The organism is Pseudomonas rhizozeae, from assembly GCF_031583775.1.
Taxonomy (GTDB): Bacteria; Pseudomonadota; Gammaproteobacteria; order Pseudomonadales; family Pseudomonadaceae; genus Aquipseudomonas.
Window position 1 is genome coordinate 1 of the sequence record NZ_JAVLSB010000052.1, and the last position, 49,333, is coordinate 49,333.

36 protein-coding genes are annotated in these 49,333 nt (G+C 60.0%); 16 read left to right on the plus strand and 20 right to left on the minus strand.

The genetic code is table 11. The annotated features are described in order from the left end of the window. Window positions 1-200: 200 nt before the first annotated feature. Window positions 201-1,301: a GNAT family N-acetyltransferase/peptidase C39 family protein gene (locus RG836_RS18190; protein WP_310848111.1), complete on the minus strand. Its 1,101-nt coding sequence runs from the start codon at window positions 1,299-1,301 to the stop codon at window positions 201-203. Between the two features lie 200 nt (window positions 1,302-1,501). Between RG836_RS18190 and RG836_RS18195 the strand changes: the two genes are divergently transcribed. The 3 genes from RG836_RS18195 to RG836_RS18205 all read left to right on the plus strand — a co-directional run bounded on the left by RG836_RS18195 (window position 1,502) and on the right by RG836_RS18205 (window position 4,595). Beyond that, window positions 1,502-2,980, plus strand: a complete 1,479-nt coding sequence (locus RG836_RS18195; protein WP_310848113.1) for a RimK family protein — start codon at window positions 1,502-1,504, stop codon at window positions 2,978-2,980. A 7-nt stretch (window positions 2,981-2,987) separates the two neighbouring features. Continuing rightward, a complete protein-coding gene (locus tag RG836_RS18200) occupies window positions 2,988-3,911 on the plus strand; it encodes a magnesium transporter CorA family protein (protein ID WP_310848114.1) in 924 nt (307 codons plus the stop codon). A gap of 408 nt (window positions 3,912-4,319) precedes the next feature. Then, on the plus strand, window positions 4,320-4,595 hold the full coding sequence (locus tag RG836_RS18205) for a DUF1652 domain-containing protein (protein ID WP_310848116.1): 276 nt from the start codon (window positions 4,320-4,322) through the stop codon (window positions 4,593-4,595). 156 nt (window positions 4,596-4,751) lie between these two features. Here the strand turns inward: RG836_RS18205 and RG836_RS18210 are convergent, their stop codons facing one another. The 11 genes from RG836_RS18210 to RG836_RS18260 all read right to left on the minus strand — a co-directional run bounded on the left by RG836_RS18210 (window position 4,752) and on the right by RG836_RS18260 (window position 17,532). Next, window positions 4,752-5,690, minus strand: coding sequence for a carbohydrate kinase family protein (locus tag RG836_RS18210; RefSeq protein WP_310848118.1), 939 nt, complete (start codon window positions 5,688-5,690; stop codon window positions 4,752-4,754). A 12-nt stretch (window positions 5,691-5,702) separates the two neighbouring features. Further along, window positions 5,703-7,199: a xylulokinase gene (gene xylB, locus RG836_RS18215; RefSeq protein WP_310848120.1), complete on the minus strand. Its 1,497-nt coding sequence runs from the start codon at window positions 7,197-7,199 to the stop codon at window positions 5,703-5,705. Between the two features lie 132 nt (window positions 7,200-7,331). Then, the gene (locus RG836_RS18220) at window positions 7,332-8,813 is read right to left on the minus strand and encodes a mannitol dehydrogenase family protein (RefSeq protein WP_310848122.1); all 1,482 of its coding nucleotides are present in this window, start codon (window positions 8,811-8,813) and stop codon (window positions 7,332-7,334) included. 15 nt (window positions 8,814-8,828) lie between these two features. Continuing rightward, window positions 8,829-9,932 (minus strand): ABC transporter ATP-binding protein, encoded by a 1,104-nt coding sequence (locus tag RG836_RS18225; RefSeq protein WP_310848124.1) that lies wholly within the window; start codon window positions 9,930-9,932, stop codon window positions 8,829-8,831. 188 nt (window positions 9,933-10,120) lie between these two features. Further along, window positions 10,121-10,951, minus strand: a complete 831-nt coding sequence (locus RG836_RS18230; RefSeq protein WP_310848126.1) for a carbohydrate ABC transporter permease — start codon at window positions 10,949-10,951, stop codon at window positions 10,121-10,123. Between the two features lie 10 nt (window positions 10,952-10,961). Further along, complete coding sequence (locus tag RG836_RS18235; RefSeq protein WP_409078092.1) at window positions 10,962-11,888, minus strand: carbohydrate ABC transporter permease; 927 nt, start codon at window positions 11,886-11,888, stop codon at window positions 10,962-10,964. 229 nt (window positions 11,889-12,117) lie between these two features. Beyond that, entirely contained in the window at window positions 12,118-13,428 is a 1,311-nt protein-coding gene (locus RG836_RS18240) for an ABC transporter substrate-binding protein (protein ID WP_310848128.1), read from the minus strand. Window positions 13,429-13,654: 226 nt separating this feature from the next. Then, window positions 13,655-14,560 carry an AraC family transcriptional regulator gene (locus RG836_RS18245; RefSeq protein ID WP_310848130.1) on the minus strand — a complete coding sequence of 302 codons (906 nt, stop codon included), beginning with the start codon at window positions 14,558-14,560 and terminating at the stop codon, window positions 13,655-13,657. A 44-nt stretch (window positions 14,561-14,604) separates the two neighbouring features. Further along, a complete protein-coding gene (locus tag RG836_RS18250; protein WP_310848132.1) occupies window positions 14,605-15,534 on the minus strand; it encodes a PI-PLC domain-containing protein in 930 nt (309 codons plus the stop codon). A gap of 174 nt (window positions 15,535-15,708) precedes the next feature. Beyond that, the gene (locus RG836_RS18255; protein WP_310848133.1) at window positions 15,709-17,031 is read right to left on the minus strand and encodes a glycosyltransferase; all 1,323 of its coding nucleotides are present in this window, start codon (window positions 17,029-17,031) and stop codon (window positions 15,709-15,711) included. Between the two features lie 144 nt (window positions 17,032-17,175). After that, window positions 17,176-17,532, minus strand: coding sequence for a response regulator (locus RG836_RS18260; RefSeq protein ID WP_310848176.1), 357 nt, complete (start codon window positions 17,530-17,532; stop codon window positions 17,176-17,178). Between the two features lie 263 nt (window positions 17,533-17,795). Here RG836_RS18260 and RG836_RS18265 point away from each other — a divergent pair, with 263 nt between their 5' ends. The 5 genes from RG836_RS18265 (at window position 17,796) to RG836_RS18285 (ending at window position 24,326) form a co-directional block, all read left to right on the plus strand. Further along, window positions 17,796-21,290 (plus strand): response regulator, encoded by a 3,495-nt coding sequence (locus RG836_RS18265; protein ID WP_310848135.1) that lies wholly within the window; start codon window positions 17,796-17,798, stop codon window positions 21,288-21,290. Then, on the plus strand, window positions 21,290-22,105 hold the full coding sequence (locus tag RG836_RS18270; RefSeq protein WP_310848137.1) for a CheR family methyltransferase: 816 nt from the start codon (window positions 21,290-21,292) through the stop codon (window positions 22,103-22,105). Before RG836_RS18265 ends, RG836_RS18270 begins: the two co-directional genes overlap by 1 nt. Beyond that, window positions 22,102-22,695, plus strand: coding sequence for a chemotaxis protein CheB (locus RG836_RS18275; RefSeq protein ID WP_310848139.1), 594 nt, complete (start codon window positions 22,102-22,104; stop codon window positions 22,693-22,695). The genes RG836_RS18270 and RG836_RS18275 overlap by 4 nt, the downstream gene beginning before the upstream one ends. Beyond that, on the plus strand, window positions 22,689-23,870 hold the full coding sequence (locus RG836_RS18280) for a hybrid sensor histidine kinase/response regulator (RefSeq protein WP_310848141.1): 1,182 nt from the start codon (window positions 22,689-22,691) through the stop codon (window positions 23,868-23,870). Before RG836_RS18275 ends, RG836_RS18280 begins: the two co-directional genes overlap by 7 nt. A 78-nt stretch (window positions 23,871-23,948) precedes the next feature. After that, window positions 23,949-24,326, plus strand: coding sequence for a response regulator (locus RG836_RS18285; RefSeq protein ID WP_310848143.1), 378 nt, complete (start codon window positions 23,949-23,951; stop codon window positions 24,324-24,326). Window positions 24,327-24,350: 24 nt separating this feature from the next. Here the strand turns inward: RG836_RS18285 and RG836_RS18290 are convergent, their stop codons facing one another. The 3 genes from RG836_RS18290 to RG836_RS18300 form a co-directional block, all read right to left on the minus strand. After that, the gene (locus RG836_RS18290) at window positions 24,351-26,021 is read right to left on the minus strand and encodes an ATP-binding protein (protein ID WP_310848145.1); all 1,671 of its coding nucleotides are present in this window, start codon (window positions 26,019-26,021) and stop codon (window positions 24,351-24,353) included. After that, on the minus strand, window positions 26,018-27,520 hold the full coding sequence (locus tag RG836_RS18295) for an ATPase domain-containing protein (protein WP_310848147.1): 1,503 nt from the start codon (window positions 27,518-27,520) through the stop codon (window positions 26,018-26,020). The genes RG836_RS18290 and RG836_RS18295 overlap by 4 nt, the downstream gene beginning before the upstream one ends. Before the next feature lie 115 nt (window positions 27,521-27,635). Beyond that, window positions 27,636-28,691, minus strand: coding sequence for a tetratricopeptide repeat protein (locus RG836_RS18300; protein WP_310848149.1), 1,056 nt, complete (start codon window positions 28,689-28,691; stop codon window positions 27,636-27,638). Between the two features lie 192 nt (window positions 28,692-28,883). Here RG836_RS18300 and RG836_RS18305 point away from each other — a divergent pair, with 192 nt between their 5' ends. The 3 genes from RG836_RS18305 to RG836_RS18315 are packed head-to-tail and all read left to right on the plus strand — an operon-like array spanning window position 28,884 to window position 32,186. Continuing rightward, window positions 28,884-31,016 (plus strand): FUSC family protein, encoded by a 2,133-nt coding sequence (locus tag RG836_RS18305; RefSeq protein ID WP_310848151.1) that lies wholly within the window; start codon window positions 28,884-28,886, stop codon window positions 31,014-31,016. Next, on the plus strand, window positions 31,006-31,215 hold the full coding sequence (locus RG836_RS18310) for a DUF1656 domain-containing protein (RefSeq protein ID WP_310848153.1): 210 nt from the start codon (window positions 31,006-31,008) through the stop codon (window positions 31,213-31,215). Before RG836_RS18305 ends, RG836_RS18310 begins: the two co-directional genes overlap by 11 nt. Next, complete coding sequence (locus RG836_RS18315; RefSeq protein WP_310848155.1) at window positions 31,212-32,186, plus strand: HlyD family secretion protein; 975 nt, start codon at window positions 31,212-31,214, stop codon at window positions 32,184-32,186. Before RG836_RS18310 ends, RG836_RS18315 begins: the two co-directional genes overlap by 4 nt. 57 nt (window positions 32,187-32,243) lie before the next feature. Here RG836_RS18315 and RG836_RS18320 read toward each other — a convergent pair whose 3' ends face one another. The 4 genes from RG836_RS18320 to RG836_RS18335 form a co-directional block, all read right to left on the minus strand. Then, entirely contained in the window at window positions 32,244-33,665 is a 1,422-nt protein-coding gene (locus RG836_RS18320; RefSeq protein ID WP_310848157.1) for a TolC family protein, read from the minus strand. Beyond that, window positions 33,662-36,844 carry an efflux RND transporter permease subunit gene (locus tag RG836_RS18325; protein WP_310848159.1) on the minus strand — a complete coding sequence of 1,061 codons (3,183 nt, stop codon included), beginning with the start codon at window positions 36,842-36,844 and terminating at the stop codon, window positions 33,662-33,664. Before RG836_RS18325 ends, RG836_RS18320 begins: the two co-directional genes overlap by 4 nt. A 12-nt stretch (window positions 36,845-36,856) precedes the next feature. Beyond that, the gene (mexE, locus tag RG836_RS18330) at window positions 36,857-38,110 is read right to left on the minus strand and encodes a multidrug efflux RND transporter periplasmic adaptor subunit MexE (RefSeq protein ID WP_310848161.1); all 1,254 of its coding nucleotides are present in this window, start codon (window positions 38,108-38,110) and stop codon (window positions 36,857-36,859) included. Window positions 38,111-38,338: 228 nt separating this feature from the next. Further along, entirely contained in the window at window positions 38,339-39,256 is a 918-nt protein-coding gene (locus tag RG836_RS18335) for a LysR family transcriptional regulator (protein ID WP_310848163.1), read from the minus strand. A gap of 267 nt (window positions 39,257-39,523) precedes the next feature. Here RG836_RS18335 and RG836_RS18340 point away from each other — a divergent pair, with 267 nt between their 5' ends. The 4 genes from RG836_RS18340 (at window position 39,524) to pgm (ending at window position 45,818) form a co-directional block, all read left to right on the plus strand. After that, on the plus strand, window positions 39,524-40,546 hold the full coding sequence (locus RG836_RS18340) for a zinc-dependent alcohol dehydrogenase family protein (RefSeq protein ID WP_310848165.1): 1,023 nt from the start codon (window positions 39,524-39,526) through the stop codon (window positions 40,544-40,546). A gap of 626 nt (window positions 40,547-41,172) precedes the next feature. Continuing rightward, window positions 41,173-42,624 (plus strand): hypothetical protein, encoded by a 1,452-nt coding sequence (locus tag RG836_RS18345; RefSeq protein WP_310848166.1) that lies wholly within the window; start codon window positions 41,173-41,175, stop codon window positions 42,622-42,624. A 41-nt stretch (window positions 42,625-42,665) separates the two neighbouring features. Then, window positions 42,666-44,066, plus strand: coding sequence for an aminotransferase-like domain-containing protein (locus RG836_RS18350; RefSeq protein WP_310848177.1), 1,401 nt, complete (start codon window positions 42,666-42,668; stop codon window positions 44,064-44,066). 105 nt (window positions 44,067-44,171) lie between these two features. Further along, the gene (gene pgm, locus RG836_RS18355; RefSeq protein WP_310848168.1) at window positions 44,172-45,818 is read left to right on the plus strand and encodes a phosphoglucomutase (alpha-D-glucose-1,6-bisphosphate-dependent); all 1,647 of its coding nucleotides are present in this window, start codon (window positions 44,172-44,174) and stop codon (window positions 45,816-45,818) included. 65 nt (window positions 45,819-45,883) lie between these two features. On the opposite strand, the gene RG836_RS18360 is transcribed toward pgm, so the two are convergent. Continuing rightward, window positions 45,884-46,579, minus strand: coding sequence for a pirin family protein (locus tag RG836_RS18360; RefSeq protein WP_310848169.1), 696 nt, complete (start codon window positions 46,577-46,579; stop codon window positions 45,884-45,886). A 329-nt stretch (window positions 46,580-46,908) separates the two neighbouring features. Here RG836_RS18360 and RG836_RS18365 point away from each other — a divergent pair, with 329 nt between their 5' ends. Further along, window positions 46,909-49,332, plus strand: a complete 2,424-nt coding sequence (locus RG836_RS18365; RefSeq protein WP_310848171.1) for a UvrD-helicase domain-containing protein — start codon at window positions 46,909-46,911, stop codon at window positions 49,330-49,332. Window position 49,333: the final 1 nt, after the last annotated feature.

Below are 49,333 nucleotides of genomic sequence, written 5' to 3' on the forward strand. Positions count from 1 at the left end.
GAGCCTTTGGTTACTTTGGGCTTTTCAAAGTAACCCGCTGTAAGAGCGGAACCTATATCAGTCATCACCAAAGGAATGGATATGTACACCATTAAAATCTCTAGTGCCTGATAGAAGGCCATCGCTGGCAAGTCAGCTCCCACAGGGTTTGCAGTACATCCGATCAAGACCCAGCGCCTGATAGTCAACCACCGTCGGACTTACACACCCCTGCGAAAGATAATCACCGCCGCCCGCAATTTCCCACGGCCGAAACTGCTCATCTTCTCGAACTCCTGATGACTCACCGGCACATGCTGGCAATCCATCGGCTGGCGATGCTGGCTGTGATCGACGTCCGGGTCATGCAGGTAGACGAACTCATCGTCGCAATCGGTGACCACCACCCAATGCGGGGATTTCGAGCGCGTCAGGCGATAGCTGCTGATCAGCACCAGCGCCTGGCCACCTTCGGCCATTGAGCGCGGCAGGGACAGGCGACCGCCCACCACTTGCTCGACATCGGTGGCTTGCAACTGCTCGGCAAAGTCTTGATGGACCAGGCGCATGACGTCTTTTTTATGCGCGTCGCGCACGCCGTCCAGGAACAATGCGCCGCTCATACTGACTTGCAACTGCACGCGAAAACCCCGTTGCCACGCCGCCAACGCCAGGCCTTGCGGGCTGCAGCCGCCATGCCCGGAGGTCATGAACACCGTGGTCGCCTCGCGCCACAGTTGCAGTTCTTCGCGACGTTCCATCGGCCGGTCGGCTTGCAGCGCCGCCATGGCCATCAGCAAGCACGCGGGGCCGCAGGTGAAATCGGTGGTTTGCGGGTAATACGGCACGCGCACGCTGCGCGATTCCTGATGCTGGACGATGCGTTTCTCCAGGCGCAAGGCGTCGGCGTGGTCTTCGTAGTAATCGTGAATCGTCGCGAAGCGCCTGTAGCCATTGCGCTCGTACAAGGCAATCGCCGCCGGGTTGTCGGTGCGCACCTCCAGGCGCAAATAAGCGCAATCGTGTTCAACCGCACAGGCTTCAATGCGCTGCAGCAGCAATTTGCCCAACCCCGTGCCCCGCGCCTGCACGGCAGTAGCGATCGAATACAGCCTTGCCAGCGAAGTGCCACGATGGAACAGCACCAGGGCATAGCCGAGCAACTCGCCGTTCCGTTCAGCCACCAGCAACTGGCCGTGGGCACGGGTGAGCATCCACTGGAAATTGCGGCTGTTAAGTCGATCCATGGTGAAGCATTGCTGTTCCAGGGCCAGCAACGCCGGTAAGTCGGTTAATACCGCCAAGCGAAAAACAGTATTCATATGACCGCCGTAAAAGTTGCGTAACGAAACGGGACTTTCGAAAAAGTTCGTGCTTAATAGGAAAGGTCTTGTTCTCCAACGGATCAATCACTATGTCAGCGGTACCAGGTCATTGGCGCGCAGTATCCGAGCAAAAGTTACCGGTAGCAATCACTTCCGCCACCTATTTGAATGACGCAGCAGGAACTTCCAGCCAACTGATGATTATCGTCGAGCGTCGCGAAGACTGGGCTTCTTACTTTCCCAGTGAAGACATTGTCACGGCCCAGGAATACCTCGAAACCAATCACGAAAACGCCTCGGGCAAACGGGTGCAGGTGATCAACCTGTGTCGCAGCTACAAGTACCTGGGCCACGGCTACTACTGCTCGCTGCTGGCCGAGGCCCGTGGGCACAAGGTCATTCCCTCGGTACGGACCATCAGCGAACTGACCCGAAAATCGCTGTACGGCCTGGCCCTGGATGACCTGGATAAAACGTTGGAAAAAGCCCTCAGCCATCATCTTTACAGTGATACCGAAGGTTTTACCCTGACACTTTATTTCGGTAATACGCATATCGAGCCGTTGCAGGACTTGGCGCGCCAGTTGTTTGAAGTGTTCCCTTGCCCGATCTTGTTAGTTGAGTTCAAAAGATCCAATGGCTGGCACATTGACGGCATCAAGTTTGGTGCGCTGCACAAGTTGCGTGATGATCAGGAAGATCAATTCGCGTATTCGCTGGATAACTTCAGCCGCAAGATATGGCGCCAGCCGCGTTCGCGACGCCTGGCCCGTTATGACTTGGCGATTCTGCATGACCCGCAGGAAGCACTGCCGCCATCGAACCCCAAGGCGCTGGCTAATTTCGTCCGGGTCGGCAAGACCCTGGGCATCGACGTTGAACTGATCGAGCGCAAGGACTACGCGCGCATTGCCGAATACGACGGCTTGCTGATCCGCGAGACCACCAGCGTCGACAACCACACCTACCGCTTCGCGAAGAAGGCCGAGAGCGAAGGGCTGGTGGTGATGGACGACCCGGCGTCGATCCTGCGCTGCACCAACAAGGTCTACCTCACTGACCTGCTGAAAAGTCATCAACTGGGCATGCCGGCCACGGAAATACTCTACAAGGAGCGACCGGAAGATTTCGAACGGGTTGGCGAGCGCCTGGGCTTCCCGCTGGTGCTGAAAATCCCCGATGGCTGCTTCTCCCGTGGCGTGATCAAGGTCGAGAGCCAGCAAGCCTTGCTCGATGCCACTGCCGAATTGTTCGAACATTCGGTGCTGTTGCTGGCACAAGAGTTTTTCTACACCGAGTACGACTGGCGCATCGGGGTGCTCAATCGCAAACCGATCTTTGCCTGCCAATACTTCATGTCCAAGGGCCATTGGCAGATCTACAACCACAAGGCCAAGGGCCAGGACGTCAACGGCGAATGCCGGACCCTGGCGGTACACGAAGCACCGCGCGCGGTGGTGGAATTGGCGGTGAAGACCGCCAACCTGATTGGCGATGGCCTGTACGGGGTCGATCTCAAACAGTCTGGCGACAAAGTGGTGGTGATCGAGGTCAACGACAACCCGAACATGGACGCCGGAATCGAAGACGCTTATTTGCAAGACGATTTGTATTCACTGGTGCTGGAAGAGTTCGTGCGTCGCCTGGAGCTCAAGCGACGCGGCCAGGCTTGGTGAACGGACGATGATCAACAGTTTTCATCTGCGCCACGGCGCGTTACAGCGAGTCGATCGCCTGGACGCTGATGTCATGCTGTTCAGCAACCCGGACGCCGCCGAGCGGGACTTGCTGCACAGCCACTTCAAAGTCGACGAACACGCGCTGGCCTCAGCGCTGGATCCGGACGAGGTGTCTCGCATCGAGTTTCACCCGGACAACCTGTTCCTGATCTGGAAACGTCCGGAAAACTATTCCGGCGCCGGCAGCCTGGCCTTCGAGGTCTCGTCCTGCGGCCTGTTGTTCTCACCGGCACGATTGCTGGTGATCGCCCCGGACGACTCGCCGCTCAACGGCGTCGGCACCCACCAGCCGCTGAACACGCCGCTGGACGTATTGCTCGATCTGCTCTTCAACAACATCCATCACTACCTCGGGCATCTGAAGGTAATCAAACTGGTGGCCCGCGAACTGCAACAGAAATTCAACGCGGCGATGGACAACCAGCACCTGATCCAGATGTTCAACCTCAGCGAAAGCCTGATCTATTACCTCAACGCCCTGCACAGCAATGGCGCCGTCCTGACTCGCTTGCGCAACCACGCGGAGAAGGAACACTTCGGCGCCGAAGCCATTGGCCGTATCGACGACCTGATCATCGAAAACAACCAGTGTTACAAGCAGGCCGAGATCTACTCCACCGTGTTCTCCGGACTGATCGACGCCCGCGGCAACCTGATGAACAACAGCATGAACAACCTGTTGCGCAAACTGACGCTGATCAACGTGGTGTTCCTGCCGCTCAACCTGATCGCCAGTATTGGCGGCATGTCCGAATTCAGCATGATGACCGCCGGCACACCGTGGTGGATCGCCTACCCGTTGTTTTTGATGGCCATGATGGGCGGGGCGGTGGCGATGGTGTTTGGGTTGCGGCGGTTGGCCAAGTGAAAGGTGAAGGCTTGAGGACGTCTTCGCGAGCAGGCTCGCTCCCACAATTGAACTGAACCCGGGTCAGCTTACTCGCACGGCAATCGCAGTGTTGGCCATCTTCTAGCCATCGTCGATCTCACTGTCCTGAGCTTGCAATTTGCAGGGCGACTAAAGGTGATTCTTGCAATTTGCAACAGGCAAATTGATAGCATGCCTTTTAAGTGCTTGATTTTTATAAGGCACCACCGCAAAAGAAACGGGCATGTTTTATGCTCTAGAGGTTTCTAAGCTGGCCACGACGGTTGATGAGTCAGCGTTGAAACGAAAGAAGTGGAGAGGTGATTGGGCCAGGGATGACCCACGGACATTTCACCACTGACCGACGTTGATCTTTTATTGGCTATCTCACATAAGGAGAGAATCGCCATGTTTCTTTCTGCCTTGGAACTCCGCAATATCATTGAAAGCAGTTTTCTTCCCAAGCGCTGCCAATGCACAGTGGCGCCGGATCTTTCGATGACGGTAAAAGTGTATACCGATCGCCAGACCGACCAGCTCGATTTGATGGTGACCGGTATCAATGCCCAGCGCTTGAACTCGAGTCGTGAAATCAATGGTCTGATCGCTGAATTGCGCACAGACCTGGCCTCTCGAACCCTGCTGCACTCGCAACCGTTGCACACCGAGCGTCGGGCGGTTTAACCCACGCGTTCAGCTCTACCGTCACGCACCGGGCCTGGATCTATGCCAGGCCCAGCGCGTTTTACGGTTAGCTCAGTTCTGATTCCTGGTACACGCTTTTGAATGTGAGATAGCTCGTCGTTCGACGTGTTATCGACTTTTAGTCACGTCAATGGATTAGCCCAATTGCGCGCGATACGGCAAGTCCGGCCCGGTTTTGCTGCAGGTCAGGGCAGCGGCGCCGACGGCGAAGTCGAGCATGGCGCTGATCTGCTCGCGCCCGAGACCTTGCACGCCGTCCACCGAATCCAGGCGTTGTTCGGTCAGCCAAGTGATCAACGCCGCCTGAAAGGTGTCACCCGCACCCACGGTGTCGGCGATTTCCACCGAGCGTGCTGGCACTGACCAACTGCCGTGCTGGCGGCTGAAGACCGTCGCGCCTTCGCCACCACGGGTCAGGAACACCACTTGGCAGCGGTGCTGCAGCCAGCCTTCGATGATGGTTTGGGGATCTTGCTCGGGGTAGAGCAGGTGCAAGTCCTCATCGCTGACCTTGATCAAATCCGCCAGTTGCACCAGTTCGCCAATCCGTGAGCGCCACAATTCGATGTCTGGCTGCGGGTTCAGGCGCACGTTAGGGTCGAGACTGATCAGGCGTTTGCCGCTTTCCCGGCGCACCAACGCCAGCAGGGTATCGGCAATCGGCTGCACCACCAGCGAGTACGAGCCGACGTGCAACCCTCGCACCTCGGCCCCCAGTTGCGGCAGGTGTGCTGGGGTGAGTTGCCGATCGGCGCAGCCTTCGCCACGGAAGCTGTACTGCGGCGAACCGTTGGCGCCGACGGCAACCATCGCCAGGGTGGTCGGCGCGTCGAAGTCCACTAGGTACCGCGCGTTGACGCCTTCATCCTGCAACACGTGCAGCAGACGACGGCCGAGGTAGTCAGTGGACAGCCCGGCGAACAGCGCCGTGTCGACCCCCAGACGGCGCAGGCCGACCGCGACGTTGAACGGCGACCCCCCGGCAATCGCCTTGAAATTCACCCGAGATGCCAGGCCGCTGGCATCGTTTTCACTGAAGAAGTCAAACAGCGCTTCGCCACATACCAAATACATAGTGCTCACTCTTTAAAGGGTCGCGACCCACTGTTGATAGCGTTCGTAGGCCTGCTGACACGCCGCCACGTTGCCGGCGACGGGCAGCGTTTCGCTGGCCAGGTCGAGCGTGACGCAACGCTCGCACAAATCCTGCAGGCTGTTTTCATCGCCGTTCGACCACGACCGGCACCACGCCGCCTGGATCGCCGCACCGAGGGCGGCGGCTTCGCTTTGTTCAGTGCAGACCACTGGGGTGTTCATGATATCGGCGACGATCTGCCGCCACACTGGGCTTTTCGAGCCACCGCCGGTCAAGCGGATGCTGCGGCTTTGCAAGCCGTTCTGGCGCAACAGGTCGAGGCCATAGCGCAAGCCGAACGTGGTGCCCTCGACCACGGCGCGGCACAGGTTCGCCCGGGTCAGATTGGTCATGGTCAAACCGTGAAGGCTGCCGGTGGCGTGGGGCAGGGCCGGTACGCGCTCACCGTTGAGAAACGGCAACATGCACACGCCTTCAGCGCCAATCGGGGCTTGCTCGACCAGAGCGTTGAACTGTTCGATGTCGAGGTCCAGCAGCTCGCGAATCGCCCCGGTGGCGTTGGTCAAATTCATGGTGCAGATCAGCGGGAGCCAGCCACCGCTGGAGGAACAGAAAGTCGCAACCGACGCGTCGGGGCTGACCCGCGGTTGATCATCGTAGGCATACACGGTGCCGGACGAACCGAGGCTCATGGTGATCGCCCCCGGCTGAATGTTGCCGGTGCCGATGGCGCCCATCATGTTGTCGCCGCCGCCACTGGAGACGATGGCGTTCGGGTTGATGCCCAAGTGCTCAGCGATACTCGGCAACAGCGGGCCGACGGCCTCATGGGCATCGATCAGCTCTGGCAACGCTGCTTGCAGGCGTCCGCTCGGGTCGATATCGCACAGCAGTTGCAAGTCCCATTGGCGGGTGCGCACATTGAAATAGCCGGTGCCCGAGGCGTCACCGTATTCGCTGCAACGACGCCCTGTGAGCCAGAAGTTCAGGTAGTCGTGGGGCAGCAGGATGGCCCCGATACGGGCGAACACCTCAGGGTGTTGCTCCTTGGTCCAGAGCAATTTGGAAACCGTGTAACCCGGCGCGATCACCACGCCCAGGCGCTCCAGCGAGCCGCTTTCGCCGCCCAGGTGTTTGAGCAAGGTGTCGTTTTCCGGCGTGGTTTCGGTGTCACACCAGAGCTTGGCCGGGCGCAATACCTGACCTTGGTCGTCGAGTAACACCAGCCCATGTTGCTGGCCGGACACGCCGACACCGAGGATGTGCTGGCCGTCGACATTGGCCGCGAGCAAGGCGCGGCGGGTGGCCAGGGCGAACGCTTCGAGCCACTGTGCGGGGTCTTGCTCGCGTCGGCCATTGGCGGCGCTGATCATGCTGTGCGGGGCCGACCCCAGTCCCAACACCTGGCCGCTGGAGGCATCAAGGATAATTGCCTTGGTGCCTTGGGTGCCGCAATCGATGCCGAGGAATAATTGTTGTTCTGGCATGGGAGATCCTTTGTTCCGTCAGGTCCGTTTCATTGAGGTATTCGCGAGCAGGCTCGCTCCCACAGATTTGCGCGGTCTTGTGGGAGCGAGCCTGCTCGCGATAGCGCCAGTGCATTCACCGCTGTCCTCGGCTCAGCTCACCTTAGCCAACAACCGCTCCAGCGTGCCCGTCACACCCACCTCGCGCAAGCTGTCGAGGCAGCGCTCGAACGCCGCGACAAACTCGGCTGAGTTGGGGATGGCCTTGCCGAAAATCTCTTCCACACCCAACAAACGTTGAGTCAGCAGCGCATCATCGGCCACCAGCCCTTGGCAGAACGTCGCACGCGGATCAGGGATCGAGTAGGTAACGCCATTCTCGTCGACGCCTTTCAGGTACAAGGCCCACGCCGCCACGACCAGCGCCGCGCGTTCGGTTTCCTGGCCATCGGCGATCAGGCGATTGAGCGTCGGCACGGTGAACTTGGGAAACTTCGACGAGCCGTCGGAGCACACGCGCTCCAGTTGATCGGCGATGGCCTGGTTGGAGAAACGCTCGACCAGGGTGTCCTTGTAGTCGCTGAGGTCGATGCCCGGCACCGGCGCCAGTTGCGGGGTCACGTCAAGGTCCATGTAAGCGCGCATGTAACGTACGAACAACGGATCGTTCATGGTCTCGTGGACGAAACGATAACCCTTCAAAAAACCCAGGTAGGTCAGCGCCAGGTGGCTGCCGTTGAGCAATTTGATCTTCATCTCTTCGTAAGGCGTGACGTCGTCGGTGAATTGCACGCCGACCTTTTCCCAGGCCGGCCGGCCATTGACGAACTTGTCTTCCAGCACCCACTGCACGAACGGCTCGCACACCACCGGCCAGGCGTCGTCCACCGCGTGTTTGTCGGCCAGTTGCAGGCGATGGGCGGTGCTGGTCATGGGCGTGATGCGGTCGACCATAGCGTTGGGGAAACTGACGTTATCAGCGATCCAGTCCCGCAGATCGGCATCCCGCAGGCTGGCGAAGGCCAACAGCGCCTTGCGGGTCACCGCGCCGTTGTGTGGCAGGTTATCGCAGGACATCAAGGTAAATGCCGGGATGCCGGCGGCGCGGCGTGTGGCCAGGGCTGCGCAAAGGAAGCCGAACACGGTCTTCGGGTCGTCCGGATGCGCCAGATCGTGCTGAATCTGCGGCAGGTGCGTCATGAACTCGCCGTTGCTGTCATCGATGCAGTAGCCGCCCTCGGTGATGGTCAGCGAGACAATGCGGATATCCGGGCTGGCCAGTTTATCGATCAGCGCCTGGGCGCCGTCCTCGGCCAGCAGCATGTCGCGGATCGCCCCGATCACCCGGACTTCGGTGTCATCGGTGTCGCCGAGTTCGAACAGGGTGAACAGATAATCCTGCTCCTTGAGATCGTCCCGAGCGCGGCGGTCTTCGACGCGCAGGCCGACGCCACAGATCGCCCAGTCAAGGCCTTCGCCGGTGTTCATCAAGGCATCGGTGTAATACGCCTGGTGCGCCCGATGGAAGCCACCGACACCGATGTGCGCGATGCCTTGGCGGGTATCGCCCAAGGCGTAGGTGGGCAGGGCCACTTCAGGGTTCATATGGTTGAGGTTGGCGCTATTGAGTTTCATCTTGGCTTCTCGAATTCAGGCGGCGGCGCGCAACGGGCGGGTCAGGGCCACGCCGTCGGCATCGAATAAATGGCAGTGTTCGGCGTCCAGGTGCAGGCTCAGTTGCTCGCCGTAGCGGCTCGCCAGGTCACCGCGCACGCGCATGGTCAGGGCTTCGCCGGACGTGGTGACGACGTGGCAGAAGGTGTCGCTGCCCAGGCGTTCGCTGACATCGGCGGTAACTTGCAGGGTGCAATCGCCCGGTTGCGCCAGCTCCAGGTGCTCCGGGCGAATGCCCAGGGTCACCGGGCTGCCGACGCTGAGGTTGGCGCCGCTCAGCGGCAGGCTGATGCGAGTGCCGGCATCCAGCTGAACTTCGCAGCTTTGGCCATCGACGCGGCTGACCTGGCCTTTGAGGAAGCCCATTTTCGGCGTGCCGAGGAAACCGGCGACGAACAGATTGGCCGGCTGGTGGTAGAGGTCCAGTGGCGAGCCGACCTGCTCGATTTTGCCGCCGTTGAGCACCACCACTTTGTCGGCCATGGTCATGGCTTCGACCTGGTCGTGGGTCACGTAGATCATGGTCGCTTGCAGGTCTTTGTGCAGGCGCAGCAGTTCCAGGCGCATTTGCACGCGCAGGGCGGCGTCGAGGTTGGACAGCGGTTCATCGAACAAAAAGATTTTCGGGTTGCGCACGATGGCCCGGCCGATTGCCACGCGCTGGCGCTGGCCGCCGGACAATTGTTTAGGCTTGCGCTCAAGCATCGGCCCCAGTTCGAGAATGCGCGCCGCTTCACCAACCTTCTTCTCGACTTCGGCTTTCGGCACGCCCGCCAGATCGAGGGCAAACGACATGTTCTTTTTCACGGTCATGTGCGGGTACAGGGCGTAGGTCTGGAACACCATCGCCAGGTCACGTTTGGCCGGGCTGACTTCGGTGATGTCGCGGCCATCGAGTTCGATGGTGCCGCCACTGACTTCTTCCAGGCCGGCAATCAGCCGCAACAGGGTCGACTTGCCGCAGCCCGACGGGCCGACGAACACCACGAATTCCTTGTCGTTCACTTCCAGGTCGATGCCCTTGATGATGGAAAAACCTTCGAAGCCTTTTTGCAGATTCTTGATTTTCAGGTTGGCCATGATGATGGGCCTCCGCTTGTTGTTATTCAGTTGAGCCGAGCTGTCGGGAACGACGCTGTACCCTGTGGGAGCGGGCTTGCCCGCGAAAGCGCCGTGTCAGTCACATTGATGCTGGATGTGCCGACGTATACGCGGGCAAGCCCGCTCCCACAGGGTTTGCTGTTGATCAGCGGTTGCGTACACACCGGTCATTTCACAGCACCAAACGACAGACCGCGCACCAGTTGTTTCTGGCTGATCCAGCCGAAAATCAGGATCGGCGCGCAGGCGAGGGTGGACACGGCGGACAACTTGGCCCAGAACAACCCTTCGGGGCTGGAGTAGGACGCAATCAGCGCGGTCAGCGGCGCGGCTTTCGACGAAGTCAGGTTGAGTGACCAGAACGCCTCGTTCCAGCACAGGATCAACGACAGCAGTACCGTGGAGGCCAGGCCACCCTTGGCGATCGGCAGCAGCACCCGGACCATTTCCTGCAACAGCGTGGCGCCATCCAGGCGGGCGGCTTCGAGGATGTCCTTGGGGATGTCTTTGAAGTAGGTGTAAACCATCCAGACCACGATCGGCAGGTTGATCAGGGTGTAGATGACGATCAGCGCGATGCGTGTGTCGAGCAGGCCGAAGCTCTTGGCCAGCAGGTAGATCGGCATCAGCACGCCCACCGGCGGCAGCATTTTGGTCGAGAGCATCCACAGCAGCGTGCCCTTGGTGCGTTTGGTTTCGTAGAACGCCATGGAGTAGGCGGCCGGCACCGCGATCAGCAGGCACAGGGCCGTGGCGCTGAAGGAAATCACCACCGAGTTCCAGGCGAAGCTGAAGTAATCGCTGCGCTCATTGATGTGCAGGTAGTTTTCAAACGTCGGCGTGAAAATGAACTGCGGCGGTGTGGCGAAGGCGTCGATTTCGGTTTTGAAACTGGTCAGCACCATCCAGAAGATCGGGAAGAAAATCAGGATCGCGATGGCCCAGGCCAGGGTGCCGAGCAGCAGGCTTTGCAGGCGGCGGGATTGTTGAAGGGTCATGGCGCAGGCCTCAGGCTTTGTCTGTCAGGTTTTTGCCGATCATCCGCACCAGAATGATCGCCGCGATGTTGGCGATCACCACGGCGATCAAGCCGCCGGCGGACGCCATGCCGACGTCGAACTGCACCAGCGCCTGGTTGTAGATCAGGTAGGCAAGGTTGGTCGACGCGAAGCCCGGGCCACCGTTGGTGGTGGTGAAAATTTCGGCGAACACCGAAAGCAGGAAGATGGTTTCAATCATCACCACGACGGCGATGGGCCGCGCCAGGTGCGGCAGGGTCAGGTGCCAGAAGATCGCGATTGGGCCGGCACCGTCCAGGCGCGCGGCTTCTTTCTGTTCCTGGTCGAGGGACTGCATGGCGGTCATCAGAATCAGGATCGCGAACGGCAGCCATTGCCACGAGACAATGATGATGATTGACAGCAGTGGGTAGTGCGCCAGCCAGTCCACCGGCTGCGCCCCGAACAAGCGCCAGACGTAGGCCAGAATCCCCGAGACCGGGTGGAAAATCAGGTTCTTCCAGATCAGCGCACCGACCGTGGGCATGATGAAGAACGGCGAAATCAGCATCACCCGGACGATGCCGCGACCGAGAAATTCACTGGCTTCAAGCAGCGCACTGATCAACACGCCGAACACCACGCTGATCAGCAGCACGCTGCCCACCAGCAACAAGGTGTTGGTGGCGCCGGGCATGAAGCCCGAATCGGTGAGGAAATAGGTGAAGTTCTCCAGGCCAACGAACTCATTCTCGCCGGGGTAGAGCAGGTTGTAGCGGATCATCGAAAAGTAAACGGTCATGCCCAACGGCACGATCATCCACAGCAGCAGCAACGCCACCGAGGGGCTGACCAGAAACCAGCCTGGGTTGGCCATGCGGCTTTTACGCGCCGGCGCGGTGAGGTCGATCTGGGCTTTGGCAGTTGAAATAGTCATGGCGTTAAAAACCGAGTGGCGACAGGTTCAATGGAGATCAAGTGTGGGAGCGGGCTTGCTCGCGAAAGCAGGTTTTCCTGCCACGATGATGTGGCGGATGTACCGGCCTCTTCGCGAGCAAGCCCGCTCCCACATGATTGCGGTGAACCTGTGGGAGCGTGGCTTGCCCGCGATGAAGGCAACTCGATGTCAGGGCAAACAGCAGAGTCGCATTCACCGCACGTGTTGCTTACTTCGGATACCCGGCGCGCTTCATCTCGCGTTCAGTGCTTTGCTGGGCGGCGGTCAGGGCCTGCTCGACCGTGGTCTGGCCGATCAATGCGGCGGAGAACAGCTTGCCTACCGAGGTGCCCACGGCCTGGAACTCAGGAATGGTCACCAGTTGAATGCCGATGTAAGGCACCGGCTTGACGCTCGGTTTGCTCGGGTCGGCGGCTTTCAGCGATTCGAGGGTCACTTTGGCGAACGGTGCCGCTTTCATGTACTCATCGCTGTAGGTCGAAGCGCGGGTGCCTGGCGGTACGTTGGCGATGCCGTCGGTCTTGGCCACCAGCTCACCGTATTCCTTGGAAGTGGCCCAGGCGCTGAAGGTTTTCGCCGCGTCTTTGGCTTTGGAACTGGTCGGAATCGCCAGTGCCCAGGAATACAACCAGGCCGACCCTTTGTCGGTGGTTTCGTGCGGGGCGTAAGTAAAGCCAACGTGCTCGCTGACCTTGCTCTGGCTCTTGTCGGTGACAAACGAGCCGGCGACGCTGGCATCGACCCAGATCGCGCACTTACCGCTGTTGAACAGCGCAAGGTTTTCGTTGAAACCGTTGCTGGACGCGCCTGGCGGGCCAGATTGCTTCATGGTATTGACGTAGAAGTTCAGCGCGTTCTTCCATTCCGGGCCGGTGAATTCCGGCTTCCACTGTTCATCGAACCAGCGCGCACCGTAGGCGTTGGCCACGGTGGTGATCAGCGCCATGTTCTCGCCCCAACCGGCCTTGCCGCGCAGGCAGATGCCGTACTGCTCCTTGTCTTTATTGGTGAGCTTGCCGGCGAACTCGGCAATCTGGCTCCAGGTCGGACGCTCAGGCATGGTCAGCCCGGCATCCTTGAACAGGTCCGTGCGGTAATAGGTGATTGAGCTTTCGGCGTAGAACGGCAACGCGTACAGCGAACCTTTAACCGACAAGCCTTCGCGCACGGAAGGGAAGACGTCGTCGAGGGCATATGTGGCCGGCAAGTCTTTCATCGGTTCCAGCCAGCCTTTGGCGCCCCACAGAGCGGCTTCGTACATGCCGATGGTCAGCACGTCGAACTGCCCGCCCTGGGTGGCGATGTCGGTAGTCAGGCGTTGGCGCAGGACGTTTTCTTCGAGTACCACCCAGTTCAACTTGATGTCCGGATGCTCGGTCTCGAAGGTTTTCGAGAGTTTTTGCATACGGATCATGTCGCTGTTGTTGACGGTGGCAATGGTCAGGGTTTGCGCGCCGAAACTGACGCTGCTGAGGGTCATGCAGGTGGAGACAAGCAGAGCTTTTACCGAAGGTTTCATCGCGCACTCCTTTTCTGCGCCCAAGGGCTACAGAAGGACAGTTATTGTTTTTGTGTCTTCCGGATGAAGGGAAGAATCTGCGCTGATTACAGCCTTCAATCGGAGGGATGACAAATCATTCATCGCACTTGAATCGATACTTTTTTGCACTCATGCCCGGCCTGCAAAGCGCGTAGACCGGCGTTTTTGATCTACAGCGTCGTCGATTCCGTATCAGAAACCAGAGTCAGCCGTGGTTTTGCTCGGTCAGGCGTTGTACCGCCAGGCGCCGGTAATGGGAGGGTGTCATGCCTTTGAGTTGCTGGAATCGGCGGTTGAAATTGGAAATATTGTTGAAGCCCGACTCGAAGCAGACATCGGTCACGGGTTTATCACCGTCGGCCAACAGCTCGCAGGATTTGCTGATGCGCAGGCGATTGACGAATTCGATGAAATTGCGCCCGGTGGCTTGCTTGAACACTCGGCTGAAGTAGGTGGGCTTCATGCCGAGGTACTCCGCGACTTCTTCGAGCGGCAGTTCCCGGGCGTAGTGGGCGAAGATGTAGTCCACAGCGCGGTTGGTGCGGTCGACGTTATGTTCGTCCGCCAGTTGCGCAGTGGTGGCGCCGGACAGCAACTGGTAATCGTCGCAATTGCTCAGCAGCTCCAACAGGATGAAAAAATGCCCGAGGCGGGTGATGCCGTGGCTGTCGGCGATGCGCTGCATCAGCTTGGTCGCCTCGCGGAGGGTGCGCGGGTCACGGAACTCAATGCCGTATTGCGCCCGTTCCAGCAGCGGAGTCAGGGTCTTGAGTTCGGCGAACACTTGGTGGCCGCCTTCAAAAAGCTCATCGGTAAAATTCACCAACATGTCGCGCTTGGGCACCACTTCGTCCTCGGCGACCTGGCTGATCCAGTTATGCGGCAGGTTGGGGCCGGTGAGGAACAGGCTTTGCGGGTAGAAATTACCGATGTAATCGCCAATGAACACCTTGCCGGAACTGGCGACGATCAGGTGCAGTTCGTATTCCTTGTGAAAGTGCCAGCGCACCAAAGGGCACGGAAAACCATGCTGGCGATAAATGATGGACAAGCCATTGTGGTCGTCCATCAGTTCGTAGGAAGGGTCGGTGACTCTGGCAGTTCGGGTCATATCGAGGGCTTTTGTTGTTTTGGCCGTGTCCGGATCATGCCTCTTTACCGGCCGAGAATGCCAGTGTCCAGGTCAGCAAGCCGCGTCGGTAGTGCCCGGACCACCCCGGAAGGATTGTGCTGCACGGCTTTCATGTTGTTGGCCACCCAGCAATAGCCAACGATTTCCGACTCGTCGAAAAAGTCGGTGCTGATGATGCTGCACTGCGTCACCCAGTCTCGCGAGGAATGAAACCACTCATTGATATGCTGCTTGATGTCCATCGGCCCACCGAGAAATGAGTAGCTGGTAGCAGTCAGCGACCAGAGAAATGAGCCGTAGCGCGGGGTCTCCAGTGTCGTTGTGATATGGCGACGCAAGTCCTGGACATTGGTCAGCCGGTTGCCGCTCCAGCGATGGGGGATGCGCAGCCAGAAATACGTTTTGTCGAGTTCCGTCGAGGCGCCGGCCGAGAGCACCACGCGTTTCAGTGCACTGTTGGCCTTCAGTTGGCCCAGCGTGCGGTCGCCATGGCTAGGGTGGATCGCCCGAGGCCCGAGGCGCCGCACGATCAGCTCATTGAATTGGCGGAAGTCGAAAAAGCGCTCGCCATCGCTCAACTGATGGAAGTCGAGGACGATGAACTCATCCGGGTTGCGATCGAGAAACGCCGAGACCGCGTCGATCAACTCATCCAGCACCCGGTGTGATCGGTAGCCGTTGTGGTGGAAGTAGAAAATACCCGCCGGCGCATCAGCGGTGTAGCCGAGGCGCAAATCGAAGGCGCGGGCGCCTTTCTCCAGTTGCCAGGCGAAGGAGCCGTTCTGGCAAGTCGTCCAGTGGCCAACAATGACTTGGTAGTTGGGGGCTTTTTTGTCCATTCCGGCGTTGTGCGCGCCGGGCCAGATCAATTCGGTGAGCGGCAAGTGGTCGAGTTCGGGGCTGGCACTGATCCAGCGCTGGGTATCGACATTGGCGGTGGGACTAAGGGACATGAGCGGCTCCTGCCTGGGCTCGCACGCTTTCCTTGCATGCGAAAAGGGTTGTGGTGCCGGCGCGGCGATCTGCAACGCGCCGACTCATGATCCAAGCCTAGAACCCGAGCGGGTTATTTCAAGCCGCTGAAACATGATTCAAAACATAGCGTTGAGCCAGCTATTTCAAGTGAATCAACACACTTTAGATTCAGAAACGGCTGACAAACCCTGACGATTTTTCGCTTCGATCCACTGCGACATGTACTGGGTGCTTTTATGCGCATGGTGCCGCAGCATGGCCCCGGTGAAATTGTCGCGCCGACGGTTTTCGAGGTCGCGGCGGCAGGCCTTCAAGCGTTCGATCAGCGCCGGGCCATGCTCTGCCGGTTGATAGCCGGCCTGCAGTAAACGAGTGCCGTTGGCCTGGGCTGCATGCCATAGCGTCTGGTCTTGATACAGCGCAACTGCTGCTTCGGCCAGAGCTTCAGCGGATTCGCCCACCGCGCCGGGCCAGGGCAAGCCGCGATCCATCCCTTCGGCGCCGATCGGCGTGGTGACGGTCGGCGTGCCGCAGAGCAGGGCGTCGATAATCTTGCCCTTGATCCCGGCGCCAAAGCGCAACGGCGCCAGGCAGATTCGCGCGGCAGACATCACCTGCAACGCATCCTCGGCCCAGTTCATCACATGAAAACCCTGCACCGGGTTGTGCAGCGCGGTGGCTTTCGGTGGGGTGTAGGCGCCGTAGAGGTGCAGTTGAGCGCCCGGCAGGCGCTGGCGGATCAGCGGCCAGACGGCGGTTTTCATCCAGAGCACCGCGTCCCAGTTCGGCGCATGGCGGAAGTTGCCGATGCTGAGAAAGTGCGCGCGGTCCTCGTAGGCCGGGACCGGCGCTGAAGGCATATCGGGCATCAGCGGGCACCAATGCAACAGACCTGGCGGCAGGCCGAATTGCTCGATCAGCAACTGGATCTCCACCGGTGAAATCATCAGGTTCAGGTCACAGCGGTAGAGCGCGGCGATTTCCCGTTTGGCCAGGTCGGTGTTGGCCATCAATTCGAATTCCTCCCGCAGCGCCGGGGCGAACAGTTCGCTGAAGTCGTTTTCGTCGCTGCTGGCTTTCAGCCGATCCTTGAGGCGCTGATGCCGGGCGTGGCGCAGGCTCTGCAGGTCGGAGGTCTCCAGCACGCGCAAGGCTTTCGGGCAGTACTTTTCGACACGCCAGCCGAATTGCTCTTCCATCATGAACTGGTCGAACAGCACGATGTCCGGGGCTAGCGCACTGATAAAGGCATCGAAACTGCTGTTGTTCAGCTCGATCGGGCACTCGCGGATCCCCAGTGCCTTCAAGTCGGCGCGGTGTTCGCCAGTGCCGGCGGGGCTGCTGAACGTGACGTCCCATCCTTGTTGCAGGAAGGTCTGGAGAATCTGCATCACATGCCCGCTCGCCGCCGAGGAACGGGGCTCGGGCCAGACGTAGCCGATGACCAGGACTTTGGTGATGTCGGGCTGATTCATAGGGGGCTTTCCTGGCGATGCTGAAAAAGAGCGCAATTAAACCACAGCCCGGATGACCTACAGCCTGCGTCGCCTGAGCGGCGTCGCCCCATAAAAAAATCCCCGATGGAACCGGGGATTGATTTTTCAGCTACCGCAGAATCGTCAGGCAGTTGGCAATATCGATTTGACCTTGTCGCGCAACTGGTCGATGGAAAACGGTTTGCCGATGGAGTGCATGCCCGCCGGCACATCAATGTTTTCCGCATAGCCACTGGCAAACAGGATTGGCAACTGGGGCCGCAGTTCTCGGGCTTTTTCCGCCAGGTCCCGACCGTTCATTCCCGGCAACCCCTGGTCGGTCATCATCAAATCAATAACGTTGCTCGAATCACGAACAATCTCCAGCGCCGCTTCACCGTCTTCAGCCTCCAATACCGAATATTCCAGTTCCTCCAAAACGTCGACGATCAACATGCGAACGATGGAGTCGTCTTCAACGACGAGGATGGTGGTGGACATGGTGGGGCTCTCGAGTAGTAGAAGGGTGGCGGTCGGTCGCTGGAACGTGCCGGGCTCAAGCATGAGTAAGTGGCGCATCCCGACAAGTTCCCGACCCGCGCATAAAAGTCAGCGCCGGGCAGATAGCCATCAGCATAACCCCTTGGTCATGATCTGAAGCAGTTTTATGTAGGATTTTGCTGGCGGAGGTGTCAGAAAATTGGATCAAACCGGCGCGAATGGGGCAAACTCCCTCCTTTTCAACAGTTCACCAAGGTCTCCCCATGTCCCTACCGTTGTCGGTTGATGAGCAGAGTTTCCGCAAACTCCTGAGCCGTAACATCTCTCTGCCGCTGGGTGTGGGGGTGGTCAGTGCAGTGTTTTTCGTGTCGTTGATCACTTATTTACTGTCCGTTATCCAATGGGTCGAGCACACCGACCGAGTGATCAATAACGCCAACGAAGCGGTAAAACTTTCGGTCGACCTCGAAACCGGCATGCGCGGCTATCTGCTGAGCGGCGATGAGCATTTCCTCGATCCTTATGAAACTGCCAAGCCACGCATTGCCGTAGCGATCAAAACCCTCAAGGAGTTGACCGGCGACAACCCGGCGCAGACTGACCGGCTCAATCGCTTGGAAGCTTTGCAGCAGGAATGGACGCAGTACGCGCAGTCGATGATCGACCTGCAGCGCACCAGCGGCGACTTCCGTGGCGCGGTGAAGGCCGGGCGCGGCAAGCGCCTGACCGACGAAATCCGTAAACAATACGAAGACGTTATCGAAACCGAACAGACCTTGCGTACTGCGCGCAATGAAGACGTGCGCCGTACCACCATCTGGAGCATTGGCCTGTACCTGTTGTTCGTCGCCGGTATCAGCGGTTTGCTGGCCTACGCCGGACGACGTGATCTGGTCGCGCTGTCGAACAGCTACAGCGACACCCTGGCAGCCCAGCAGAAAAGTGCGCTGCGCCTCGAACAGCAAGCCTGGCTGCGCAACGGCCAGACCGAGTTGGCCGAGCAAGTGCTGGGGCAACTGACCTTGAATGTGTTGGGGCGCAATATTCTGCAGTTCTGCGCGCAGTACCTCGGCAGCGTGGTCGCGGCTATTTATGTGCGGGAAGAGCACGGCGGCCTGCGGCGCGTGGCGTCCTACGGTTTCTCCCGGGAACAGGAAGAACAGGAGCAGTGGATTTCCAACGGCGAAGGCATCATCGGCCAGGCGTCGCAGGAAGGCCGCTTGATTCGCCTGGACGACGTGCCGAGCAACTACTTCAAAGTCAGCTCCGGTCTGGGTGAAGGCCTGCCGCGTAGCGCACTGGTAGTGCCGACGAGTGACGACGACCGGGTCAACGGGGTGGTCGAACTGGGCTTCCTGCGTCCGTTGATCGAGCGCGATATCGAATTGCTCGAATTGATCGCCGGCAACATCGGCACCTCCATCGAAGCCGCGCGTTATCGTCAGCGCCTGCAAGAAGTGCTGGCGGAAACCCAGCAATTGAACGAAGAGCTGCAAGTGCAGCAGGAAGAACTCAAGACCGCCAACGAGGAGCTGGAAGAACAGTCCCGGGTGCTCAAGGAGTCGCAAGTCAATCTGGAAACCCAGCAAGTTGAACTGGAACAGACTAACGAGCAACTGGCCGAACAGGCGCAGATTCTTGCCGACCAGCGCGACGCGATGGACCAGAAGAACACCGCGCTGAACGAGGCACAGGTGCAGCTCGAAGAACGCGCCGAAGAGTTGCAGCGTTCGAGCAAGTACAAGTCCGAGTTCCTCGCCAACATGTCCCACGAACTGCGCACGCCGCTTAACAGTTCGCTGATCCTCGCCAAGTTGCTGGCGGAAAATCCGCAAGACAACCTCACCGCTGAGCAGGTGAAGTTCGCCGAGTCGATCTACTCCGCTGGCAACGACTTGCTCAACTTGATCAACGACATCCTCGACATCTCCAAAGTCGAGGCCGGCAAACTTGAAGTGCGCCCGGAAAACACCAGTGTGGCGCGTCTGGTCGAAGGCTTGCGCGGGATGTTCCTGCCGCTGGCCGCCGACAAGCGCCTGGACTTCCAAGTGCACTTGCAGCCTGACGCGCCGCACATGCTGTTCACCGACCGTCAGCGCCTGGAACAGATCATCAAGAACCTGCTGTCGAACGGGATCAAGTTCACCGAAAAAGGCTCGGTCAGCCTGACCGTGGCGCGTCACCCAGGGGCCGGTATCGCGTTTGTCGTGCGCGACTCGGGGATTGGTATCGCCGCTGATCAGCAGGACAGCATTTTCGAAGCCTTCCGCCAGGCCGACGGCACCACCAATCGACGTTACGGCGGCACCGGCCTGGGCTTGTCGATCTCGCGGGACCTGGCCAGCCTGCTGGGCGGCTCGATCAGCGTCAGCAGCGAGCCGGGGCAGGGCAGCACCTTCACCCTGGTGATGCCAGAGCACTACGTCGAGCCGGGCGAAGTGCCGGTCGAGCCGATTCGCCTGCAACCGTTCGCCGCGGCACCGCTGCCGCAGGTCACACCGCCACCGGCACCGCTGATTGCCGAGGTCGACATCCCACGCTTTGCCGACGACCGCGATAAAGCGCCGTTCACCACCCGCTGCATTTTGGTGGTCGAAGACGAAGCGAATTTTGCCCACATCCTCTACGACTTGGCTCATGAGCTGGGTTACCAGTGCCTGGTGGCGCACGGAGCGGACGAAGGTTACGACCTGGCGCGCCAGTACGTACCGGACGCGATCCTGCTGGACATGCGCCTGCCGGATCACTCCGGACTCACGGTCTTGCAGCGCTTGAAAGAACACGCCGAAACCCGGCACATCCCGGTGCACGTGATTTCCGTGGAAGATCGGGTCGAGGCGGCGATGCATATGGGCGCCATCGGTTATGCAGTCAAGCCCACCACCCGCGAAGAGCTCAAGGACGTGTTCGCACGGCTGGAAGCCAAGCTGACCCAGAAGGTCAAACGGGTGCTGCTGGTGGAAGACGATGATTTGCAGCGCGACAGCATTGCCCGCCTGATTGGCGACGACGACATCGAAATCACCGCCGTCGGCCTGGCCCAGCAAGCGCTCGACCTGCTGCGCGACAACGTCTATGACTGCATGATCATCGACCTGAAGCTGCCGGACATGCTCGGCAATGACCTGCTCAAGCGCATGTCCACCGAAGACATTTGCTCGTTCCCGCCGGTGATTGTCTACACCGGCCGCAACCTGACCCGCGATGAAGAAGCCGATCTGCGCAAGTATTCGCGCTCGATCATCATCAAGGGCGCGCGGTCGCCGGAACGCTTGCTGGACGAGGTCACACTCTTTCTGCACAAAGTCGAATCGCAGTTGTCCCATGAACGGCAGAAGATGCTCAAGACCGCGCGCAGCCGCGACAAGGTTTTCGAGGGTCGCAAAATCCTGCTGGTGGACGACGACGTGCGCAATATTTTCGCCCTCACCAGTGCGCTGGAACATAAAGGTGCGGTCGTGGTGATCGGGCGTAATGGCCGCGAAGCGATCGAAAAACTCAATGAAGTCGAGGACATCGACCTGGTGCTGATGGACGTGATGATGCCGGAGATGGATGGCTTTGAAGCCACCATCGAGATCCGCAAAGACCCGCGCTGGCGCAAGCTGCCGATCATTGCGGTGACGGCCAAGGCCATGAAGGACGATCAGGAGCGCTGCCTGCAGGCCGGCTCCAATGATTACCTGGCCAAGCCCATCGACCTGGATCGCCTGTTCTCGCTGATTCGCGTGTGGTTACCGAAGATGGAACGTATCTAGTGGAGCGAAATACCGATATCGAACTGCGGCTGTTGATCGAAGCGATCTATCTCAAATACAGCTATGACTTTCGCGATTACTCCGGTGCTTCCATCAAGCGTCGGGTCAAGCACGCGCTGAGCCAGTTCGACTGCAGTACCATTTCCGCCCTGCAAGAACGCGTGCTGCACGACCCCACCATGTTCATGCAACTGCTGCAATTGCTGACGATTCCGGTCAGCGAGATGTTTCGCGACCCGTCGCACTTCCTGGCAATCCGCCGGGAAGTGGTGCCGTTGCTGAGGACCTATCCGTCGATCAAAGTGTGGATCGCCGGTTGCAGCACCGGGGAGGAGGTGTACTCCATGGCCATCCTGCTGCGCGAGGAAGGCTTGCTCGATCGCACGATTATTTACGCCACCGACATCAACCCGCATTCGCTGGAGAAAGCCAAGCAAGGGATTTTTTCCCTGGAAAACGTTCGTGCCTACACCTCGAATTATCAGCAGGCGGGCGGACAGCGCTCGTTTTCCGATTACTACACGGCGGCGTACGACTACGCGATTTTCGACAAGACTCTCTGCGAAAACGTGACCTTCGCCGACCACAGCCTGGCGACGGACAGTGTGTTCTCCGAAACGCAGTTGATTTCATGCCGTAACGTACTGATTTATTTCAACAAGAAGCTGCAGGATCGGGCGTTCGGGTTGTTTCACGAGTCACTGTGCCATCGCGGCTTTCTGGTGCTGGGCAGCAAGGAAACCCTGGATTTCTCGGGCTACAGCAAACAATTCGAAGCGCTGGTCAAACAAGAACGGATCTATCGCAAATCATGAAGGATGCAGCGACTTTGCCTCGCATCGAGGCCATTGTGATCGGGGCCTCCGCCGGCGGCGTCGAGGCCTTGCTGACGCTGTTCAGGCCGATACAACAAGGCTTCGGTTTGCCGATTATCGTGGTATTGCATATCCCTGATGAACGCCGCAGCCAGTTGGCCGAAGTATTCGCCCGGCGGGTCGCCATGCCGGTGCTGGAAGCCGCGGACAAACTCGATATCCAGCCGGGCACTCTGTATTTCGCCGCGCCGGGTTATCACTTGTCGGTGGAGCAGGACCGCAGCCTTTCGCTGAGCCTTGAAGCGCGTCTGCACCATTCGCGGCCGTCGATCGATTACCTGTTTGAGTCCGCCGCCGACGCCTACGGCGAAAAACTGGCGGCGGTGCTGTTGACCGGCGCCAACCAAGATGGCGCCCGTGGCCTGGCGTTGGTCAAGCAGCACGGCGGCCTGACGGTTGTGCAGGACCCGGCTGAAGCCCAGGTGTCGACCATGCCTGAAGCGGCGCTGGCGTTGCACCAACCGGACCATATTCTCCCTTTGCACGGCATCGGCCGTCTGCTTGTCGAGCTGGAACGAATCGCATGCTAAGTGACATCCAAGCCAAATTGCTGATCGTCGACGATCTGCCGGAGAACTTGCTGGCCCTCGAAGCGCTGATCAAGCGCGAAGACCGTGCGGTCTACAAGGCGCTGTCCGCGGACGAAGCCCTGTCGTTGCTGTTGCAGCATGAGTTCGCCATGGCGATCCTCGATGTGCAGATGCCCGGCATGAACGGTTTCGAACTGGCGGAGCTGATGCGCGGGACCGAGAAGACCAAGAACATCCCGATCATCTTCGTCAGCGCCGCCGGCCGCGAACTGAACTACGCGTTCAAGGGCTACGAAAGCGGCGCGGTGGACTTTCTGCATAAGCCGCTAGACATCCACGCAGTCAAGAGCAAGGTCAACGTCTTCGTCGATCTGTTCCGTCAGAGCAAGGCCATGAAGGAACAGGTCGAAGCTCTGGAGCGAAGCCGGCGCGAACAGGAAGCGCTGCTCACACAACTGAAAAGCACCCAGTTGGAACTGGAGCAGGCGGTGCGCATGCGCGATGACTTCATGTCGATCGTCGCCCATGAGGTGCGCACGCCGCTCAACGGGCTGATACTCGAAACCCAGTTGCGCAAAATGCACTTGGCTCGGGACAACGCCGCGGCGTTTACCCTGGACAAAATGCACGCCATGGTCGACCGCGACGAGCGGCAGATCAAAAGCCTGATCCGTCTGATCGAAGACATGCTCGACGTCTCGCGGATTCGCACCGGCAAGTTGTCGATCCGGCCGAGCCGGTTCGACTTGGTGCAACTGGTCAACAACCTGCTGCAGAACTTTGCACCGCAGGTCGAGGCTGCCGAAACCTCAGTGGTGTTCGAGTCGTCGGAGCCCGTGGAAGGGCAGTGGGACGAGTTTCGCATCGAGCAAGTGATCTCCAACCTGCTGACCAACGCCTTGCGTTACGGCGGCAAGAGCCAGATCCAGGTGCGCGTGTACAGTCATGGACGGCTGGCCGTGGTCGAGGTGCAGGACCATGGCATCGGCATCAGCGAAGAGAACCAGAAGCGCATATTCCAGCAGTTCGAGCGGGTCTCGGCGAAAACCGTAGTCGCCGGATTGGGCCTGGGGCTGTTTATTTCCGAGCAAATCGTCGCCGCGCATGGCGGCACCATCACCGTCGAGAGCAAGATCAACGAGGGTGCCCTTTTTCGCGTTTGTCTGCCGCTGTAGGAAAACAGCCCTGATTTACGCAACCTCTGTGTGACCCCATGGTCGTATCAGCAGCTATTGACCGAACAAAGGCTTCCCATGAGTGAAGATGCACAAGACGTTGTATTGATCGTCGAGGATGACCCCTCGATTCTGATGGTGCTTGCCGCCTATTTATCCGGCGAAGGCTACCGCGTATTACAAGCCGAGAACGGTGAACAGGCGTTCGAGATCCTCGCCAGCAAACCGCACCTGGACATGATGATTACTGACTTCCGCCTGCCTGGCGGGATCTCCGGCGTGCAGATCGCCGAGCCTGCGGTGAAGCTGCGACCGGAACTCAAGGTGATTTTCATCAGCGGCTATCCGCAGGAAATCCGCGAGACCGACAGCCCGATCACGCGCACTGCGCCGATCCTGGGCAAACCGTTTGATCTGAATGTATTGCAAGAGATCATGCAGGACATGTTGTCCTGAGCTTGCGCGAGAGATGATCGGCGATCAATCGCGGATCATGTCCCGGACCTTGGCGGTCAGCAGGTCGAAGGTGAAGGGTTTGGTGATCATCTGCATGCCGGGATCGAGGAAGCCACCGCGCACCGCTGCGTGCTCGGCGTAACCGGTGATAAACAAAACTTTCAGATTGGGCCGGTATTGTCGGCCGATTTCCGCCAGTTGCCGGCCATTCATGCCCGGCAGGCCCACGTCACTGATCAGCAGATCGATGCGTTGCGCAGAGTCGAGGATTGGGACTGCGCTGTCGGCATCCGCCGCTTCGACGAAGGCATACCCTAACTCGCCTAATACCGCACTCACCAGTACACGCACGGCCGGGTCGTCTTCGACGATCAGCACGGTTTCGCCTTCGCGCGCGTAAGGCAGTTGCTGGGCATCGGTGGCGGTATCGGGCAACGGTTCGCCACGGAATCGCGGCAGGTAGAGCTTGACCGTAGTGCCTTGGTCGGGCTCGCTGTCGATGGTGACGTGACCGTTGGATTGCTTGCTGAATCCGTAGATCATCGACAGGCCGAGGCCCGTGCCCTGGCCGATCGGCTTGGTGGTGTAGAACGGATCAAACGCACGGTTGATCACGCTTTGCGGCATACCGCAGCCGTTGTCGGTGACAATCAGCACCACGTAATCGCCTGGCGCCAGGTTGTTGTAGGCACTGGTGTAAGCAGCATCCAACTGTTCGTTGGCCGTTTGCACCACCAGTTTGCCGCCATCGGGCATAGCGTCCCGGGCGTTCAGTACCAGGTTGAGCAGGGCACTTTCCAGTTGATTCGGATCCGCCTCGGCCACCCACAGACTGTCATTGAGTTGCATGTCCAACTGAATGCTTTCATTGATGCTGCGCTTGAGCAGCTCGCTCATGGAGGTCACCAGCGCATTCATGTCGACTGCTTTGGAGTCCAGCGACTGCCGGCGCGAAAACGCCAGCAAGCGGTGGGTCAGGCTGGCGGCTCGGTTGGCGGAGGTCACGCCAAGGTCGATCAGGCTGTCGAGGTCTTCGGTGCGGCCCCGGGCCAGGCGCCGACGCAGCAGTTCAAGACTGCCGATGATGCCGGTGAGCATGTTGTTGAAGTCGTGGGCAATGCCGCCTGTGAGCTGGCCGACCGCTTCCATTTTCTGGGACTGGCGCAGGGCTTCTTCGTTGTGCCGCAGTTGGGCGGTGCGTTCCTCGACCTGCTGCTCCAGGGTTTCGAGGGTGGTTTGCAAGCGCATCTCGCTGTTACTGAGGTCGATCAGCCGATCCCTGGCATCGTACTGTCGTCGTCGCCCGCGCAGCGCGGTGGTCACCAGACTTATCAGGGTCGCAGGGTGGAAAGGGCGCTCGAGGAACGTCACGTTCCCCAACTGCGCCCCGAAGCGCGCCGAAGGGTTGTTCTCCGGTCCGCCGTGGTGAGTCAGCAGCACGATCGGCAAGTCGGACCACGCCGGTTGCTGTTCGAGATACACCAGCAAGGTTTCCAAATCAGGGCCAAGCAAGGCTTCGGCGGCAACCAGCACCAGCCCCGCGCCACGATTCAATTCGCTGCATAGATGACTCAGGTTGGGGCAAATGTCTCCGGCGAAGCCTGCCTCTTTAAGCAGCATCTGCGCCACTTGGCTGTCACGGCCCAGCGGCGCGAGAATCAACGCACGTTCGGCTAGCGGTCCCGGCACACTCACTGGCTATCGTCCTTGAGCAGCGGGTTACTGGCGCCAAGATAGGTCGGCACGCCGCGCAACACGCCTTGGAAAGCATCCAATGGTTCGCCGATGGTCATGCCTTTGCCCGAGATACGATATTCACGGATGGTCGATTCATGGCTGCCGGTGCGTTTCTTGATAATTGAAATGGCACGGCGCACCTTGCCCACGGCTTCGAAGTAGCGCAACAGAATCACCGTGTCGGCCAGGTAAGTGATGTCGACCGGTGCCTGCATATCGCCTACCAGACCGTGTTGGGCGACGGTCATGAAGGTCGCCGCGCCTTTGCGGTTCAGGTACAGCAACAGTTCGTGCATGTGCAGCACCAAGGCATTCTCTTCCGGCATCGCGGCCTGGTAGCCGTTGATGCTGTCGATCACCACGGTCTTGATCTGACGTTCGTCTACGCAACGGCGCACGCGGTGGGAGAACTCCCCCGGTGACAGCTCGGCGGCGTCAACTTGTTCGATCAGTAGATTGCCGGTGGCTTGCAGTGCAGCAAGGTCGATGCCGATGTTCTTCATGCGCTCGAACAGCAGGCCCAGTTCTTCGTCGAAGATAAACAGCGCGGCTTTCTCGCCACGCCTGACCGCGGCGGCGGCGAAGATCATCGAAATCAGCGATTTGCCGGTACCGGCCGGGCCGAGGATCAAGGTGCTGGAGCCGGTTTCGATGCCGCCTCCGAGCAACGCGTCCATTTCGGGGATGCCGCTGCTCAGTTGCAGGCGTTCGTAAGCGCCGCGGTGTTCGGCCGCCACCAGTCGCGGAAAGACGTGCACGCCGTCGCCCATGATGGTGAAGTCGTGGAAGCCACCACGGTATTTCTGCCCGCGATATTTCACCACGCGGATGCGTCGACGCTCGGCACCGTAGTTCGGCGTGAGTTCTTCGAGGCGAATCACGCCGTGGGCGACACTGTGTACCGTTTTGTCCAGGGATTCGGTGGTCAAGTCATCGAGTAGCAACACGGTCGCGTCGTACCGCACGAAGTAATGCTTGATCGCCAGGATCTGCCGTCGGTAGCGCAAGGAGCTTTGCGCCAGCAGGCGGATCTCCGACAGACTGTCGAGAACCACGCGGGTGGGCTTGACCCGTTCCACCACTTCGAAAATCTGCTTGGTCGCTTCGCCCAGCTCAAGGTCCGAGGAATACAGGAGGCTTTGCTGGTGTTCGGCGTTGAGCAGGCTTTCTGGCGGGGTCAGCTCGAAAATGTGGATGTTTTCATCCAGCTCCCAGCCGTGGGACAGCGCGCCTTGGCGCAATTCACGTTCGGTTTCCGACAGGGTGATGTACAACGAGCGCTCGCCGGCTTTGGCGCCCGCCAGCAGGAAGTGCAACGCGACCGTTGTCTTGCCGGTTCCGGGTTCTCCCTCCAGCAAAAACACGTGGCTGCGAGAAAGACCGCCGGACAGGATGTCATCCAGACCTTCGATGCCGGTTGCGGCCTTGGCGCTGATGAACTCGTTGGATGTGCTCAAAAAAAACCCTCTCATGACTAGGGAAGTGAGGCAGCAGGGCTGTTGTGCCTGAAAAGACTGCCTGATCAACTGACCTTTTGCCATCACCGGGGTTCCGAGGAGTTTAGCGTCAATTTCAAAGACCTTGCTGCAATGCCGGGTCGTCCGGATTGAGTTGTTCCAACTGCGCCAGGAGGATTTGCACATTCTGTAACTGGCCGCTTTCTTTCCAGTAATTGATCAGCAGCACCCGTGCCTTGCGATCGGCCGGATAACGCTGGACGATTTCCTCCAGTTGCTTCTGCGCTGCCTCCAGTTCCTGCTCGCCGTGCAGGGTGGTGGCGAGGTCGTAACGGTAGTCTTTGTTGTTCGGCTCCAGCTCCACCGCTTTCGACAAACCGAGCACCGCGTACTCTGGCTGGCCGTGGTGCAGCAGCCACAAACCGAGGGCGTGTTGCAGATAGGCGGAGTTCGGCTGAGCTTGCAGTTGCTTGGCCAACAGCTGGCGCGCGGCGTCGTTCTGGCCCTGGCGGTCGAGCACTTCGATCTGCATCACCAGCGCCGGCAGATTGCCTGGGTCCAGACGCAGGGTGTTTTCCAAGGCTTGTTGCGCAGCCTTCAGTTCGGCGTTGTGCAAATAGAGGCGGGCCAATTGATAGGCGTTGGCAGCACTTTCCGGCTGGCTCTTGATCTGCGATTCGTAGGCGTCGATGGCCTGTTGCAACGGCGCGAAGTACAGGCCCAGTTCATCTGGCGACAAACCCAGCAAAGCATTGACCGTGGCGAAGCGCACGCTTTGCACCGGGTCGTCGAGCAACGGCCCGAGCAACAGGCTGCGCTGGCCACTGGGCACCAGGCCTAGCACGCTTTTGATTGCGGCCTGGCGCACGTCCACAGCGCTATGCAGCAAATGTGCATCCGCCAGTTTCAGGGCCTGAGGGCTTGGGTAGTTGGGCAATTCGTTAAGCAGCCAGATACGCCGCTTGGCCGACAGGTCCGGGCGCCCGAGTTGCTGATACAGTACCCGCGCGGCGCCCGGCTGACCGTTGCGCGCCTGGGCCAGGGCTTCGCTGTAACCATGCTTGATCGCATCGGGGATGACCGGCGCGCTGGTACGCAACAAGCCCCAGGCGAGGCCCAGGACACACACAAGACAGAGGCTGACGAGCAGAAAACGGCGGGGCTTGGACATGCAGTGATCCGACAGCTGACAAGCGATTGCAAAGATGCCAGCTTCGGTCAGCACGCGCCTTGAGTCAAACGCAGACTGGCTTTAGCCTACCCGGCCTGGCGATTTTGCCCACAACACCCGGCGGCTTCGAAAGCTGTCGAGACCGCCAGTCTGTGTCTACGCTTGCTGGACCCGCCCCCTTTGAGCCTGACCATGCCGTCGCTGATCCTTTATTTCAAAGCCATCCTTCATCCCAACCAAGGCATGCTGTTGTTTGCTCTGACGACCATTGTCGCCGGCTTGCTGACCTTGTACCTGGCGTTTGTCTTCGATCTCGACCAACCCAAGTGGGCCATCATGGCGGTGGTCATTGTTAGCCAGCCGCTGGCGGGGATGGCCCTGGCGCGCAGTTTCGGCCAGGTGATCGGCACCACCGTTGGCGCAGTGGTGGCGGTGTTGATCATGGCGGTATTTCCTCAGGCGCCGTTGCCATTCCTGGTCACGCTGGCGCTGTGGCTGGCGCTGTGCACTGCGGGCGGCACCTTGCTGCGCTACACCAGTTCACAGGCATTTGTGCTCAGTGGCTACACCGCAGTGGTTGTGGCGCTGCTGGCGGTGCCAGCGCCAGACGGCACCTTTCAACTGGCGGTGACCCGCGTCACCGAAACCCTGCTGGCGGTTGCCTGCGTCTGCGTGGTCAGCTTATTGACGGCGCGCCCGGAAGCGGTCGCCCGAGGTTACTTTGCCAAGGTCGACCAAGTGATTCGCCTGCTGGCCGTTCATGCAGCGGCGGTGTTGCGAACCGAGGAAAGCGACGCCGACTTCCATCGCCGCCAGACCCAACTCCTCGGTGAGATCAGCGCCCTGGAAGGTTTGCGCCGCCACTTGTATTTCGACGCCCCCCGCCTGCGCATCGCCCATCAATTGGTACAACTGTTGGGCAACCAATTGGTGCTGCTGACCTCGCGCTTGACGATATTGCGCCATCAACGGGAGTTGATTCGCGAGCACTGGGTGGGTGAACTGCCGGCGCACGTCCAGGAACTGCGCGAGCAGGAACTGGCATTCCTCGATGAGCTGGCGCAGAACGGCCGCGGGTTGTCAGAGGAGTGGCGCCAGCGCTTTGTGGCGTTGCAGAATCGCTTCGACAAGCAAGCCTACCTGGCGGAGCAGATGACCGAAGACCTGCCGGCGACTCTGCGCTCCCTGGCCTGGTCGTTGCGCTGGGAGCAGGCGCGGCTGCTGCAACAGCTCGAGCATATTCTCGAACTCAGTGACGCCATACAGGACGGCCGCGAAGCCAGCTGCATGTACCGAGGGCAACAAAATCCTTTGCATCTCGACCTGACACTGGCGGCGATGAATGCGACGCGAGCGTTCGTCGCGCTGCTGATCGGCGGGTTCGTCTGGATCGAAACCGCGTGGGACGGTGCGCGTGGCGGGCTGATCCTGGTGGGCATTCTGTGTTCGCTGATGGCGACGTTCCCACGACCGCTGCTGGCCAGTCAGAGTTACGCCCGAGGCATGGCAATGGCGCTGGTGATCTCGGCGTTCTACCAATTCATGCTGGTGCCGATGGTCAGTGACTTCGAATTGCTGGCGTTGCTGCTTGCGCCGCTGCTCTACGTGGTGGCGATTGGCTTGTCGAGCCCGGCCACTGCCGGCATGGGTATTGGCCTCGGGTTGACCAGTTTCCTGCTGCTCGGACCGCAGAATATCGGCACTGGGCAGAACACCGCGATGCAGTGGTTCGAATTTGCCGGCGCCTATGTCAGTGCCGCTGCATTGGCGATCATGGTCTACGCCTGGATTTTTCCCTACAGCCCGGGCTTGCGCATGCGTCGGTTGTTCAAGGAGAACCGCGACGAGGTGCACGCCTTGCTGCAGAACATGGCCAGCGACGAGCGGCAGTTCGCCTTTGAAAGTCGGCTGGTCGATCGCCTGACCATGATGCAAGCGTTGTTGCCGTCAATTAAAGACGCTCGCTCCGCTGAGTTATATGAAGTCAGCCTAGCTTTTATGGCGCTGGGCACGTCGCTCAGCCAGCTCCAGCAACAGGCGCAGCACAATCGCTTGTTGGGAGCGGACTTGCAGCGCCGGTTGCTGGCCGCAGTGTACGACGCCGGACGCAGGGTCGGCGGGCAGGTGGAGGCGAACTTGTCAGAATTGCTGGGCCAGTTGACGACCCTGGGTGACGAACTGGATAACCTGCATATCAGCGGTCACGAACACCTCTGGTCGGTGTTCCGCATGCGCGTCAGCGTGCTGATCGTGATGTCGTTCCTGCAGCGTTATCACCCTTATCTCGAACCCGAAACCACAGGAGTACCGGCGATTGCCCATTGATTTCGAAGTCGGCGGCGTCTATCTGCCGCCGATCGCCCAAGCGCTGTTGCTGGCGATTCCGCTGTTTCTGATGCTCGACTGGGGGCTGCGGCGCTTGGGGTTGCTGCGGTTTGTCTGGCACGAAGCGCTGTTTGAAGGTGCGTTGTACGTCTGTGTGTGCGCCACGCTTATTTTGTGGATGGGGAGCTTGAATACGTGAAGAACATTCTTCCGCGATTACTGACCGTCGTTGTGGTGCTGCTGGCGTTCGTCCTCGGCTGGTTTGCCTGGGAGCATTACACCCGTGCGCCCTGGACCCGGGACGCACGGGTGCGCGCGGACGTGGTGACGCTGTCGGCGGACGTCTCCGGGCGTATCGTCAGCCTCGGCGTGCAGGACAACCAGCATGTGGAAAAGGGGCAAACGTTACTGGAAATCGACCCGGCCCGTTATGCCTTGGCGGTGGAGCACGCCAAGCGTTCGGTGGAAGTGGCCAAGGCCTCGCTGGGGCAATCCCAGGCGACCATCACGTCCAGTCAGGTGTTGCTGAAACAACGCGAGAGCGAAGAGCGCCGTCGCCGTTCGCTGCGCCAGGGCTTCGCAATTTCCGGGGAAGAGTACGAGAAATCCAACACCGAAGTGGCCGTCGCCCAGGCTGACCTGTTGCGCAACCAGGCCAATCTCGGGCTGGCGCAGGCCAATGTGCAACTTGCGGTGGCCGCTTTGCACCAGGCCGAACTTGACCTGCAACGCACCAGGGTGCTGGCGCCGGTCAGCGGCTACGTGACCAATCTGCTGACCCGTCAAGGCGACTACGCGGTGGCCGGCGGGGCTTTGCTGGCGCTGGTCGACAGCGAGTCGTTCTACGTCAGCGGTTATTTCGAAGAAACCAAGTTGCCACGAATAGAAGAGGGCGATCGAGTGAGGATCGAGTTGATGAGCGGCGAACGCTTTGGCGGTACGGTGCAAAGCATCGCGTTTGCCATCACCGATCGGGAGAACGCGCCCGGCAATCGATTGCTGGCCGACGTCAATCCGAGCTACACCTGGGTCAAACTCGCGCAACGGGTGCCGGTGCGGATTGCCATCGACCCGGATTACGCAGGCATCGACCGCTTGCGCGCGGGAACCACGGCCACGGTCACCGTGGTAGAAAAACGCGAGACGAAAAAAAGCCCCGCGACCGAGTAGGTGCGGGGCAAAAAATTGGTTGGTTGCGGCCAACCAAAGGAGCTCTTTAAAAACGGATTACTTGCTGGCCACGGTGTCCGGCGACCAGCCGCCGCCTAGCGCCTTGTAAATCGCGACGATGCCGCGATACAGGTCGATTTCGGCTTGAGCCTGGGTGTCTTCGGCTGCCAGGCGTTCACGCTGCGCATCGAGCAGTACCAGGAAATCCACCGTGCCTTCGCGGTAGCGGATCTCCGCCAGGTTGGCGGCCGAGCGGCTCGATTCGCTTTGACGAATCAGTGAAATCAAGCGCTGCTGGCGTTTGCCGTAGTCACTGAAGGCGTTTTCCGATTCTTCCAGGGCAAGCAAGACTTGCTGCTCGTAGTTCGCCAGCGCGCCATCAGCTTCGGCGTTGGCACCGCGCAAACGGGCGCGCACGCTGCCGAGGTCGAAAGCTGCCCAGGTGATGCTCGGGCCCAGTGCCCAGGCGTTGGCCGCCGAGGAACCGATTTGCGAACCACGCCCGGCGGTGAAACCGAGGAAACCGCTGAGGCTGACCCGTGGGAACAGATCGGCCTTGGCCACGCCGATCCGCGCAGTCGCTGCCGCCAATTGACGCTCGGCACTGAGAATGTCGGGCCGGCGTTGCAGCAACTCGCCTGGATCACCAATCGGCAAAGCCTTGGCGATGGCTGGCAGTTGTTTCGGGCTGAGGTCCACGGTCAGTTTGTCCGGGCGTTCACCCAGCAGGGTGGCGATACGGTTTTTCTGCCGTACCTGCTCGGCCTGCAACTGCGGCACGCTGGCTTCCACGGATGCGAGGCGGGCATCGGCACGCTCCACGTCCAGCTGGTCGCCGACACCGGCGTCACGCAAGTTGAGGGTGATACCGCGGGAGTCCTGCTGGTTTTTCAGGTTCTCCAGGGCGATCTTTTCCCGCAGTTGCGCACCGCGCAGTTGTCCGTAGGCATCCACTAGTTCAGCAATGATGGTGACTTGCAGTTGGTACAGATCGGCTTCGGCGGACGCTTGATCGGCCTCAGTGGCTTCCAGATTGCGCTGGATGCGACCGAACAGGTCGACCTCCCAGGCCATGTCCAACCCCAGGTCGTAGCGCTCGCTGTTGACGCGCTGGGTGGTCTGGCCCGGAATCTGGCCTTTGCCCAGGTCACTGCTGGCGCGGCTGGTGATGGTCGGCATGGCGTCATTGCTGGCGTCATCGCGGATGGCGCGGGCCGCCCGCAGACGGGCAAAGGACACGCGCAACTCGCGGTTGCCTTGCAGCGATCGAGTCACCAACTGGTTGAGGGTCGGGTCATCGAATTGCTGCCACCAGATGCCTTCGAAGCGTGCGCGGTCAAAGTTCTTCTGGCCGGCGGCGCCATCAGTGGCGGTGGTGATGTTAGCGGCTTCCGTGGTCGGGGCCTTGTAGTCCGGGCCGACGGCACAGGCACTCAGCGCCAGTACCAGCAAGCTTGGCAGGAAGACTTTCAGGCTCATTGTTGCGACTCCAGTTTCAGGGCCTTGGCCGCTTTGCGCGCTTCACCGCGCTCCACAAAGTTACGAATCAGTACGTAGAACACCGGCGTCAACAACAGACCGAAGAAAGTCACCCCAAGCATCCCGGAGAACACCGCCACGCCCATGGCATGACGCATCTCGGCACCGGCGCCGCTGGACAGCACCAGAGGCACCACACCCATGATGAAGGCGAACGAGGTCATCAGGATCGGCCGCAGACGCAGGCGGCAAGCTTCCAGGACCGCGGCGAGCGGGCTGAGGCCTTCGTCCTGCTGTTTATCCTTGGCGAACTCGACGATCAGAATCGCGTTCTTACACGCCAGGCCGACCAGTACGATCAATCCGATCTGGGTAAAGATGTTGTTGTCACCGCCGGAGGCAATCACGCCAACGATGGCCGACAGCAAAGTCATCGGTACGATCAGGATCACCGCCAGTGGCAGGCTCCAGCTTTCGTATTGTGCGGCGAGTACCAGGAACGCCAGCAGTACGCAGAGCGGGAACACGAACAGCGCGGTGTTGCCGGAGAGGATTTGCTGATAGGTCAGGTCAGTCCACTCGTAGGTCATACCGTTGGGCAGTTCTTCCTTAAGCAGTTTCTCGATCGCTTTCTCGGCCTGGCCGGAGCTGTAGCCGGGGGCTGCCGCACCGTTGATTTCAGCGGTGATGAAGCCGTTGTAGTGCATCACGCGGTCCGGGCCCGAGGTGTCGGTGACCTTGATGAAGGTCGCCAGCGGGATCATCTCGCCTTTGTTGTTACGCACTTTCAACTGGCCGATCTGGTCAGGTTCGAGGCGGAACTGCTGCTCGGCCTGAACGTTGACCTGGTAGGTCCGGCCGAAGCGGTTGAAGTCGTTGGCATACAGCGAGCCCAGGTAGATCTGCAGGGTGTCGAAGATGTCGCTGACGGCAACCCCGTGGGTCTTGGCTTTTTCCCGGTCGATGGCGGCATCGACCTGCGGCACGTTCACGGTATAGCTGGTGAACAGCGCGGCCAGTTCCGGCACGTTGTGGCTCTTGGCAATGATGTTCATGGTTTCTTTGTACAGCTCGTCGTAGCCCAGGTTGCCCCGGTCTTCGATTTGCAAGCGGAAACCACCGATGGTGCCCAGACCTTGTACCGGCGGCGGCGGGAAAATCGCCATGTAGGCTTCTTCAATGCCCGCGAACTTGCCGTTCAACGCACCGGCAATCGCGCCGGCGGACTCGCTCGGATCAGTACGCTCTTCGAAAGGCTTCAAGGTCACAAACACGATGCCGGCGTTCGGGCTGTTGGTGAAGCCGTTGATCGACAGGCCAGGGAAGGCTACGGCGCTATCCACACCCGGTTGTTTCAGGGCGAGGTCGGACATGCGTTTGATCACGTCTTCGGTGCGGTCCAGGCTCGAGGCGTCCGGCAGTTGCGCGAACGCCACCAGGTATTGCTTGTCCTGGCCAGGTACGAAACCGGTCGGGGTGCTGGAGAAGCCGAAGAACGTCAGCACCATCAGGCCGGCATAGACAATCAGGGCGATACCACTGCTGCGGATCACACGGCCGACCGTTCCGACATAGCCATGGCTGGCCTTCTCGAAGAAGCGGTTGAACGGTTTGAACAACCAGCCACCGAACATCTTGTCGAGAACTTTCGAGAAGCGGTCTTTCGGCGCGTCATGGCTCTTCAACAACACTGCAGCCAGTGCTGGCGACAAAGTCAGGGAGTTGAAGGCCGAGATCACCGTCGAAATGGCAATGGTCAGGGCGAACTGTTTATAGAACTGGCCGGTGAGACCGGAGATGAAGGCTGCCGGGATAAACACCGCACACAACACCAGGGCCGTGGCGATGATCGGGCCGGTCACTTCCCGCATGGCGCGTTTGGTGGCCTCCACCGGGGTTAATCCGAGTTCGATGTTTCGCTCTACGTTTTCCACCACCACGATGGCGTCGTCCACCACGATACCGATGGCCAATACCAGCCCGAACAGCGACAGGGCGTTGAGCGAGAAGCCAAACATGTGCATGACCGCAAAGGTACCGATCAACGATACCGGCACCGCCACCAACGGGATGATCGAGGCGCGCCAGGTCTGCAGGAACAGGATCACCACCAGCACCACGAGGATCAGCGCTTCGAACAGGGTGTGCACCACCGCTTCGATCGAACCACGAACGAAGATCGTCGGGTCATAAACGATGCTGTAGTCCATCCCTTGCGGGAAGTTTTTCTTCAGCTCATCCATCTTGCCGCGAACGTCGTTCGAGATCTGGATAGCGTTCGAACCCGGACGCTGGAAGATGGGGATCGCCACGGCCGGCTGGTTATTGAGCAACGAACGCAAGGCGTATTGGCTGGAACCCAGTTCAACCCGGGCGATGTCTTTAAGGCGGGTGATCTCACCGTTGTCGCCAGAGCGAATCACGATGTTTTCGAACTCTTCTTCGGACACCAGGCGGCCCTGGGCGTTGACCGAGAGCTGGAACGAGGTAGCGTTAGGCGCCGGCGGTGCGCCGAGAGCACCGGCTGCGACCTGGCGGTTCTGCTCGCGAATCGCGGCGACCACATCGGTGGCGGTCAGGTTACGCGAAGCGGTCTTGTTCGGATCGAGCCAGACCCGCAGCGAGTAATCGCCCATGCCGAACAGTTGCACGTCGCCGACACCCCCCAGCCGCGCCAGCTCATCCTTGATGTTGAGCAGGGCGTAGTTGGACAGGTAGAGCATGTCGTAGCGTTTGTCCGGCGAGGTCAAGTGCACAACCATGGTCAGGTCGGGCGAAGCCTTGTCTACCGTGATACCGATCCGCGTCACTTCTTCCGGGAGCTTGGGCTCGGTCCGGGTAACACGGTTCTGTACCTGCACCTGCGCGTTATCCAGGTCAGTACCCAGGGCGAAGGTAATGGTCAGGGTGATCTTGCCGTCGGCGGTGGACTGCGAGGACATATACAACATGTTCTCGACACCGGTAATGGCTTGCTCCAAAGGCGCAGCCACGGTTTCGCCGATGACTTTAGGGTTGGCGCCCGGGAAGTTGGCGCGGACCACGACGGTCGGCGGCACGACTTCCGGGTATTCGCTGATCGGCAACTGGAACAGCGAGATGGCACCGGCGATCAGGATCAGCAGCGACAGCACCGCAGCGAAGATCGGCCGGGAAATAAAGAATTGCGAAAAATTCATCGAAATTATCCCTTAACCGCGTGGGTTCGCAGCGGCGAGTTTCACAGCCGGCGCCGGCGCAGCCTTGGCAGGCGTCACTTGGGGCAGGTTGCTGGCTTCGAGCGCTTGTCGTTGTTGGGCCAGGGCGGCAAGGGTTTCCTTGCTGGCCATCGGGATCACTTCAGGGGTAACCGGCGAGCCCGGACGGACACGCTGCAAGCCCTTGACGATGACGGTGTCGTCTTTGTTCAGGCCGCTGCGCACGATGCGCAAGCCTTCGATTTTCGGACCCAGTTCGACCGAGCGGTAAGCGGTCTTGTTGTCGGCGTCCATCACCAGGACGAATTTCTTGCCCAAGTCGGTGCCGACCGCTTCGTCGTTGATCAGCATGGCGTTGTAAGTGCCGCTGCCGACCAGTTTCAGGCGAGCGTACAGGCCGGGGGTGTAGTCGCCCTTGCTGTTGTCGAACACGGCGCGACCACGGATGGTGCCGGTTTTCGGATTGACCTGGTTATCGACGAAGTTCATCACGCCTTGGTGCGGGTTGCCGTCCTCGTTGGACAGGCCCAGGTACACAGGAGTGGTCGCGCCGCGTTGACCGGAACGAGCGAGCTGCGTGTATTTGAGGAACACACGTTCGTCAGCGTCGAAGTAGGCGTAGACCTTGTCGGTGGACACGACGCTGGTCAGCGGCGTGACATCGGCGGTCACCAGGTTGCCGGCGGTGATTTCCGCACGGCTGACGCGACCGCTGATCGGCGCGGTGACGCGGGTGAAGCTCAGGTTCAGTTTTGCCAGGTCCAACTGTGCTTGCAGGGCGCCAACGGCGGCACGCGATTCCTGAGCGGCGCTGGTGCGCGAATCGGCGAGTTCGGCGGAGATGGCATTGCTGGTCCGCAGACGTTCGCCGCGTTGGGCTTCGTTTTCACTGCGGGTGGCGGTGGCGCGACTTTGGGCGACCAGGGCTTCGAGGCGGCGGACCTCAGCCTGGAACGGACGCGGGTCGATCTGGAACAGCAAGTCGCCTTTCTTGACCAGGGCGCCTTCAGTGAAAGCCACTTCATCAATCTGACCGGAAACCCGCGGACGGATTTCGACAGTTTCCGGCGCTTCGAGGCGGCCGGTGAACTCGTCCCACTCGTTGACCGGTTGCTCCAGCACTTTCGCCACGCTGACTTTGGCAGCAGGCGGGGCGGCCGCAGTTTCCGGATTCTTCCCGCAAGCGCTCATCACCACGACGGCCAAGATAGCCAGGGGGAAGCGCAAATGTTTGAGTGACTGTTCCATGGATGCATCCGCCAATGTATTGAGATGGGCGGATGATGCTCGGGCGGCTGCTATGTCACGAATCGAATGAAGCGAAGGTAACTATCATTCGGAATGATATCGGCGCCATGCAAGCCCTCTAGCATGCGCCTTCCGTTAGGGTGCTATCAATGTCCGTGATGGTAATTCTGTATTGCCTGAATCACATCAATCCGCGGAGAGCCGGCGGGCTCCTCCGCGGGAAAGGCGTCAAGCCAGGCTGTCAGGATCCCCAAAGAACATCTGAATCCGCGACCGCAACCAGCGCTCGCCAGGGTCGTTGTCCTGGGAACCACGCCAGGCCATGTGCAGTTCGAAAGTCTGCACCGGCAACGGTGGATCCTCGGCGCGCACGCCGCCAGCGGCGGTCAAGGCATCGGCAGTGTAGTCCGGCACGGTGGCGACGATATCAGTGCCGCTGATCAACGTGCTCAGGCCGTTGAACTGCGGCACTGCCAACACCACGTGGCGTTTGCGTCCGAGTTTCTCCAGTTCTTCATCTATAAAGCCGCTGAGGTCACCGGCGAACGACACCAGCGCATGCGGCCGCGCGCAGAAATCATCCAGGCTCAGCGGCCCCGGCACGGTGTCGGCACGCAGCAGTTTCGGTTTGCTGCGGCGCAACACCTTGCGCTTGGCATTGGCCGGCAGGTCGGCGGTGTAGCTGACACCGATGGAAATCTCCCCGGAGGCCAGCAGCGACGGCATCAATATGTAGTTGGCGCGGCGCACGACGACGACGATGCCTGGCGATTCGGCGCGCAAACGCTTGAGCAGGCTGGGCAGCAGGGCGAATTCGACATCGTCCGACAAACCGATGCGAAACACCGCGGTACTGGTGGCCGGGTCGAATTCGGCCGCGCGGCTGACGGCGGTCGAGATCGAATCCAGCGCCGGGGAGAGCAGGGCGAAGATTTCCACGGCCCGGGCCGAGGGTTCCATGCTGCGACCGGTACGCACGAACAACGGGTCGTCGAACAGCCCGCGCAGGCGTGAAAGGGCCGCGCTGATGGCCGGCTGTCCGAGAAAGAGCTTCTCGGCGGCACGGGTCACACTGCGTTCGTGCATCAATGTTTCGAATACGATCAACAGGTTCAGGTCGACACGACGCAGGTCATTACGATTCATCTGGAGTCCTGGCAGAGTCAGCGAGCTTGACGTGGGCGGCCAATTAAGAACAATGGCCGGCATGAATCTTACGGGGAAAGGCCGGTCCTCTGCATCGGCTAATTCACATTTCAGGCATTGGCAGGGCGCTTTTCTGCATTTTTTAGAACGATGACAGCCCTGCGGAATCAATGACAGACATGTCGACTATTAATAGCCACTGATAGTGTTGGGTTAAAACCCCAGATAGAGTTCGGGGCATTAGAGGTTTCTTTGGCGAGGTTTGCGATGTCACGCACGATCCGTTTTCACAAGTTTGGTCCTGCCGAGGTGCTCAAATGCGAAGAGCATGCGGCCGCTCTGCCAGCACCGGGCGAAGTGCAGGTGCGTGTCGAAGCGATCGGCATTAGCTGGTATGACACGCTCTGGCGTCAGAACCTGGCATCTTCCCAAGCACGTCTGCCTTCTGGCCTGGGTCATGAAATGGCCGGTGTGGTGACTGCAGTCGGCGACAACGTCACTGATTTGGCAGTGGGCGACAAGGTAGCCAGTTTCCCGGCCGAGAGCCCGAACGACTACCCGGTCTACGGCGAGTCGATCATTTTGCCGCGTACCGCGCTGACTCGTTATCCGGACGTCTTGTCTCCGGTCCAGGCCAGCGTGCACTACACGCCGCTGCTGATCGCTTACTTTGCCTACGTCGATCTGGCGCGAGTCAAACCTGGGCAGTTTGCCCTGGTCACTGACGCCAGCCATTGCGCGGGTCCGTCCTTTGTCCAACTGGGCAAGGCGCTGGGCATCAAGGTGATTGCCGCAACCAAGAACCCCGAGGAACGCGAGTACCTGCTGTCCTTGGGCGCCGAGAAGGTCATCGTCACCGAAGAGCAGGACTTGCTGATGCAGATCAACAAGATCACCGACAACCGCGGCGTTGACGTGGTGTTCGATGGCTTGGGTGGTCCGCAGATGTCGATGCTTGGCGATGTGCTGGCACCGCGCGGCAGCCTGGTGTTGTACGGGTTGCAAGGTGGTAACCAGACGCCGTTCCCGGCCTGTGCAGCGTTCCAGAAGAACATTCAGTTCTTTGTGCACTGCATCGGTAACTTCACCGGCAAGCCGGAGCTGGGCATCGCGCAGGACGAAGTGGCGTTGCAGCGGGCCTTGCGCGATATCAACCAGTTGACCGCTGACCGTGTGCTGCTGCCGTTGAAGACTCGGGTGTTCCCGTTTACCGAGTTCGTCGATGCCCACCGCTACATGGACGAATGCCCATGCCGCGAGCGAGTGGCCTTGCAGGTCGAGCCGGCGTAAGCCTTGACGAGGGACCGTTTGGACGGCCCCTCGAGCCGCACAGAACTTCCCTTTATGCCGCGATCATTTCGCGGCTTTTTTTTGCCTGATGTTTCACTACCGCGTCGAGGCCCGATCACTCTGCAACTGAACTGGTTTTTCCCTGCAATCTGTATCTTCTAATCAGGACTCAATTCTCGATAATTGCATGATTGTTTTCATCTCAAGGAACGAGCATGTTGAAGTGTCGACTGACCTCTTTGCTGCCTGCAAATTATTGTGAGCTATCACCCATTAGTTATTGTCCGGGCCTGTCAGGGGCAACAATCGTGGGAAATCCGCTAGTTACCGGACAATGGATACTCATACCTTTCCTGATTTCATGTGCTCGTTGTCCGTGGGAAGTTGTCGGAAACTTCCTAGGACGACAGGAGAAAAGGCCGATAGCCCTTGCCCACCGGGCGCCGGCGCAAATCAGCTGACATTGATTGGTTTGCCGGGCCCGGAAAATCCCGCTAATCAATAAAAAACGCGGTGTTAATATTTAATCACTAGACCACGACATGTTCGTCAATGTCGGTTGCCGGTCGTGCAATGCCCATCATTGCTTGCGCGATATCCAGGGTTCGAATATCAGGTAGATAACGATGAGTGCAATTCATGATCAAGCAATGAACTATGTCTATCAACAAGTAGTACACAGATTGTTGAGTTACTTCACGCGGGCAGAACGTACGGCGTTGCAATTATTGATTCAGCGATTGGTAGTCGCCGCCGGCGGTATGGAGCGGATTGGCGAATACAAAGTCCTGTTCTGCCATTCCGGCACCCAGGAAAGCTGCTACACCCTAGCGTTCCTGCGGGCGGCGCAGTTGAGCATCGCCGGGCGTGCCCCATCTACCTTCCAGATGCGCGTGGTCACGCAGTGCTTTAACAGCACCTCACAGGCCACGCTGGACAGCATGCAACGCAGTTACGCCGCGTTGTTTCTCTACGACGACCCGCGCGTCGAAGTGGTGATGGCCGATAACCGCGAAGTCCTGCCGTTTCGCCACGGTACGCCGCTGTCCCAGGCCGGCCGCGACGCCAATCGCCTGAACCTGCTGATGGTCGGGCATTTGCGCCATCGCGAGGCGCCCCTCGATCCCGGTGATGATGGCTACCTGAGCACCGGTGAAATGTATGGGCGTCTCGCGCGCTGGAGCGGCGGCGTCGACGCGTTGATCAACAGCGATTCGCCGCGCCAGCAGAAACGCTTTCTCGATGGCCTGAGCCGCGCCGCGCATAAGGTCGGCCTGGCGATCCCCTTGCAGGGCACTTCGGGTTTCGCCGAACTATTCGCCTTGCTCGACAGCCTCGGCGGCGACTTCTTTCGCGAGTTGTACATTGAGCAGGAGCGCGAACAATGGCGACCGGAATCGGAGTTTGAGTTGTGGCGCCGCGCGCATTGCATCGAAATCCACGATCTGATCCTCAGCAACCTGGAAGCCTGCTGGCCCTTGTTCAGCGAGTTCCTCGGCGTACAGCCAGTCGACCTGGTGATCGACAGCCATGAAAACCCGTACCTGAGTCCCCAGGCCTGCGCGCATTTGCACGGCTTGTACGCACTGTTCGTCGAGGATCGTGGCTATGAAGCAGGGGTGACCGACTTCTTGCACCGCATCCAGGTGATGCAGCGCCGTCAGCACGCAAGCGAGCCGCTGGCAGAGGGTCCACAGGCCGCGTTCAACATCGACTGGACAGAATACCGGACCCGCGCATCGACCCAGGCGCATGCGGCCACCGGGCTGACCGAAGCACAACTGCTGTGCATGTTGTTTGCACCCTTTGTGGACGAAGGGGCGGGGCTGGAAACCTTCCTGCGGCGTTGCCATCCCGGCATGTTGGTGGCGATGCCGGACCTGCACCGCGCACTGCAAACCGGCCAGGCGCCGGATCAGGTGCTGCAATGGATGCTGGATGTCAGCGGTCTGCCCGTCAGCCTGTTGCGCCGCTTGTACACCATGCGCTCGGTTTCCTGGGAGCACGGCCGGGCGGAAGCCTCGCCGGCCACGTCGTCCGACGTCGATCCGCTGGGCGAACTGTCGGCCCGCCAGTGACCGGCCATGACGATCGCCTCGACAGCGAGCCGCCGATAGCGATCAAAGGTGCGCGGCAGACTGATTTCGCTTACCAGGCGGTGTACCGCTATCTGACGCACTTAATCAGCGAACTGGGCGCGGACTGCCGGGTGCGCCTGCCGTCCTTGCGCCAGCTGTCGGAGCGCTTGAACGTGTCGATCTCGACCATTCAATACGCCTATTCGCTGCTGGAGAAAGAAGGGCGGGTCTACTCGGTGGCCAAGTCCGGCTACTACGCGTTGCCGATGGCCTGCACCTCGGTGATCAATAGCGGCAGCGATCTGCTGGAGAGTCTGTACAGTGGCGCCCGACGTCCCGGCATGCTGGTGCTCAGCGCCGACGAACCGGCGGCATTACAGCCGCTCGACAGTCCGTTGTTGCTGCTGGAGCGCGAATTGGTGCGGCAATACCCGCGCCAGCCGCAATTGCCGCCGCAACCCTGCGGCGAACACGAGCTACGTACCGCAGTCGCCGCCCGCTACACCACCTCCGCGTCCCGCTACTGGCATGCCGATGACGTCTACGTCGGCGCGGACCTGCGCGGTGCCTTGGAACTGCTGATCGGCGTACTCAACCTCAAAGGCGCAGCGGTGCTGGTGGAGTCACCTTGCGACTGGTCGATCCTGCGCTTGTTGCAAGCCGCTGAAGTGCGGGTGATTGAGGTGCCGGTCCAGGCCGACGGCGGCCTCGACCTGGAGATCCTCGCGCACGCGCTCAACGACCCATCGCTGCGCCTGGCGATCGTCTCGTCGAGCTTGAACATGCCCCACGGCAGCCGGATCCCCGAAGACAATCGCCGGGCGACCGCGCAACTGCTGCAACAGAAGGGCTGCTGGGTGCTGGAGAACGACAGTTACGGTGAACTGGGTTTCGAGGCCGACAACCTGCGATTTCGCGATGTGCTCGACCCGGATCGGTTGATCGTGTGTTCGACCTTCGAGAAAGTCATGGGCCCGGAAGCGCCCTACGGCTATTTGCTGACGCGGCACTTGCGCAGCGAGTTCCAGCGGCATTTCCTGCTGCGGGCGTTCCGATTATCGCCGATCCGCCAGAAAGCCGTGGCGCGACTGTATGCCAGCGGTCGCTTCGACCAGCACTTGCATGTGCTGCGGCGGCTGCTCAAGGAGCGCAAGTTGTCGATGAGCCAGGCCGTGCAGGAACGTCTGGGCGAGGCGTTGCAAATTGTCGATCCGCAGGGCGGGGCGACGTTGTGGGCGCGGTGTCGACGCCAGGTCGATATGCGGCGGGTGTTCCAGCGTTTGCTCAAGCAGCACGTGGTGATCGCACCAGGGGAGTTGTTCAGCCTGCAGGGCTCGTATCAGCAGCATTTGCGCCTGAACCACAGCTTCAGCGGCCACCACGACCTCGCCGCCGCACTGGCGTTGCTGGGCGATGCGCTGCGCATGGAGCAGCTGGATTGACCGGCAAAACCTGCCGAATCTTAACGGGATCGATAACATCGCGCTGTGGTCGAACTGTCAGTAAACTCCTTTCATTTCCTGACCACTCGATCCCAGAGGTTTTGCATGTCACTCAGTCCTTTTGCGGGTAAACCGGCGCCGGCGCAACTGTTGGTCGATATCCCGCGACTGGTAACGGCCTATTACACCGGCCAGCCTGACGCGGCCATTTCCACCCAGCGCGTAGCGTTTGGCACGTCCGGGCATCGCGGCAGCTCCTTCGATTTGAGTTTCAACGAGTGGCACGTCCTGGCCATCAGCCAGGCCATCTGCCTGTACCGTGAAGCGCAAGGCATCACCGGGCCGCTGTTTGTCGGCATCGACACCCACGCGTTGTCGACCCCGGCCGGCGCCAGCGCCCTGGAAGTACTCGCGGCCAACGGTGTCACCGTAATGATCGCCGCCAACGACGAATACACCCCAACCCCGGCGATCTCCCACGCCATCCTCTGCTACAACCGCGGCCGCACCACGGGCCTGGCGGACGGCATCGTGATCACGCCGTCGCACAACCCGCCACAAAGCGGTGGTTACAAGTACAACCCCACCAACGGCGGCCCGGCGGACACCCACATCACCAAGTGGATCGAAGCCAAGGCCAACGAACTGCTGGCCAACAAACTGGCCGGGGTCAAGCGCATCAGCTACGAGCAGGCGCTGAAAGCCGAGACCACTCATCGTCACGACTACCTCAATACCTACGTCGCCGATTTGATCAACGTGATCGATTTCGACGCCATCCGTGGCGCCAATCTGCGCTTGGGCGTGGATCCGCTGGGCGGAGCAGGGGTGCGCTACTGGTCGGCCATTGCCGAGCACTACCGCTTGAACCTCGACGTGGTCAACACCGAGGTCGATCCGACCTTCCGCTTCATGAGCGTCGACTGGGACGGCCAGATCCGCATGGACCCGTCGTCCAGCTATGCGATGCAGGGGCTGATCGGTTTGAAAGAACGCTTTGACGTGGCGTTCGCCTGCGACCCGGACCACGATCGCCATGGCATCGTCACCCCGTCGGGCGGCTTGCTGGCACCGAACAATTACCTCGCGGTGTCGATCGATTACCTGTTTCAGAATCGTCCGCAATGGCGCGCTGATGCCGCTGTCGGCAAAACCGTGGTCAGCAGTGGCCTGATTGATCGCGTGGCCAAGCGCCTGGGTCGTCGCTTGTACGAAGTGCCGGTGGGCTTCAAATGGTTTGCCGATGGCCTGTTCGATGGCTCGCTGGGGTTCGGCGGCGAAGAAAGCGCCGGGGCCTCGTTCCTGCGCAAGGACGGCGGCGTGTGGAGCACCGACAAGGACGGTCTGATCCCGGCGCTGTTGGCGGCTGAAATGACCGCTCGCACTGGTCGCGATCCAAGCCAGGCCTATCAGGCGCTGACCGAGGAACTGGGCGAACCGTTCTCGGTTCGCGTGGATGCCAAGGCCAACCCCGAGCAGAAGGCATTGCTGAGTAAGTTGTCGCCGGATCAAGTGACCTCGACGCAACTGGCGGGCGAAGCGATCCAGAGCATTCTCAGCCATGCGCCGGGCAATGATCAGGCGATTGGCGGCTTGAAAGTGATGACTGAGAACGGCTGGTTCGCCGCGCGGCCGTCAGGCACCGAGGACATCTACAAGATCTACGCCGAAAGCTTCATCGGCGATGAGCACCTCAAGCAATTGGTGGCCGAGGCGCAAACGCTGGTGGATGGCGCAATCGCTTCCAAGTAAGGGCTGCGGAAACAAGAAAGGGCGACCATCACGGTCGCCCTTTTTGCATTGCGGTGTTTATCGAATCAAGCCAGGTCCACCAAGACAATTTCGCTGTCCTCGATGGCCGTCACTCGCAAGACCTGCTCATTAGCCACCGCGATGCCGTCGCGAGCTTGTGCGTGCAAGCCATTGACTTCAATGCGACCCGTTGAAGGCACCAGATACGCACGGCGGCCGTGGTCGAGGCGATATTCCGCCGATTCCCCGGCCTTCAGGTTTGCCGCCACCAAGCGGGCATCGGCACGGATGCGCAGGCTCTGGTCGTCGCCGCCCTTGCCGCTGGCCAGGGTCACGAAGCCTTCACGGTCGCCCTTGGGAAAAGGTTTTGCGCCCCAGGACGGTGCCGCGCCGGTTTCGGTCGGAATGATCCAAATCTGGAAGATCTTGGTTTCAGTCGATTCCAGATTGAACTCGCTGTGGGCGATCCCGGTGCCGGCACTCATTACTTGCACATCACCGGCTTCGGTGCGGCCCTTGTTGCCCAGGTTGTCCTGGTGGGTGATCGCGCCTTCGCGGACGTAGGTGATGATTTCCATGTCCCGGTGTGGGTGGGTCGGGAACCCGGTTCCGGCGGCAATCACGTCATCGTTCCAGACCCGCAGGTTGCCCCAGTTCATGCGTTTGGGGTCGTGGTATTCGGCGAACGAAAAGTGATGATGGGCATCCAACCAGCCGTGATGGGCGCCGCCCAGGCTGGTGAAAGGTCTGAGTTCGAGCATGATCTTCTCCTGAGAGGGTTCGTGATGACGACGGCACCAGACCGCGCGTCAGGAACCTGTGGTTGATGGCGGGCATCATCTATTAACTACAAATCGATAAAAAGCGTAAAAAATGCCGCATTACCATCGAGAAAGTCGATCTTCAAATAACCTCGAAACAATCTCATGCAGCTTTCAGTTCATCACTTAAGTCAATGATGGATAAGCATTTCACTAGAACTGACGAGCAAATGCAGACACCATAGCTGCCATTGCCTACAGCCCCGGAGTCCCTCAGCGTGGTGCCACCGATTCCCGATCTCCCTCCTGAACTTCAACCTTTGGCGCAGATGCCTTGGCTCAAACGTATGGCCGCGCGATTTTTCGGCCATGGCTTGACCCGCTTGCGCGCACAGCATCGCGCGTCGTGGCTGCATGGTCAGGCGGATGGCTTTCGCAGCGGCCATAGCGCCGGTGTCGATTACGGCTATAAGGAAGGACATGCCGAAGGACTGGAGGCCGGCCGGCAAGTCCTGTTGATTCGCGACTCACGCTCGACCGAGCATCGGCCGCCGCAAGTGGATGAGCATTTGTTTGACGATTGGCGGTTGCCGCTTTCCGCCGAACTGAAGAAACGGATCAAGGTTGACGTAGGACGCCTGCTGCCCGCGCATGCCCAGCCAAGCACGGCGCAGTGGAAGATGATTTTCAGCGACACACCGTCGACCTCCGTGGTGGCCGGGGCCGGCGCGGGCAAGTCCACCACCTTGGTGCTGCGGATTCTGCTGCTCAACCATTACTTTGGCTTTGAGCTGGATTCCATGACCGTGGTGACCTTCACTCGAGAGTCGCGCAAGGATTTCATCACTAAGCTTATCGACGTGTTCGCCCTGTGGGGGCTGCCGATCAGCCTCAAGCAGGGCCGCGACCTGGTGCGCACCTTTCATTCGCGGATCCTGCCCATGGTCCGCAGTCTGCCGGGGTTTGAGCGCTTGCAGGCGTTTGAGAACCTCAGCCTGCGGGCACAAGGTGATGATGCGGAAGTAGAGAGCAATCCCTTCGACTTGCGCATCAACGACGCCCAGCGCCAACAGCTAAACGCCTGTTATCACGGCTTGTTTACCCGCGATCAGCGCTTCCGCGAGCTGATTCAGCCGTTGTCGCGCCACGGTTTGCAGCTCCGGGAACTGGAACGCGATCACCCGGACGTGCAGAAGCGCATGGCGGTGACCGAATTGGCCGCGCAGCGCGATGAAGAACTCTGCGATGCGATCGAGGATCTGTGGTTCCGCGCCGGTGCCTGGCCGATCAAGGGCATAGAGCCCAGCCGCGAGGCGTTTGAGATAAACGGTTCGACCTTTCATTGCCACGGCTACATCCCCAGCCTGGATGCCTGGGTCGTCCTCGGTTTCGATCCTCGCGAAAGTGCGCAACTCAGTCGTCCGAATGCGCGGTTGAGTATCCGAGCAGAGTGGTCGGTTAAAAGAACGCTGTTTCAAGCATTCTGCCGTAAGCCATTGATATGGCTGGACAGCTACGAATCTTCCAGGCGTGTGCTCGCGACCTTGGCTGGGGATGCAGCGGCAGGGCCAGGCTTTGATTACAAGGTCAAAGGCGAACTGGCCTCTGCGCCGCTGCTCGACTGTTTCGTCGCGGCGGCGGGGTTTATCGAGAATCTCGGGCTGGACGTCCCGACGGCGGTGAGCCAGATGAGCTTCGCCAAGGACGACCCGGACCGCTTGTTCTTCGAAGCCCTGAGTCTTTACTGGCGCGCCCTGGAAGATCATTTGCTCGACCAGAAACCGCCGGTCATGACTTACAACCGCATGTTCGCGTTGTTCAGCGAGCACTCCCCGGAAAACTTCAAGTTGCTCGGCGATGCATTGCTGCGGCCACTGTCGCACCTGATGATCGACGAATTTCAAGACGTTTCGCCGCAGATTGTTTCGTGGTTGCGGGCCAGCCTGCGGGAGATCCGCAGTCGTGGCCCGGCGATGCATGTTGGGCGCGGCGCGCAGCGCTCGTCGTTACTGTGTGTGGGGGATGACTGGCAGTCGATCTACGGCTGGCGGGGCAGTTCACCGAGCTACTTCATGGAATTTGGCAAGCAATTCCCCTCACCGAGCACCACGCGGGTGATGCTCAGCGAGAACTATCGCAGCCACCAGCATATTATCGATGCTGCCGAACACATCGTCCGCGCAGCGCCGTCGATTGCCGGCAAGAAGGCCAAGGCCAGCGGTGCGGTGCAGGAATTGCGGCCGGTCAATGTGCTGGAACGGGATGATCAGGCTTTGGGACAGCGTTTAACGGCTCACTATAATCGCGGTGATTCAATCCTGATGCTTTATCGAAGAAGTAGTGATAAGTCATTGATAGAAGCGCATATTCAATCGGTAGTTAATGTGGATTCGAGCTTGCCCTACGCGTCTCGCCGGCTGAAACAACTGACGTATCACAGCGCCAAAGGCCTGCAAGCGGACGCGGTGTTCCTACTCGGCGATTGCCAGCACTTGACCAGCTCGCCTTACAAGAATCAGGTCTATCGCATGGCCGGACTGGGCAAGAGCGGCGATGCCGAGCCCTACGACAGCGCCCAGAAAGATGAAATCCTGCGCTTGGCCTACGTCGGCATCACCCGGGCGGTGAGTCATTGTTACTGGTATGTCGAGCGGCCCGAGGCGCAAGCCGTGAATATGCCCAAGGCGTCCGACCGGATTAGCCACGGCAAGCCGTTCTTTGCGGATCATCGGCAGGCCAAAAGCTCAACCTGAC

Excerpts from the sequence above, each read along its gene's own strand:
- RG836_RS18190 (WP_310848111.1), bottom strand. The coding sequence starts at position 1,301 with ATGAATACTGTTTTTCGCTTGGCGGTATTAACCGACTTACCGGCGTTG.
- RG836_RS18195 (WP_310848113.1), top strand. The coding sequence starts at position 1,502 with ATGATTATCGTCGAGCGTCGCGAAGACTGGGCTTCTTACTTTCCCAGT.
- RG836_RS18200 (WP_310848114.1), top strand. The coding sequence starts at position 2,988 with ATGATCAACAGTTTTCATCTGCGCCACGGCGCGTTACAGCGAGTCGAT.
- RG836_RS18205 (WP_310848116.1), top strand. The coding sequence starts at position 4,320 with ATGTTTCTTTCTGCCTTGGAACTCCGCAATATCATTGAAAGCAGTTTT.
- RG836_RS18210 (WP_310848118.1), bottom strand. The coding sequence starts at position 5,690 with ATGTATTTGGTATGTGGCGAAGCGCTGTTTGACTTCTTCAGTGAAAAC.
- xylB (WP_310848120.1), bottom strand. The coding sequence starts at position 7,199 with ATGCCAGAACAACAATTATTCCTCGGCATCGATTGCGGCACCCAAGGC.
- RG836_RS18220 (WP_310848122.1), bottom strand. The coding sequence starts at position 8,813 with ATGAAACTCAATAGCGCCAACCTCAACCATATGAACCCTGAAGTGGCC.
- RG836_RS18225 (WP_310848124.1), bottom strand. The coding sequence starts at position 9,932 with ATGGCCAACCTGAAAATCAAGAATCTGCAAAAAGGCTTCGAAGGTTTT.
- RG836_RS18230 (WP_310848126.1), bottom strand. The coding sequence starts at position 10,951 with ATGACCCTTCAACAATCCCGCCGCCTGCAAAGCCTGCTGCTCGGCACC.
- RG836_RS18235 (WP_409078092.1), bottom strand. The coding sequence starts at position 11,888 with ATGACTATTTCAACTGCCAAAGCCCAGATCGACCTCACCGCGCCGGCG.
- RG836_RS18240 (WP_310848128.1), bottom strand. The coding sequence starts at position 13,428 with ATGAAACCTTCGGTAAAAGCTCTGCTTGTCTCCACCTGCATGACCCTC.
- RG836_RS18245 (WP_310848130.1), bottom strand. The coding sequence starts at position 14,560 with ATGACCCGAACTGCCAGAGTCACCGACCCTTCCTACGAACTGATGGAC.
- RG836_RS18250 (WP_310848132.1), bottom strand. The coding sequence starts at position 15,534 with ATGTCCCTTAGTCCCACCGCCAATGTCGATACCCAGCGCTGGATCAGT.
- RG836_RS18255 (WP_310848133.1), bottom strand. The coding sequence starts at position 17,031 with ATGAATCAGCCCGACATCACCAAAGTCCTGGTCATCGGCTACGTCTGG.
- RG836_RS18260 (WP_310848176.1), bottom strand. The coding sequence starts at position 17,532 with ATGTCCACCACCATCCTCGTCGTTGAAGACGACTCCATCGTTCGCATG.
- RG836_RS18265 (WP_310848135.1), top strand. The coding sequence starts at position 17,796 with ATGTCCCTACCGTTGTCGGTTGATGAGCAGAGTTTCCGCAAACTCCTG.
- RG836_RS18275 (WP_310848139.1), top strand. The coding sequence starts at position 22,102 with ATGAAGGATGCAGCGACTTTGCCTCGCATCGAGGCCATTGTGATCGGG.
- RG836_RS18280 (WP_310848141.1), top strand. The coding sequence starts at position 22,689 with ATGCTAAGTGACATCCAAGCCAAATTGCTGATCGTCGACGATCTGCCG.
- RG836_RS18285 (WP_310848143.1), top strand. The coding sequence starts at position 23,949 with ATGAGTGAAGATGCACAAGACGTTGTATTGATCGTCGAGGATGACCCC.
- RG836_RS18300 (WP_310848149.1), bottom strand. The coding sequence starts at position 28,691 with ATGTCCAAGCCCCGCCGTTTTCTGCTCGTCAGCCTCTGTCTTGTGTGT.
- RG836_RS18305 (WP_310848151.1), top strand. The coding sequence starts at position 28,884 with ATGCCGTCGCTGATCCTTTATTTCAAAGCCATCCTTCATCCCAACCAA.
- RG836_RS18320 (WP_310848157.1), bottom strand. The coding sequence starts at position 33,665 with ATGAGCCTGAAAGTCTTCCTGCCAAGCTTGCTGGTACTGGCGCTGAGT.
- RG836_RS18325 (WP_310848159.1), bottom strand. The coding sequence starts at position 36,844 with ATGAATTTTTCGCAATTCTTTATTTCCCGGCCGATCTTCGCTGCGGTG.
- mexE (WP_310848161.1), bottom strand. The coding sequence starts at position 38,110 with ATGGAACAGTCACTCAAACATTTGCGCTTCCCCCTGGCTATCTTGGCC.
- RG836_RS18335 (WP_310848163.1), bottom strand. The coding sequence starts at position 39,256 with ATGAATCGTAATGACCTGCGTCGTGTCGACCTGAACCTGTTGATCGTA.
- RG836_RS18340 (WP_310848165.1), top strand. The coding sequence starts at position 39,524 with ATGTCACGCACGATCCGTTTTCACAAGTTTGGTCCTGCCGAGGTGCTC.
- RG836_RS18345 (WP_310848166.1), top strand. The coding sequence starts at position 41,173 with ATGAGTGCAATTCATGATCAAGCAATGAACTATGTCTATCAACAAGTA.
- pgm (WP_310848168.1), top strand. The coding sequence starts at position 44,172 with ATGTCACTCAGTCCTTTTGCGGGTAAACCGGCGCCGGCGCAACTGTTG.
- RG836_RS18360 (WP_310848169.1), bottom strand. The coding sequence starts at position 46,579 with ATGCTCGAACTCAGACCTTTCACCAGCCTGGGCGGCGCCCATCACGGC.
- RG836_RS18365 (WP_310848171.1), top strand. The coding sequence starts at position 46,909 with ATGCCTTGGCTCAAACGTATGGCCGCGCGATTTTTCGGCCATGGCTTG.